This window comes from Synechococcus elongatus PCC 6301 (assembly GCF_000010065.1).
Taxonomy (GTDB): domain Bacteria; phylum Cyanobacteriota; class Cyanobacteriia; order Synechococcales; family Synechococcaceae; genus Synechococcus; species Synechococcus elongatus.
Map to the genome: position 1 here is coordinate 2282266 of NC_006576.1, position 54040 is coordinate 2336305.

Annotated in this window: 62 protein-coding genes and 1 tRNA gene (2 of these 63 running past the window's edge); 32 read left to right on the forward strand and 31 right to left on the reverse strand. The window is 56.9% G+C overall.

Annotation, left to right across the window (positions count from 1 at the left end; all coding sequences use genetic code 11):
• Both SYC_RS11295 and SYC_RS11300 read left to right on the forward strand, forming a co-directional pair.
• On the forward strand, positions 1-8 hold the 3' portion of the coding sequence (locus SYC_RS11295; protein ID WP_336884507.1) for a 4-hydroxybenzoate octaprenyltransferase. 676 nt of this gene lie to the left of the window's left edge; the window shows 8 of its 684 coding nt (coding positions 677-684); the start codon falls outside the window, past its left edge; the stop codon is at positions 6-8.
• Positions 5-901, forward strand: coding sequence for a S66 peptidase family protein (locus SYC_RS11300; protein ID WP_011244442.1), 897 nt, complete (start codon positions 5-7; stop codon positions 899-901). The genes SYC_RS11295 and SYC_RS11300 overlap by 4 nt, the downstream gene beginning before the upstream one ends.
• A gap of 299 nt (positions 902-1200) precedes the next feature.
• Here the strand turns inward: SYC_RS11300 and SYC_RS11305 are convergent, their stop codons facing one another.
• Positions 1201-1323 (reverse strand): photosystem II protein Y, encoded by a 123-nt coding sequence (locus SYC_RS11305; protein WP_011244443.1) that lies wholly within the window; start codon positions 1321-1323, stop codon positions 1201-1203.
• 46 nt (positions 1324-1369) lie between these two features.
• Positions 1370-1918, reverse strand: coding sequence for a gamma carbonic anhydrase family protein (locus SYC_RS11310; protein WP_011244444.1), 549 nt, complete (start codon positions 1916-1918; stop codon positions 1370-1372).
• Between the two features lie 157 nt (positions 1919-2075).
• Here SYC_RS11310 and SYC_RS11315 point away from each other — a divergent pair, with 157 nt between their 5' ends.
• On the forward strand, positions 2076-2582 hold the full coding sequence (locus tag SYC_RS11315) for a TIGR02652 family protein (protein ID WP_011244445.1): 507 nt from the start codon (positions 2076-2078) through the stop codon (positions 2580-2582).
• Positions 2583-2629: 47 nt separating this feature from the next.
• Here SYC_RS11315 and SYC_RS11320 read toward each other — a convergent pair whose 3' ends face one another.
• Positions 2630-4432: a proline--tRNA ligase gene (locus SYC_RS11320; protein ID WP_011244446.1), complete on the reverse strand. Its 1803-nt coding sequence runs from the start codon at positions 4430-4432 to the stop codon at positions 2630-2632.
• 206 nt (positions 4433-4638) lie between these two features.
• Between SYC_RS11320 and SYC_RS11325 the strand changes: the two genes are divergently transcribed.
• Positions 4639-5010 (forward strand): helix-turn-helix domain-containing protein, encoded by a 372-nt coding sequence (locus SYC_RS11325; protein WP_011244447.1) that lies wholly within the window; start codon positions 4639-4641, stop codon positions 5008-5010.
• 138 nt (positions 5011-5148) lie between these two features.
• On the forward strand, positions 5149-5538 hold the full coding sequence (locus tag SYC_RS11330; RefSeq protein ID WP_231621394.1) for a cyclic nucleotide-binding domain-containing protein: 390 nt from the start codon (positions 5149-5151) through the stop codon (positions 5536-5538).
• Positions 5539-5658: 120 nt separating this feature from the next.
• Here the strand turns inward: SYC_RS11330 and accD are convergent, their stop codons facing one another.
• Together accD and SYC_RS14015 are read right to left on the reverse strand one after the other, a co-directional pair.
• Positions 5659-6576 carry an acetyl-CoA carboxylase, carboxyltransferase subunit beta gene (accD, locus tag SYC_RS11335; RefSeq protein ID WP_011244449.1) on the reverse strand — a complete coding sequence of 306 codons (918 nt, stop codon included), beginning with the start codon at positions 6574-6576 and terminating at the stop codon, positions 5659-5661.
• Between the two features lie 123 nt (positions 6577-6699).
• On the reverse strand, positions 6700-6843 hold the full coding sequence (locus tag SYC_RS14015; RefSeq protein WP_011378252.1) for a hypothetical protein: 144 nt from the start codon (positions 6841-6843) through the stop codon (positions 6700-6702).
• A 105-nt stretch (positions 6844-6948) separates the two neighbouring features.
• On the opposite strand from SYC_RS14015, the gene SYC_RS11340 reads away from it, so the two are divergent.
• Complete coding sequence (locus SYC_RS11340) at positions 6949-8589, forward strand: CTP synthase (RefSeq protein ID WP_011244450.1); 1641 nt, start codon at positions 6949-6951, stop codon at positions 8587-8589.
• Positions 8590-8592: 3 nt separating this feature from the next.
• On the forward strand, positions 8593-8979 hold the full coding sequence (locus tag SYC_RS11345; protein ID WP_011244451.1) for a 6-pyruvoyl trahydropterin synthase family protein: 387 nt from the start codon (positions 8593-8595) through the stop codon (positions 8977-8979).
• A gap of 52 nt (positions 8980-9031) precedes the next feature.
• On the opposite strand, the gene SYC_RS11350 is transcribed toward SYC_RS11345, so the two are convergent.
• The 6 genes from SYC_RS11350 to SYC_RS11375 form a co-directional block, all read right to left on the reverse strand.
• Complete coding sequence (locus tag SYC_RS11350) at positions 9032-9373, reverse strand: hypothetical protein (protein ID WP_011244452.1); 342 nt, start codon at positions 9371-9373, stop codon at positions 9032-9034.
• 33 nt (positions 9374-9406) lie between these two features.
• Positions 9407-9491 (reverse strand) — tRNA-Ser (locus SYC_RS11355).
• A 90-nt stretch (positions 9492-9581) separates the two neighbouring features.
• Positions 9582-9944: a hypothetical protein gene (locus SYC_RS11360; protein WP_011244453.1), complete on the reverse strand. Its 363-nt coding sequence runs from the start codon at positions 9942-9944 to the stop codon at positions 9582-9584.
• A gap of 188 nt (positions 9945-10132) precedes the next feature.
• The gene (locus SYC_RS11365; protein WP_011244454.1) at positions 10133-10384 is read right to left on the reverse strand and encodes a hypothetical protein; all 252 of its coding nucleotides are present in this window, start codon (positions 10382-10384) and stop codon (positions 10133-10135) included.
• A 76-nt stretch (positions 10385-10460) separates the two neighbouring features.
• A complete protein-coding gene (locus SYC_RS11370; RefSeq protein WP_011244455.1) occupies positions 10461-10769 on the reverse strand; it encodes a DUF3181 family protein in 309 nt (102 codons plus the stop codon).
• 63 nt (positions 10770-10832) lie between these two features.
• Positions 10833-11078, reverse strand: a complete 246-nt coding sequence (locus tag SYC_RS11375) for a 2TM domain-containing protein (protein ID WP_011244456.1) — start codon at positions 11076-11078, stop codon at positions 10833-10835.
• 153 nt (positions 11079-11231) lie between these two features.
• Here SYC_RS11375 and SYC_RS11380 point away from each other — a divergent pair, with 153 nt between their 5' ends.
• The 3 genes from SYC_RS11380 to uvrC all read left to right on the forward strand — a co-directional run bounded on the left by SYC_RS11380 (position 11232) and on the right by uvrC (position 15274).
• Positions 11232-12683: an Ig-like domain-containing protein gene (locus SYC_RS11380; protein WP_011244457.1), complete on the forward strand. Its 1452-nt coding sequence runs from the start codon at positions 11232-11234 to the stop codon at positions 12681-12683.
• A 116-nt stretch (positions 12684-12799) separates the two neighbouring features.
• On the forward strand, positions 12800-13279 hold the full coding sequence (locus tag SYC_RS11385; protein WP_011244458.1) for a hypothetical protein: 480 nt from the start codon (positions 12800-12802) through the stop codon (positions 13277-13279).
• A 63-nt stretch (positions 13280-13342) separates the two neighbouring features.
• The gene (gene uvrC / locus SYC_RS11390) at positions 13343-15274 is read left to right on the forward strand and encodes an excinuclease ABC subunit UvrC (RefSeq protein ID WP_011244459.1); all 1932 of its coding nucleotides are present in this window, start codon (positions 13343-13345) and stop codon (positions 15272-15274) included.
• Between the two features lie 80 nt (positions 15275-15354).
• Here uvrC and pdhA read toward each other — a convergent pair whose 3' ends face one another.
• A complete protein-coding gene (pdhA, locus tag SYC_RS11395; RefSeq protein ID WP_011244460.1) occupies positions 15355-16383 on the reverse strand; it encodes a pyruvate dehydrogenase (acetyl-transferring) E1 component subunit alpha in 1029 nt (342 codons plus the stop codon).
• A 350-nt stretch (positions 16384-16733) separates the two neighbouring features.
• Between pdhA and SYC_RS11400 the strand changes: the two genes are divergently transcribed.
• A complete protein-coding gene (locus SYC_RS11400) occupies positions 16734-18629 on the forward strand; it encodes an ARC6/PARC6 family protein (protein WP_011244461.1) in 1896 nt (631 codons plus the stop codon).
• A gap of 45 nt (positions 18630-18674) precedes the next feature.
• Here the strand turns inward: SYC_RS11400 and SYC_RS11405 are convergent, their stop codons facing one another.
• From SYC_RS11405 to SYC_RS11420, 4 genes are all read right to left on the reverse strand, one after another.
• On the reverse strand, positions 18675-19127 hold the full coding sequence (locus tag SYC_RS11405) for a peroxiredoxin (RefSeq protein ID WP_011244462.1): 453 nt from the start codon (positions 19125-19127) through the stop codon (positions 18675-18677).
• Positions 19128-19194: 67 nt separating this feature from the next.
• The gene (locus SYC_RS11410; protein ID WP_011378248.1) at positions 19195-20091 is read right to left on the reverse strand and encodes a tRNA (5-methylaminomethyl-2-thiouridine)(34)-methyltransferase MnmD; all 897 of its coding nucleotides are present in this window, start codon (positions 20089-20091) and stop codon (positions 19195-19197) included.
• A gap of 60 nt (positions 20092-20151) precedes the next feature.
• Positions 20152-21411 (reverse strand): organoarsenical effux MFS transporter ArsJ, encoded by a 1260-nt coding sequence (arsJ, locus tag SYC_RS11415; protein WP_011244464.1) that lies wholly within the window; start codon positions 21409-21411, stop codon positions 20152-20154.
• Positions 21408-22409: an ArsJ-associated glyceraldehyde-3-phosphate dehydrogenase gene (locus SYC_RS11420; protein WP_041677042.1), complete on the reverse strand. Its 1002-nt coding sequence runs from the start codon at positions 22407-22409 to the stop codon at positions 21408-21410. The genes arsJ and SYC_RS11420 overlap by 4 nt, the downstream gene beginning before the upstream one ends.
• An 87-nt stretch (positions 22410-22496) precedes the next feature.
• Here SYC_RS11420 and arsB point away from each other — a divergent pair, with 87 nt between their 5' ends.
• The 4 genes from arsB to SYC_RS11440 all read left to right on the forward strand — a co-directional run bounded on the left by arsB (position 22497) and on the right by SYC_RS11440 (position 25540).
• Positions 22497-23558 carry an ACR3 family arsenite efflux transporter gene (gene arsB / locus SYC_RS11425; RefSeq protein WP_011244466.1) on the forward strand — a complete coding sequence of 354 codons (1062 nt, stop codon included), beginning with the start codon at positions 22497-22499 and terminating at the stop codon, positions 23556-23558.
• Positions 23559-23644: 86 nt separating this feature from the next.
• Complete coding sequence (gene msrA / locus SYC_RS11430; protein WP_011244467.1) at positions 23645-24385, forward strand: peptide-methionine (S)-S-oxide reductase MsrA; 741 nt, start codon at positions 23645-23647, stop codon at positions 24383-24385.
• A gap of 118 nt (positions 24386-24503) precedes the next feature.
• Positions 24504-24746 (forward strand): hypothetical protein, encoded by a 243-nt coding sequence (locus tag SYC_RS11435; RefSeq protein ID WP_011244468.1) that lies wholly within the window; start codon positions 24504-24506, stop codon positions 24744-24746.
• 5 nt (positions 24747-24751) lie between these two features.
• Positions 24752-25540, forward strand: a complete 789-nt coding sequence (locus tag SYC_RS11440) for a prepilin peptidase (protein WP_011244469.1) — start codon at positions 24752-24754, stop codon at positions 25538-25540.
• Between the two features lie 241 nt (positions 25541-25781).
• Here SYC_RS11440 and dacB read toward each other — a convergent pair whose 3' ends face one another.
• From dacB to dapF, 8 genes are all read right to left on the reverse strand, one after another.
• A complete protein-coding gene (gene dacB / locus SYC_RS11445; RefSeq protein ID WP_011244470.1) occupies positions 25782-27239 on the reverse strand; it encodes a D-alanyl-D-alanine carboxypeptidase/D-alanyl-D-alanine endopeptidase in 1458 nt (485 codons plus the stop codon).
• Positions 27137-28183: a type 2 isopentenyl-diphosphate Delta-isomerase gene (fni, locus tag SYC_RS11450; protein ID WP_011244471.1), complete on the reverse strand. Its 1047-nt coding sequence runs from the start codon at positions 28181-28183 to the stop codon at positions 27137-27139. Before fni ends, dacB begins: the two co-directional genes overlap by 103 nt.
• Positions 28184-28191: 8 nt before the next feature.
• A complete protein-coding gene (locus tag SYC_RS11455; protein WP_011244472.1) occupies positions 28192-28725 on the reverse strand; it encodes a DUF4330 domain-containing protein in 534 nt (177 codons plus the stop codon).
• Between the two features lie 221 nt (positions 28726-28946).
• On the reverse strand, positions 28947-29717 hold the full coding sequence (locus SYC_RS11460; RefSeq protein ID WP_011244473.1) for a metallophosphoesterase family protein: 771 nt from the start codon (positions 29715-29717) through the stop codon (positions 28947-28949).
• Between the two features lie 6 nt (positions 29718-29723).
• Positions 29724-30467: a DUF1995 family protein gene (locus SYC_RS11465; RefSeq protein WP_011244474.1), complete on the reverse strand. Its 744-nt coding sequence runs from the start codon at positions 30465-30467 to the stop codon at positions 29724-29726.
• Positions 30468-30478: 11 nt separating this feature from the next.
• Entirely contained in the window at positions 30479-31639 is a 1161-nt protein-coding gene (locus tag SYC_RS11470; protein ID WP_011244475.1) for a cysteine desulfurase family protein, read from the reverse strand.
• A 53-nt stretch (positions 31640-31692) separates the two neighbouring features.
• Entirely contained in the window at positions 31693-31935 is a 243-nt protein-coding gene (locus tag SYC_RS11475) for a hypothetical protein (RefSeq protein WP_011244476.1), read from the reverse strand.
• Positions 31936-31947: 12 nt separating this feature from the next.
• A complete protein-coding gene (dapF, locus tag SYC_RS11480; protein WP_011244477.1) occupies positions 31948-32790 on the reverse strand; it encodes a diaminopimelate epimerase in 843 nt (280 codons plus the stop codon).
• Between the two features lie 122 nt (positions 32791-32912).
• Between dapF and SYC_RS11485 the strand changes: the two genes are divergently transcribed.
• From SYC_RS11485 to SYC_RS11495, 3 genes are all read left to right on the forward strand, one after another.
• Positions 32913-33125 carry an Hfq-related RNA-binding protein gene (locus tag SYC_RS11485; RefSeq protein ID WP_231621395.1) on the forward strand — a complete coding sequence of 71 codons (213 nt, stop codon included), beginning with the start codon at positions 32913-32915 and terminating at the stop codon, positions 33123-33125.
• 63 nt (positions 33126-33188) lie between these two features.
• Entirely contained in the window at positions 33189-34040 is an 852-nt protein-coding gene (locus SYC_RS11490; RefSeq protein WP_011244479.1) for a M23 family metallopeptidase, read from the forward strand.
• Positions 34040-34567: a late competence development ComFB family protein gene (locus SYC_RS11495; protein WP_011378241.1), complete on the forward strand. Its 528-nt coding sequence runs from the start codon at positions 34040-34042 to the stop codon at positions 34565-34567. The genes SYC_RS11490 and SYC_RS11495 overlap by 1 nt, the downstream gene beginning before the upstream one ends.
• 62 nt (positions 34568-34629) lie before the next feature.
• Here SYC_RS11495 and SYC_RS14065 read toward each other — a convergent pair whose 3' ends face one another.
• On the reverse strand, positions 34630-34785 hold the full coding sequence (locus SYC_RS14065) for a hypothetical protein (protein WP_206740565.1): 156 nt from the start codon (positions 34783-34785) through the stop codon (positions 34630-34632).
• A 90-nt stretch (positions 34786-34875) separates the two neighbouring features.
• On the opposite strand from SYC_RS14065, the gene SYC_RS11500 reads away from it, so the two are divergent.
• On the forward strand, positions 34876-35532 hold the full coding sequence (locus tag SYC_RS11500; protein ID WP_011244481.1) for a sigma-70 family RNA polymerase sigma factor: 657 nt from the start codon (positions 34876-34878) through the stop codon (positions 35530-35532).
• An 83-nt stretch (positions 35533-35615) separates the two neighbouring features.
• Positions 35616-36116 carry an anti-sigma factor family protein gene (locus SYC_RS11505; protein ID WP_011244482.1) on the forward strand — a complete coding sequence of 167 codons (501 nt, stop codon included), beginning with the start codon at positions 35616-35618 and terminating at the stop codon, positions 36114-36116.
• On the opposite strand, the gene SYC_RS11510 is transcribed toward SYC_RS11505, so the two are convergent.
• Complete coding sequence (locus SYC_RS11510) at positions 36117-36569, reverse strand: gamma-glutamylcyclotransferase family protein (RefSeq protein WP_011244483.1); 453 nt, start codon at positions 36567-36569, stop codon at positions 36117-36119.
• Positions 36570-36578: 9 nt separating this feature from the next.
• Here SYC_RS11510 and leuS point away from each other — a divergent pair, with 9 nt between their 5' ends.
• Together leuS and SYC_RS11520 are read left to right on the forward strand one after the other, a co-directional pair.
• A complete protein-coding gene (gene leuS, locus SYC_RS11515; RefSeq protein ID WP_011244484.1) occupies positions 36579-39176 on the forward strand; it encodes a leucine--tRNA ligase in 2598 nt (865 codons plus the stop codon).
• A 269-nt stretch (positions 39177-39445) separates the two neighbouring features.
• Positions 39446-40207, forward strand: a complete 762-nt coding sequence (locus tag SYC_RS11520; protein ID WP_011244485.1) for a helix-turn-helix domain-containing protein — start codon at positions 39446-39448, stop codon at positions 40205-40207.
• Here the strand turns inward: SYC_RS11520 and SYC_RS11525 are convergent.
• A complete protein-coding gene (locus SYC_RS11525) occupies positions 40172-41122 on the reverse strand; it encodes a glycosyltransferase family 4 protein (protein ID WP_011244486.1) in 951 nt (316 codons plus the stop codon). The two genes, SYC_RS11520 and SYC_RS11525, sit on opposite strands and share 36 nt — an antisense overlap.
• A gap of 189 nt (positions 41123-41311) precedes the next feature.
• Positions 41312-42379: a DMT family transporter gene (locus SYC_RS11530; protein ID WP_173282532.1), complete on the reverse strand. Its 1068-nt coding sequence runs from the start codon at positions 42377-42379 to the stop codon at positions 41312-41314.
• A gap of 114 nt (positions 42380-42493) precedes the next feature.
• Between SYC_RS11530 and sppA the strand changes: the two genes are divergently transcribed.
• Together sppA and aroH are read left to right on the forward strand one after the other, a co-directional pair.
• Positions 42494-43306 carry a signal peptide peptidase SppA gene (gene sppA, locus SYC_RS11535; RefSeq protein WP_011244488.1) on the forward strand — a complete coding sequence of 271 codons (813 nt, stop codon included), beginning with the start codon at positions 42494-42496 and terminating at the stop codon, positions 43304-43306.
• Between the two features lie 56 nt (positions 43307-43362).
• Positions 43363-43755 (forward strand): chorismate mutase, encoded by a 393-nt coding sequence (aroH, locus tag SYC_RS11540; RefSeq protein ID WP_011244489.1) that lies wholly within the window; start codon positions 43363-43365, stop codon positions 43753-43755.
• Between the two features lie 167 nt (positions 43756-43922).
• Here aroH and SYC_RS11545 read toward each other — a convergent pair whose 3' ends face one another.
• From SYC_RS11545 to psaM, 3 genes are all read right to left on the reverse strand, one after another.
• Complete coding sequence (locus tag SYC_RS11545; RefSeq protein ID WP_011244490.1) at positions 43923-44381, reverse strand: hypothetical protein; 459 nt, start codon at positions 44379-44381, stop codon at positions 43923-43925.
• A gap of 35 nt (positions 44382-44416) precedes the next feature.
• Positions 44417-44800 carry a hypothetical protein gene (locus tag SYC_RS11550; protein ID WP_011244491.1) on the reverse strand — a complete coding sequence of 128 codons (384 nt, stop codon included), beginning with the start codon at positions 44798-44800 and terminating at the stop codon, positions 44417-44419.
• 156 nt (positions 44801-44956) lie between these two features.
• Positions 44957-45046 (reverse strand): photosystem I reaction center subunit XII, encoded by a 90-nt coding sequence (gene psaM, locus SYC_RS11555; protein ID WP_011244492.1) that lies wholly within the window; start codon positions 45044-45046, stop codon positions 44957-44959.
• Positions 45047-45169: 123 nt separating this feature from the next.
• Here psaM and phoU point away from each other — a divergent pair, with 123 nt between their 5' ends.
• From phoU to SYC_RS11600, 8 genes are all read left to right on the forward strand, one after another.
• Positions 45170-45844 (forward strand): phosphate signaling complex protein PhoU, encoded by a 675-nt coding sequence (gene phoU, locus SYC_RS11560; RefSeq protein WP_011244493.1) that lies wholly within the window; start codon positions 45170-45172, stop codon positions 45842-45844.
• A 317-nt stretch (positions 45845-46161) separates the two neighbouring features.
• The gene (locus SYC_RS11570; protein ID WP_011244494.1) at positions 46162-48408 is read left to right on the forward strand and encodes a ribonuclease R family protein; all 2247 of its coding nucleotides are present in this window, start codon (positions 46162-46164) and stop codon (positions 48406-48408) included.
• A gap of 50 nt (positions 48409-48458) precedes the next feature.
• Complete coding sequence (locus SYC_RS11575) at positions 48459-49043, forward strand: flavin prenyltransferase UbiX (protein WP_199290572.1); 585 nt, start codon at positions 48459-48461, stop codon at positions 49041-49043.
• 2 nt (positions 49044-49045) lie between these two features.
• A complete protein-coding gene (locus tag SYC_RS11580) occupies positions 49046-49642 on the forward strand; it encodes a hypothetical protein (protein WP_011244496.1) in 597 nt (198 codons plus the stop codon).
• A 60-nt stretch (positions 49643-49702) separates the two neighbouring features.
• Entirely contained in the window at positions 49703-50137 is a 435-nt protein-coding gene (locus SYC_RS11585; protein ID WP_011244497.1) for a DUF2996 domain-containing protein, read from the forward strand.
• Positions 50138-50290: 153 nt separating this feature from the next.
• Positions 50291-51367, forward strand: coding sequence for a magnesium-protoporphyrin IX monomethyl ester (oxidative) cyclase (gene acsF, locus SYC_RS11590; RefSeq protein ID WP_011244498.1), 1077 nt, complete (start codon positions 50291-50293; stop codon positions 51365-51367).
• Positions 51368-51530: 163 nt separating this feature from the next.
• Positions 51531-52271 carry a peptidylprolyl isomerase gene (locus SYC_RS11595; RefSeq protein ID WP_011244499.1) on the forward strand — a complete coding sequence of 247 codons (741 nt, stop codon included), beginning with the start codon at positions 51531-51533 and terminating at the stop codon, positions 52269-52271.
• A gap of 14 nt (positions 52272-52285) precedes the next feature.
• Positions 52286-54040, forward strand: partial view of a peptidase domain-containing ABC transporter gene (locus SYC_RS11600; RefSeq protein ID WP_011244500.1) — the 5' portion only. The gene runs 1248 nt beyond the window's last position; the window shows 1755 of its 3003 coding nt (coding positions 1-1755); it begins with the start codon at positions 52286-52288; its stop codon lies beyond the right edge, outside the window.

Below are 54040 nucleotides of genomic sequence, written 5' to 3' on the forward strand. Positions count from 1 at the left end.
TGCTGTGACTGTGGCCTGGCCAGCACCCCTTCAGCCCGGCGATCGCTTGCTGGCCATTGCACCCAGCGGTTGCCTGCGCGAACTAGATGCCCTACAAGCGGCTCTGGAACTCTGGTGGCAGGCCGGCTTTTCAATCGATTTGGCACCTCACTGGCGAGATCAACAGGGCTACCTAGCGGGTAGCGATCACGATCGCTTAGCGGACTTAAAAGAAGGGTGGCTGGATCCGCGCTATCGCGGCTTGGTTTGCATTCGTGGTGGCTGGGGTGCAGCACGACTGCTGGAAGCTTGCGATGACTGGCCAACTCCGCCGCAACCGAAGTGGCTGGTCGGCTTTTCTGATATCACCACGCTGTTGTGGACGCTGACTCGCCAGCAACGGGGAGCCATCCATGCTCCTGTGCTGACTACCTTGGCAGCGGAACCGGCGCGATCGCGGCAGCGACTTTGGGATTGTCTGCAAGGCAAACCGTTAGAACCGCTGACCGGTAGCGTTTGGGTGCCTGGCTCTGCCCAAGGCCCGCTCTATCCTGCCAATCTGACCGTGGCGACCCATCTACTCGGAACGCCTTGGCTACCCGACCTACGCGGCGCAATCTTGGCGATCGAAGATGTCTCAGAACAACCCTATCGGCTCGATCGCCTGCTGACTCAGTGGCGTTTGAGCGGTCAGCTGCAGCAACTGGCCGGTATTGCAGTTGGGCGCTTTAGTCAGTGCGATCCGCCCAGCGATCGCCCAAGTTTTACGGTGGAAGCTGTCTTACGCGATCGCCTCAGTGACCTCGGGATTCCTGTCCTCGCCGATCTTCCGTTTGGTCACGACGGCGAAAATGCAGTGCTACCAGTCGGGGCAATCGCCCAGATTGCGGGTGATCAATTGCAGATTCACTGGCCCGCTTAAACTCTATCTCAATTGCGATCGCGTTAATCAGAATAATCAGGACGTTTTATTGGGATTGATTAGCCTCAAACCCGTGGTCAACACCAGAGAGTCTTACCCGCAGCGATCGCGATTCAGCCGATCAGTCTCACCCGAAATCTTGTTGCGTGAGTGTGGGGGTGCGCAATCACCCCTACGGACAGAGGCTGTTGACTCTCAACCTGTTCGTCTAGACCTAGATTGTCCTAAATGGCTAGCAGATCCCCATAAAAAATCCCCGCCAGCTAGGGCGGGGATCCAGCACTTTTATCAATCTGAAATTATGCTTGGTCGCCTTTCAACGCTCGGTTGATCTGCTCCAACGCTGCTTTGCCGATGTTGAACACCGCCCAGCCCCCTGCCAACAAAATTGGAGCCAGGACAACAATTAAACGCCAGTCCATCTCAACTCTCCTGAATGATTGCGCCGATCGCGCAGACTTTCCTTGATTATTGTGCGGATTCCGATCTTTTTTCGCTAGTCTTGCCGGCTTGTTGTTGGGCGTGGGCTTCGGCTAAGGCCACATAATGCTGGGCATGTTGGCGGAGATCGGCGATTTCAGCGGCACTCAGCGATCGCACAACCTTGGCAGGAACCCCCATGGCTAGGCTACCAGCGGGGATCGACTTGGTGACGACGGCACCCGCCCCGACGATGCTTCCCGCGCCGATCTGGACACCATTGAGCACGATCGCGCCAATGCCAATCAAACTACCGGCCCCAATATTGGCGGAGTGAATCACGGCCCGGTGCCCAACGGTGACGTCTTCTTCCAGAATCGTGGGCTGACCCGGATCGCCATGCAGTACGGCTCCATCTTGAACATTGCTATTGCAGCCGATTTCAATGCGCTCGACATCGCCCCGCAGAACTGCCGTGGGCCAAATGCTGACGCCTTCGGCTAGAACGACATCGCCACAGATCACGGCGCTCTCTGCCACATAGGTCGCCCGCTGACAGTCCGGTTCACCCCAAGTGCGATCGCCAAATGCCGCCATCTTTGTGCCCCTGCTGATTGGAATTTCAGTGCCATTGTCGGCTGCAGGACTGCTGTTGCCGCAGATAGGCCGTAAATTGAAAGCCTTGCTGAAGGGTCGGCCCCTCATCGCGATCGCTCGCTAGAATGTCGCCCTAGATGCCCTGCAAGGATCTCGAATGGTCTATTCGGCCGCTCAGTATCCCCTCTTTGGTGCCGAGATCAGTTGCCCTCACTGTCGGCAGAATATTCCGGCGCTAACACTCACCGATGCCTATCTCTGCAATCGGCATGGTGCTTTTGAGGCAAACCCTGAGACAGGCGAGCTGGTTCACCTGCAATCGGGCCGAACTTGGCGGCGTTGGGAGGACCAGTGGCATCGTCAGCATACGCATCCAGATGGACTGCGTTTTGAAATTCATGAGGCCCTCGATCGTCTCTTCAGCCAAGGACAGCACGCAGTACGGGTCACGATCGCTGATCGCTACCGCGAGTTACTGCGCAGTTATTGGCAGCGATCGGGGGGACTAGGCGCTGCTGCTTGCAGTGAGCATCGAATCTATGGGCTGCCAGTACAGTTCAGCCCCTCACCAAAGGAAGACCCTTGTGGGGCGGTGATCAATTTCCAGTTGGAATCGAAGGACGGCGCACTGTTGCGCTATCCCCACTTCCGTTTGTTTGAATAGGGCGATCGCTTCACTTGGACGTTGCTAGGAGGCGATCGCGTCAGAGCCTAAACGATCGCGGCTGCAATCCAGTCTTGCACTGTTTCAACCACTGAACCCACAGCAATCACACTGGATTCCTTGCTAGCCCGCTGCACTACCTCGACCTTGCCTTCCTTCAGCGATCGCCCGGTGACGATGCGGTAGGGAATGCCAATCAGATCGGCGTCTTTGAATTTGACGCCTGCCCGCTCATCGCGATCGTCGAGTAGTGTTTCAATCCCTGCTGCTGTCAAATCCGCATAGATTTTCTCAGCTGCTGCGACCTGCTCCGTGTCCGTGATGTTGGGAATCACCACCACCGCTTGATAAGGCGCGATCGCAACTGGCCAGATGATGCCGTCCTTGTCGTAGGACTGTTCCACTGCAGCCTGAGCCACCCGCGACACCCCAATGCCATAGCAGCCCATCCACAAGGGTTCCTCAGTTCCATTTTCGGTGGTGAAGGTCGCGCCCATCGCTTGGGAATATTTCAGACCCAACTGGAAGATGTGACCTGCTTCAATCCCGCGAGCAGATGCCAACACTTGGCTGGAATCATGCTGAGCGCGATCGCCGACTAGGGCTGTCCGCAGATCCACCACGGCTGGTTTCGGGAAATTGGTTTCCCAATTCGCGCCGACTACGTGGAAGTTGACTTCGTTGGCACCTGTGACGAAGTTCTGCAGTTCTGCCGCCGTCGGATCAACAAGCCGTAGGAACTTGGGAATGATGCTCTCGTTAACCGCGATCGCAGAATCCGCCAGATCAGGGCCGAGATAACCCAGCGGTAGCGGCGCCGCTGTCCATTTCTTCAGGGCTTCTGCATCCGGCACCGTCAAGGCAATCACGGTTTTGGCACCGTAGTCCGCCGCCCGACGAGTCAGCTCATTGGTCAGCTTGATCTCATTGACGCTTTGGTCGCCGCGAATGCTAATCAGAATCGGCAGCAGTTTGCCGTTATCAAAGACTGCTTGATACAGGACTTGCTTAACAACCTGCGTTGGATCAGCTTTCAAGAACTCGCAGAGGCTTGCGATCGTGTCAGTGCCGGGGGTTTCTCGCTTTTCAAAAGTTGTGAAAGCAGAGGCGATCGCTTCCGCAGGCAGTGAGACAGCTTTCTCAACGTTGGCAGCGTAGCGCCCATCTTCGGTGTAGAGAATTTCGTCTTCGCCCGCATCCGCCAGAATCATAAATTCCTGCGAGGCAGAACCACCGATTGCACCGGAATCTGCTTCAACGGCGCGGAATTGGAGACCACAGCGCCGGAAGATATTGCGATAAGCCTGATCCATTGCCGCGTAGGTCTGGCGCAGACTTTCCTCATCAGCATGGAAGGAGTAGGCGTCCTTCATGATGAATTCCCGACCCCGCATTAGACCAAAGCGCGGCCGAATCTCATCCCGGAATTTAGTCTGAATTTGATAGAGGTTCTGGGGTAGCTGGCGATAGGAACGAATCAGATCCCGCGCCACAGCAGTGATCACTTCCTCGTGGGTCGGCCCCAAGCCCAACTGCCGTTGTTGGCGATCGTCCAGAGAGAACATGATCCCCTCGGCCTTGGCGTAGGTCTCCCAACGCCCCGACTCTTGCCAGAGTTCCGCCGGTTGCAGTTGCGGCAACAAGGTTTCCTGTGCGCCGGTCGCATCCATCTCTTCGCGCACAATCTGCGAGACCTTGCGTAATACCCGCCACATCAGCGGCAAGTAGGCGTAGATGCCGCTGGCAATCCGGCGGATATAGCCCGCCCGCAAGAGCAATTTGTGACTGGGAATTTCCGCTTCTGCTGGATCCTCGCGGAGGGTCACAAACAGCATCTGAGAAAGGCGCATGGCAGCAAACTTGAGCAAAGAAGCACCCTTCAGCCTACCGCGCCCTTGGCTCGCACTGTGCTGGAAGAGTGGTGGTACTTGCTATCACCCAGCCCAGCCGTCAAGAACACTGAGGACTCCAGTGTGCGGAAAAACCCTGACCTTTACGGCCGATTCAAATTTTGCGTGGCACCCTTAGAGGCAGACTGCCAAGAAGAGGACCTACCATGGCCATTCTCTGGAATCTTCCTCGGCTGGCGCGCGATCGCAGCTTCAATGCGACGTCCCTCGCTGAGGTGACGGGGCTGCCGCTGACCCTAGTCGAAGGCTGGCTTCAACAGCGGTTGATGCCACCCCTCACCGCCCACGAACTCGATCGCCTCTGTCAGGCGTTGAACTGCCAACCGGGGGACTTGCTGGTGGCTGAAGCACCCGAAACAGTTTTGGCCTGCGAGGGTGAACAAACCTGTCTGGACTCGCTGCTAGATGCCAAGCTCCACATCTTCCATGAGGAGATGAATGGACATTTGACTCGCATGCAGATTCAAGTCAGTGATGAGGCGATCGCCGATGGTGATCCGATCAGCTCCGGTACCTAAAAGTGCGATCGCAAGCCTCTTAATTGGCTGCGGATCGCTGCGTCTTAACCGCTTCTGAATCTAAGCCTGCTATAGGTCGATCAGGGAGTGATGCTCGCTGAGTGCCACCCCCGATCGTTGCTGATTGGAGATGCTGTCATGCCTCGTATTCGCCCTGCCGAAATTGTGGAAGCTTGGCAGAAGCACGGTGAACCGCTGTTGGTGCCTGCGGGTTCGGTGATCTTCAATGCTGAAGAACAGGGCACCACGATGTATGGCCTGCTGGAAGGCGAAGTCGTACTTAAGCGGGGCGATCAAGAGCTGGAGCGAATCACTGCCGGTGATGTTTTTGGTGAAGGCGCGATCGCGCAGGATCAACATCAGCGTTTCTCGACTGCAGTGGCGGCAACGGATTGCAAGCTAGCAACTCTGGACCGCGAACGCTTTCTCTTCCTGATTCACAACTCGCCTGTTTTTGCCCTGGATGTAATCGCCAGCCTCAGCACTCGGTTGCGGGCGATCAAAGGTAGCCTCGAGCCGAGCCAGTAGCAGCGCGATTACTGACATCACGTCAGTCGCCCTTGTCGCCCAATAGGAGACAGGGGGCTTTAGCCCCTTGTCCTAGAGGGGTGAAACTTGAACTCCCTGACTTAACTCAGTTGCCAAATCCTAGAGGGGTGCGGTGGCAGGACTAGAGGATTCGAGCAGGGGCAGCTTCATTTCAGGCGATTGCGGCTGGTGCAGACGAATGAGTTGCGCCAAGGTCTTCTTCAATTGCGTACGTGGCACAATCGTGTCGACGAAGCCGTGGGCCTGCAGATATTCCGCCGTTTGGAAGTCGTCGGGTAGCTTTTCGCGCAGGGTTTGCTCAATCACGCGCCGTCCCGCAAAGCCAATGAGTGCCTTGGGTTCCGCGATGATCAAGTCTCCCAACATGGCAAAGCTGGCTGTGACACCGCCGGTAGTCGGGTGGGTCAAAATCGGCAGATAGAGCAAACCGGCTTCGCGGTGCCGTTCCAGTGCGCCCGAAATTTTGGCCATCTGCATTAGGCTGAGCATGCCTTCTTGCATCCGTGCCCCACCGGAAGCACAGACGATGATCACGGGCGATCGCTGCTCGGTGCCTTTTTCGATCAAGCGAGTCAGTTTTTCGCCGACGACAGAACCCATGCTGCCGCCCATGAAGCGAAAGTCCATCACACCCAGCGCGACCGGCTGACCTTCGAGCAAGCCGACGCCAGTGCGAACCGCATCACTCAGACCCGTGTTGGCTTGGGTTTCCTTTAGGCGATCGCTATAGGACTTGCGATCGCGGAAACCGAGCGGATCGGTGGGCGAAACTGCTTCATCCAAAAACTGCCAAGTGCCGGGGTCGATCAACTGGCGAATGCGCTCATCGCTGTAGATGCGCAGGTGATGACCACACTGCAAACAGACCATCAAATTGGCCTGCAAATCCTTGGTGTAAGTCAGAGCGTCGCAGGACTCACACTTCGTCCAGAGACCATCGGCAATTTCGCGCTCTTGATAGTCGTGAACGACGGGTTCGGTCTTACGGCGATTGGCAAACCAGTCCAAGAGCGACATGGTCTGAACCCGACTCAACAGCCTTCCTATGGTAACTCACGCTACCGAGCAGAACAGTCCGGAACAGGGCTCGGCGATCGCTCCACTCCAGTCGCTATCAAGGTTCACAACTCACTGAACGGCTTACCCCAAGAGCAGCCCCAAATCCGTTGGAGCCGGCAGCATGCCGCCACGGCTATCCAAAATCTGTACGAGGATGAGATAGGCGATCGCCAGCAATAGCGAAATTGCACCCGTCACAATAGCCATGAGTTTGGAGCGATCCATAGGGGTTCGGCGACAGTTCGCCCCGATTGTACTGCCTGCGACCCGCCCGCCATGTTAGAGTCGATCGCTGTGCCAACAGCGACTGGGACTGAACGCTGGAAGAGTATGACTAAGTTCATCTTTGTGACCGGTGGCGTGGTTTCCAGCATCGGCAAAGGAATTGTGGCCGCGAGTTTGGGGCGGCTCCTCAAGTCGCGGGGCTATTCGGTTTCGATTCTCAAACTCGACCCCTACATCAACGTCGACCCCGGCACGATGAGCCCCTACCAACATGGGGAAGTGTTTGTGACGGCGGACGGGGCGGAAACAGACCTCGACCTTGGACACTACGAGCGCTTTACCGACACACCGATGTCACGCCTCAACAGTGTCACCACCGGCTCGATCTACCAGGCGGTGATCAACAAAGAACGGCGGGGTGACTATAACGGTGGCACGGTGCAGGTCATTCCGCATATCACTGCCGAAATCCGCGATCGCATTCACCGCGTTGCCCAAGACACCCATCCTGATGTGGTGATTACAGAAATTGGCGGCACAGTGGGCGACATTGAATCCCTGCCCTTTTTAGAAGCGATTCGCCAATTCCGTAAGGATGTGGGACGTCGCGATCTCGCTTACATTCATGTCACTTTAGTGCCCTGGATTCCGTCTGCTGGTGAGATGAAAACCAAGCCGACGCAGCACTCGGTCAAAGAGTTGCGATCGATTGGCATTCAGCCCGATATTTTGGTCTGTCGTTGCGATCGCCCGTTGCAGGCCGGCATGAAGGAAAAAATGTCGGAGTTCTGCAATGTTTCACCAGAAGCGGTGATCACGTCGCAGGATGCCAGCTCGATCTACGAAGTGCCGTTGATGCTGGAGCGCGAAGGCTTAGCAGAGCAAGTGCTCGACATTCTGCAACTTGAGCAGCGGCAACCCGATCTGACTCAATGGCAACGCTGGGTGCATCAGCTCCAGAACCCCAGCCGCCGCGTTGAAGTGGCGATCGTGGGCAAGTATGTGCGACTGAATGACGCCTATCTCTCGGTCAGTGAGTCTCTGCGCCATGCGGCAGCTAGTGCTGATGCTGATCTCCAGCTGCGCTGGGTCGATGCGGAAGATCTCGAAAATGGCGATCCGGCAACCTATCTAGATGGCGTGGATGGCATCGTTGTCCCCGGTGGTTTTGGGGCTCGTGGGGTAGATGGCAAAGTCGCCGCGATTCAATTCGCCCGCGATCACCAGATTCCTTTCTTGGGCTTGTGTCTAGGGATGCAAGCAGCGGTGATTGACTGGGCACGTAATGTGGCAGGCTTGGACGGTGCTAACAGTGCCGAATTTGACCCAGAAACGCCCCATCCTGTCATTGCGCTACTGCCTGAGCAGCAGGACGTGGTCGACTTAGGCGGCACGATGCGCTTGGGTCTTTGCCCTTGCAAAATCCAGTCTGGTTCCTTGGCACAGCGGCTCTATGGCGAAGACATCATCTACGAGCGGCATCGTCATCGCTACGAGTTCAATAATGCTTACCGCAGTCTCTTCCTCGAAAGTGGCTACTGTGTCAGTGGCACCTCGCCCGACAGCCGCTTGGTGGAGATTGTCGAGCGTCCTGATCATCCCTTCTTTATTGCCTGTCAATTCCACCCAGAGTTTGTCTCGCGTCCAAATCATCCCCACCCGCTCTTCCAAGGCTTGATCAAAGCAGCGTTGGGTAGCGACCTGACTCTGGTGGATCCTGCTCCTCTGCCTGCGGAAACGGTTTAATTTATGCCGCGTTGGACTCTGAGTACTGAATTTCACTTCAGTAGCGCCCACTGCATTCGGGACTATGACGGTCCTTGTGGGCGAATGCATGGTCACACCTATCACGTGCGGATTGAAGCGATCGCCTCTGAACTCAGCCCCTCTGAATACTGCCCCCATCCAGTGATGGTGGCGGATTTTCGGACATTACGCTGGGCTAAAAAAGATGTCACCAAGGGAGGACTCGATCACTGTGTCCTCAATGAGGTGATGCCGCCTGAGTATGAGACGACGGCGGAAATGATTGCGAAGTACATCCACGACAAGACAAAAAATATGCTGCCGCCGGGTACCCAGCTCAAGGTTGCAGTCTCAGAAACACCGAATTCTTGGGCGACCTACGAGGATTAAAGCGATTGAAAATGGCGCTCATGCCTGAAGAGAGTGCTGCTGACGGAGGCAATTATTGTGACTTACGATCGCTTGCTGCCTCTTCGCCATCTTGAGACTCCTCGAGACACGTAGAAACCGATCGCAGGTTCTCAGGAATTGGTTGGTCGGTCTTAAAGCTCAATTGCACTTCTGTCAGCGAGAGATAGCCAGATTCTAAAAATGAAAGCAACATTCGCTGGAGGGCGGGCCAAATTTCAGCTTCAAATTCCCAAGGGCGATCGCGGCGGGCGCGAGCAGCGATTGACTTTAGTGCCCAAAAATAGGAATTCCGCACCATGCCACCAGTCTTGCGATAGGTTGGCGCATCTTCCTCATGGATATAGAGGACATTCCCTTGGATCCAAGCACGCATCGGAGTCGCGGCAGTAACGGAACAAGCGGGAAACGGAGAGGGTGGGATTCGAACCCACGGAACCTTGCGGTTCAAACGATTTCAAGTCGTTCGCATTCGACCACTCTGCCACCTCTCCAAGGTTGGCTGCGCAATAACCGGAGACGAAGCAGTCCCAGCAATCACTGCTTGATTGTACTCAATTCCGCGCTCAGACTCCAGCCATGGCCTAGGTTAGCGGACTCAGGGGGGACTGTTCGCGCTCTAGCGTGCACAGTTGCGCGTAGGTCGAGACTTTGCGCTCCAGTGGAATATCCATCGCTTTGAGGCGATCGCGGAGCCAGTCTGCAAACTCAGTCCCCTGTAGCCGCAACAGCTCAGCTTGATCGAGGAGTGTCAGGGCTTCCCGCCAAAAGGCAAGCTCTTCCTCGGGGGCTTGCATCTCCACCAGCCCCTCCAAACCCTGACCACTCTCAGGGTGAATAGCGGTTGAAAACTGAATGCCCTGACCATTGCGGAGGTGACGCAACACCATCACGAGCACACTCTCGATCGCGGCGGGTTCACCCTCTAAAGAGATGGTCAATTTCATGGGCAGGGCCTACGCTGCTGACCACTCTAGAGCGGATTAACCCCTAAGAAGACTGGTAGCAACAGCGTGAATTGGGGCGAGATGAGCGATCGCCGTGGACCCGATTACCTCAGAAAACTGAGGGTTGCTGCGCAGAAATACCCCGCGATCGCAAGACTCGCATTGGGAGCGCGATGGGAATCCTGAAATCAAGAGATCATCTTCTCGTGGTGAACGGGGACTGAGATTTCTAGACGGCCGCCATTGCGCATGTCGAGATTGTTGACGCTATAGAAATTCGCTTTAATTCCAAACTGATCGAGTTCCTTGGCCAGTTCTTCAATCAGAACTTTCTCAACTTGGGGCAATTCATCCGCAACAACATTGATCAATTTGGCTGCTAACTTTCCGACCCGCTGGCGGATGATTTCATGGGGATTGGTAATTTCAATCAGAATCATGATCGTTTAGAAGCAATCAGGGCAGGAACAGCAGCAAATCGTGCGATCGCCAAATATAGAAGGTTCTAGCCGCTGCTCACAGTCGTTTATAAAACTCTTCAAGAACTTCAATCAGCGCTGTGACGCAGGACATAGGAATCAGGTCGAGCAGTGAAATTTGACGGCGACCGCCGCCAACTTTGACGGGAAACTGACTCAAGGTCGTCATGACCGTGTTTTCATCAATCTGGCCTTGCTCCAACGAAGGAAGCAGAAGTTCTGCCAGTCGTCGGCTGAGCTTTGCATCATCGAGGTAGAGATGCCACTGAGCAATATCGAGATAGATTTGATCGCCAATTTCAGCTGCCAATTGTTCGAGCAGCTCGGTTGAGATGGCATAGCTCATAGCGGTGTCAGGGGTTTTTGCCCCCCTACCCTAGCCTCCTCCTTGGAGCGATCGTGAATTTCTTCACTGGGCTTCAGATTTATCCGGACGATCGCGCCAAATAAAGATCGCATGTAGGCCCAAACCGGCAAACCAGAGCAGCGTCACCGTCGAGAGATGCTCAAACGGATGCCCGAGCTGTTGAAAAAACCACAGCCCAGAATTGATTGCTGAAAACAGGGCGATGTGCAGGGCAAAGTTGATGCGATTTTCGAGGCGACGGTAGGCCGGATCGTTGGGGTCGGGTTCGCGGGGCCAGCGTGGAGGCATGACAAGACTATCGGCTGTGTTTTTCGTAGCTTAGCGGACGCCGGGATCAGCATTGGTGCCACTCCGGCCTTCAGCGAGCCAGCCTCTGAAGACCGTTAGAGCGGACTGCTAGAGTGGGCTGGTCATGCTGCTGTTCTTTTCTTTTGTCTACGCGTGTGGTTTCGACTTCCCTTTGAACGACGGGCGATCGCAGCTTTGCTGGTCCTGTTCTTCTGCAGTCTCGTCCTAGTGACCGTGGGCGATCGCAGCCGACCGACGGTGCGTTGGTTCAACTGGGCCGATCGCGCTGTGGGAGCCGACGCCACCGCGATGTTGTTCACCTTTAGCCGTCCGATGGAACCGGCTTCCATCGAGTCATCGTTTGAACTCACACCAACCTTCCCTGGCCGGTTTAGCTGGGCAGGTCGGCGCTTGGCATTCACGCCGGAATTACCGCTGCCCTACGGCTTGGAGTATCAGGTGCAGATGGCTAGCGGTCAGGAAAAGCGATCGCCTGCCCGTAGCCTCACACCGTTTGAGGCCAAGTTCCGGACCCACGATCGTGCCTTTGCCTATCTCGGAATTGAGGGGGAAGAAGAAGGGCGACTGCTGCTCTATAACCTGACGCGTCAGCAACAGCAAATATTGACGCCTCCCGATTGGGTGGTGCTTGATTTTCTGCCCTATCCCCACGGCGATCGCATTTTGTTTAGTGCAATTCCTCGCCAAGAAAGCGCCACGATCGCAGCGGCGGCGCTCTACAGCGTTACCACTGGCCTCAACTACTGCAATCCAGAACCTGGCCCTTGTCAGCCGCGATCGCGGGGCGGCGAAGTTCAAGAAATCCTCAGCAGCAACGACTATCAAAACCTTGCCTTCGACCTCTCCGCCGATGGGCAGACGATTATCGTGCTGCGCAGCAACAAAAAGATTGCTAATGCTGCCCTAGAACTCTGGAAGCTGCCTGCTGAGGGCGACCCCAGTGTCATTCAGCGGGATCCGGGCGGTGAGTTTCGCATTGCCCCAGACAACAACTCCTTGGTTATTGCCCAAGGCCAGGGCTTGGCTGTACTGCCCCTCGAACCTGGGAGTCAACCCCTCGATTTCTTGCCCCAATTTGGGCGTGTGTTGGGCTTTAGTCGAGATGGCACGCAAGCTGCGACTGTCCGTTTTAACTCCGACTTTAGCCAGTCATTATTTTGGGTGGACAGCGCTGGCAACCGTCGCGAACTGCGCAGCGTTGATGGGGAAATCCTCAGTGCTGACTTCTCTCCCAACCGCAAGGCGATTTATAGCCTGCTTAGCGACAGCGATGATGCGGAATTTCTCTCGCTGATTGCCTTTGACCTCCAGGCTGATAAGCCCACCGGCACCCTACTCCTCAAAATTCCGCGTGAAGGGCCGGTCAGCCTCGACTTAGCCCCGGATGGATTAGCGGTCATTTTTGATCAGCCGATCGCCCCAGACAAGACTGCAGTTAACCGTTCAGCGGTTGAGAGTGTCAGTAGTCAATTGTGGGTGTTGCCGCTGTCGCCACCTGGCAGCCAACTAGCCCAAGCGGAGACTCAACTGCCACTCCCCAAGGCTCTGTCCCTCCAAGGGGTTCGTCCGCGTTGGGTGCCTTAGTCAGCATCGAGGGGCGATCGCGGTTGGTAACTCACAACTCAATCGTTCTTCAAATTTCTGCTGCCCACTATATTCCCGCTGCAAACTGAGAGCATCGATCGCCCTCAGATAAGCCCATGACTGCATTTCAGGCTCGATTGCGCTGGCCTCTGTTGGCGCTACTGCTGGTCGTGTCTGGGCCGCCGGCTAACGCTGACACAGTCACGGGTTCAGGTAACCTGCGACAGCAGCGACCCGTGCAGCGACTCCAAGGCAATTGCCCCACTCAAATTCAACTCACGACGAGTTGGCGCTGGTATGAAGGAGGCGGGGAGCATCTGGTAATCCCAGAGACGACGGCTACGGCGGGGCGATCGCGCTATGTGACTGGAACTGCCAAGACCGCTGAATATCAAGCGCCGTTGCTGCCTGATTTTGCTTCCTGTGTCGCAGAAGTGCGGCCCAGTGCCGACTTCCCCTATCGCTTGGTCTGGAAGGCGGGTCGCCTCACTTTTCGGGTCGAACTACCTGCCGATACGCCAGCCAATCCCTCTCGGATCAGCCAACGAGCCATTCTGGACGGCCGTCCCTACGTGCGCTGGCAAATTGCGGACTAGTGCTGTGGGGTCAGCGATCGGGATCAAGATCGCTAGAGTAAAAGGCGGTTAAGGGATTGCCCGATGATCGCTGCGACGCCAATGCCACTGCTGAAGCAACCCGATCGCCTGGAAGCGCGATTGCGGGAGCTACCGGCTGAGCCCGGCGTTTATTTCATGCGTGATGCCAGCGATCGCATTCTCTACATCGGCAAAAGCAAAAAGCTGCGATCGCGGGTGCGTTCCTATTTCCGTGACCTCGAGCGGCTTAACCCCCGCATCAATTTGATGGTGCGGCAAGTTTGTGAAATCGAAATTATTGTTACCGATACAGAAGCTGAGGCACTTGCTCTCGAAGCAAACCTGATTAAACAGCATCAGCCCCATTTCAATGTCCTGCTCAAGGACGACAAGAAATATCCCTATCTCTGCATCACTTGGAGCGATGACTATCCTCGTATTTTTATCACTCGCAAACGGCGACTAGGGAATAGTCGCGATCGCTACTACGGCCCCTACGTTGATACGCGCTTACTGCGCCACACACTCTTTTTAGTCAAGCGTTTGTTTCCGCTGCGGCAGCGACCCCAACCGCTGTTCAAAGATCGCACTTGCCTGAATTACGACATTGGTCGCTGCCCAGGGGTCTGTCAGTCGTTAATCCGACCGGATGACTATCGCAAGACACTGCAGAAAGTCGCGATGATCTTCCAAGGGCGCAGCAGCGAATTAGTGGAGCTGCTCGAAGCGCAAATGCTGCAGGCAGCCGAGAATTTAGAGTTTGAAAAAGCAGCGAAAATTCGTGATCAAATTCGTGGCCTGGAAGGCTTAGGGGCGGAGCAGAAAGTGCAGCTCCCGGATGACCGAATCTCGCGAGATGCGATCGCGCTGGCAATGGATGAGCAGCATGCTTGCATCCAACTCTTTCAGATTCGGGCGGGTAAGTTAGTCGGTCGACTAGGGTTTGTGGCGGATGCTCAATCGGGTAGTGCTGCTGCGATCGCGCAACGGGTGTTAGAAGAGCATTACGCCAGCGTTGATTCGGTGGAAATTCCTCAAGAAGTCCTCGTTCAGCACGACCTCCCTGAAGCAGAATTGCTAGAAGTTTGGCTCTCGGAGCGGCGGGGCCGCAAAGTCGAGATCCTGTCTCCACAACGGCAGATCAAAGCTGACCTCATCGCCATGGTCGAGCGCAATGCAGAGTACGAACTGGCCAGAACTCAGCAGTCGGCAGAACGCCATACTGCCTCACTGATTGATCTGGCGGATCTGTTGGATTTGCCCGAGTTACCTCGACGAATTGAAGGCTACGATATTTCCCACATTCAAGGGTCGGATGCGGTGGCTTCGCAGGTGGTCTTCATTGATGGCTTACCCGCCAAGCAACACTATCGCCGCTACAAGATTCGCAACCCTGAAGTTCGCGCCGGTCATTCCGATGACTTCGCCAGTTTAGCGGAGGTGCTCCACCGGCGTTTCCGCAAGTTTGCGGAGGCGAAGGCCCGAGGTGAATCCTTGGCACCCAGTGAACAACGACAAGGTAGTTTATTGCGACCGGATGACCTCGCAGATTTCCCCGATCTGGTGATGATTGATGGCGGTAAAGGACAACTCTCAGCTGTTGTCGAAGTTCTGCGCAATCTGAATCTGCTGGAGGATGTCAAGCTCTGCAGCTTGGCTAAGAAGCGTGAGGAAATTTTCTTGCCAGGAGCTTCCGATCCGCTGCCAACGGATGCCGAACAACCGGGCGTCCAATTACTCCGGCGGCTGCGCGATGAAGCCCACCGCTTTGCGGTTAGTTTTCATCGCCAGAAACGAACGGAACGGATGCGGCGATCGCGCTTGGATGACATTCCGGGGTTGGGCCACAAGCGCCAGAAAGAGCTGCTGGCTCACTTCCGTTCAATTGACTATTTGCGATTGGCAACGCCTGAACAAATTGCCGAAGTGCCCGGTATTGGCGCAGTTCTTGCCCAGCAAATTTGGGGCTATTTCCATCCCAGCGAAACAGCTTGAGTTCTAAAAAAAGCGATCGCACCGTTTTCCTTCCGGCTGGGAGGGTTGATGCGATCGCTAGCTTGTCGTCAGACCTCGGCTTAGTCTTCTGCCCAGATGTAGCGGGTCAGCTCTTCCGGCTTCGGTTCAGGGCTGGAGATCGCAAATTCCACCGCCTCAGCAACCAAAGCTTCGATCTTCTTATCGATTGCTTTCAGTTCTTCGTGAGTTGCCAGATTGAACTCCGTTAGATGTGCCGCAAAGCGTTTGATCGGATCGCGAGCCAACCAGAACTCTTTCTCTTCTTTTGAGCGAAGTTCATCCGGATCCGCCAGCGAGTGGCCCCGGAAGCGATAGGTCAATGCCTCAATCAGTGTCGGGCCTTCACCCGCTCTTGCCCGCGCGATCGCCTCTTGTGCCACGGCGCGGACTGCCAAGACATCCATCCCGTCGACTTCGACGCCGGGCATGCCGAAGGCAGGGCCTTTTTTGTAGATTTCCGGATCGGAGGTTGCCCGCTCATGGGACATCCCGATCGCCCATTTGTTGTTCTCTACCACAAACAGGATCGGCAACTTCCAGAGCGTCGCCATGTTCAAGCATTCGAAGAACTGGCCGTTGTTAGCCGCGCCATCACCGAAGAAACAGGCTGTGACTTGATCTGCGCTGGTGTCGCCCAAGGCATTGCGGCGGTAGGCCGTAGTAAATGCTGCACCCGTAGCGACGGGAATCCCTTCAGCTACAAAGGCAAAGCCGCCCAGCAAATTGTGCTCAGCCGAGAACAAGTGCATCGAGCCGCCCCGACCGCGACTGCAGCCGGTCTCTTTCCCAAAGAGTTCCGCCATCACCTGACGGGCAGGGACGCCCGCACTCAAGGCATGGACGTGATCGCGATAGGTGCTGCAGACGTAGTCATCTGATCGCATGGCCTTGATAATGCCGCTGGCAACCGCCTCTTGCCCGTTGTAGAGGTGGACGAAGCCAAACATCTTGCCGCGGTAATACATCTCCGCACACTTGTCCTCGAAGGTGCGGCCTAGAACCATGTCCTCATAGATGCGCAGGCCTTCCTCGCGACTGACCTGAGCCTGAGAAGCCTGAAAACTAGGCAGTGTACGTTCCTGAACCATAGCGGCGGCGTTCCGGTGATAGAGCACGAGCTTGCCGACTAAAGGCTAAGCATCGCCATTCCTTAGATTAAAGCAGTCTGTCGGCGGCGCTGTGCCGGTTAACACCAGTCTGTCGCTGACAGCGGTTGCCTTTCTGGGGCTTGCCTGTGGGGTCGAGTAACCGATCGCTGGGATAAGAGTTGGTGCTTCTGGCTCTCAAGAATAGGGTTTTCCGTCGCGTATTCCCGATCACATCCCCCTGTGTCTGCTACGGAGATAACGCCGATCACTCAACAGAATTGGTAAGTTGACGGTCAAGTTGGGATGATGAAGTCGGCTCAAGCTGGCGATCCGGATCTGGTGGGTGTTCTGTGCGTATTCCTCTCGATTACTACCGAATTCTCTGTGTTGGCGTGCAAGCCTCGGCAGACAAACTTGCCGAAAGCTACCGCGATCGCCTCAACCAATCGCCCTCCCATGAGTTTTCAGAGCTGGCATTGCAGGCGCGGCGGCAACTCCTCGAAGCAGCGATTGCTGAGCTGAGTGATCCCGAACAGCGCGATCGCTACGATCGCCGCTTTTTTCAGGGCGGTCTGGAAGCGATTGAACCAAGCCTAGAACTCGAAGACTGGCAGCGAATTGGAGCCCTGCTGATCCTGCTGGAATTGGGGGAATACGATCGCGTTTCGCAACTGGCTGAGGAACTCCTGCCAGACTACGACGCGAGCGCAGAAGTACGCGATCAGTTCGCGCGGGGTGATATCGCCTTGGCGATCGCACTATCCCAGCAATCCCTCGGTCGAGAATGCCGTCAGCAGGGTCTGTACGAACAGGCCGCCCAGCACTTTGGCCGCAGCCAGTCTGCCCTAGCCGATCATCAGCGCTTTCCTGAACTGAGTCGAACCCTGCACCAAGAACAAGGACAGCTACGGCCCTATCGCATTTTGGAGCGGTTGGCCCAGCCCTTGACTGCCGATAGCGATCGCCAGCAGGGTTTGCTGTTGTTGCAGGCGATGTTGGACGACCGGCAGGGCATTGAAGGCCCTGGGGATGATGGCTCGGGGCTGACCCTTGATAACTTTTTGATGTTTCTCCAGCAAATTCGCGGCTATCTGACCCTGGCTGAACAGCAGTTGCTGTTTGAATCGGAAGCGCGTCGGCCCTCGCCGGCTGCGAGCTTTTTTGCCTGCTACACCCTGATTGCGCGGGGCTTTTGCGATCACCAACCCTCGTTGATCCATCGCGCCAGCTTGCTCTTGCATGAACTCAAGAGCCGCATGGATGTGCACATCGAACAGGCGATCGCCAGCCTATTGCTCGGACAGCCCGAAGAAGCTGAGGCGCTACTCGTCCAGAGCCAAGATGAGGAAACCCTCAGCCAAATCCGTGCCCTAGCCCAAGGGGAAGCCCTGATCGTCGGTTTGTGCCGATTCACGGAAACCTGGCTAGCGACCAAGGTATTTCCGGATTTCCGCGACCTCAAGGAAAGGACTGCGCCGCTGCAGCCCTACTTTGACGACCCCGATGTCCAGACCTATCTGGATGCGATCGTGGAGTTGCCGTCCGATTTGATGCCAACGCCGCTACCCGTTGAGCCGCTTGAGGTGCGATCGTCGTTGCTGGCCAAGGAACTGCCGACCCCAGCAACGCCTGGTGTAGCTCCACCCCCTCGCCGCCGTCGCCGCGATCGCTCCGAACGTCCTGCTCGCACGGCCAAACGCTTGCCCTTGCCCTGGATTGGTTTGGGGGTTGTGGTGGTTCTCGGCGGTGGAACAGGGGTTTGGGCTTGGCGATCGCGTTCCAATTCCACCCCGCCGACCCCGCCCCCCGTGGTTCAAACGCTGCCTGAGGCGGTACCTGCCCCTTCGCCCGCGCCAGTTACCGTTGCCCTCGATCGGGCTCAGGCTGAAACTGTGTTGCAAAACTGGTTGGCCGCTAAAGCTGCAGCCTTGGGGCCTCAATACGATCGCGATCGCTTAGCGACGGTGCTGACCGGTGAGGTTCTGCAGACTTGGCAGGGTTTTTCTAGCCAGCAGGCCAACACCCAGCTCACATCACAGTTCGATCACAAGTTAACCGTCGACTCAGTTCAGCTCAGTGACGGTGATCAACGAGCAGTAGTCCAAGCCAAGGTCGATGAAGTTGAGCAGGTCTATCGAGGCGACCAGCTGCTCGAAACGCGCCGAGATTTGGGCTTGGTGATCCGCTACCAGCTCGTGCGCGAGAACAACATCTGGAAAATTGCTTCGATTAGTTTGGTGCGCTAGGAATTCGCAAGGGGTGAACCCCCTGCGGTCTTTTCTGTAGATCCCCTAGAGCGATCGCAGAATGTTCAGCGATTCCTGGATGTGCGCTTGGGCATTCAAGAGTGAATCAAAAATGTGGCGCACCTTGCCCTCTTTGTCGATCACATAAGTGACGCGACCCGGAATCACAAACAGGGTTTTGGGCACGCCATAGGTTTGACGGAGGCGATCGCCTGCATCGCTCAGCAGTTGGAAGGGCAAGTTGTATTTCTGGGCAAAGCGCTGGTGCGAATCGATTGAGTCACTGCTGACTCCTAGCACCACAGCGCCCACTTCCTGAAAAGCCGTGTAGCTATCGCGGAAGCTGCAAGCTTCGATCGTGCAGCCCGGCGTGTCGTCCTTAGGGTAAAAGTAGAGCACAACTGGCTTTTGGCCCCGAAAGTCGCTCAGGGAAACGGTTGTGCCATCCTGCGCGGGCAGTGAAAAATCGGGCGCGACATCACCAACTGCGATCGCCATGGGAATTCAGCCTTATTGAGGGGTCGCCCGTATCCTGACACGAATCCCCAGTGAGGGTTAAGCCTGCTTAGCTGTCATTCCCAGCCTGTAAGCCCCAGCGACGCCGCCAAGCGCTAGTCGATTCCAGCTTGCTCTGTTGTTGCTCACGATCGCGGCGTTGGCGAATGACTTCGGCGGTATCCTGCAACGTTGGATCGCGGTAGGGGACGGCAGCGCGGCAGTGCAAGTGCTCCTGCTCAGCTTGAGACAGGGGAGGGAGTGGCTCCCAAGCGGCGATCGTGCCCAAGGACCAGCGATGGGCAAAGGCCGAAGCAGGGGCGGGCAGGTTGGTGATCTGTAAGCCAGCCAGCTGTAGAGCAGTGCGGACAGCGGCAGCGCGACAGTAGGTGACCAGTCGTCCCTGGGGTGCTAAACAGCGAGCCACGAGCTGTAAAAACTCCACCGTCCAGAGTTGCGGACAGCGTTTAGGCGAAAAGGGATCGAGGAAAATAGCGTCCGCTTGAAAGTTCTGGGCGATCGCCTCTTGGATTGTCTGGCGGGCATCGCCCCAAAGTAGTTGCCCCTGAAAGCGATCGCTGTCGTGACAGCCGGTCTGGGCCAGATCCCGCAGCATCTGTTGCACCGGCGGCGACCACTCCTCGATCAACTCGCTACTGACGACAGCCTGCGGGACGGTCGGATCCAGTTCCAAGCCCAGCCATTGCAAGCGCCCATCACCGGCTGCGAGAACCGACTCCAAAGCCGCTGCAGTGTTGTAACCCAGCCCGTAGCAGACATCCAAAATCCGTAGGGGCGATCGCTGGGCGGCCCAAGTACCGATCTGCAATTGCTGCACATATTTTTGTTCTGCTTCCTGACGGGCGCCCTCGCGGCTGTGAAAGGTCTCCTGAAAGGTCTCAGAGTAAAACGTGTAGGAGCCGTCGTCCGTGGGAACGGGCGTCCAAGTTGGGGGAGCAGCGGACATGATCAGCGCAGCGCAATTCCTTCAGGCTGCCACGTTGATCGACGGCTCACAAGTTACGACTCAGCTCGTGACAGTAGCCGAGGGTGTTGTGGGTAAAGCGGGTAAGGCAAGGGCGATCGCAGCCGCCACAGTCACCATCAGTGCCGATCCCCAGAGGCAACCGGTCAGCCCCAACCACTGGAAAATTGCCCCAGATAGTACGGTTCCGGCTAGTCGTCCCGCAGAATTCGCCATGTAGTAGAAGCCCACATCCAACGCGACCTGATCATCAGCGCTGTAGGCTAGCACCAGATATGAATGCACGGCGGAATTGACGGCGAACAGCAGACCAAACAAGGCCAGTCCCACAATCACGACAGGCCCTGCCGCCCAACCGGATTGCAGGGCGATCGCCATCCCAGCGGGTGCGATCGCTAGACCACTGCCCCAGCGCTGCACGGTCTGCGGACTTGGTGGCCGACCGGCTTCCAGCCAGCGCAAGAGAGGCGGGGCGCTTGTCTGAATCAAGCCGTAGCCGATCACCCAGAGCGCCAGAAAACCACCCGTCTGTGTGAAACTCCAGCCCAGTCCCAGCGGCGGCTCGGTGCGCAGAAAGACCGGCAAAGCGACAACGAACCAAATATCCCGCGCCCCAAACAGGAAAAAGCGAGCGGCAGAAAGAATATTGATGCCCTGAGATTTGGAGAAGAGTTGCTTGAACTTTGGCTTGCGCTTCAGTTGGCCGAGGTTGGCGGGAACACCGAAGCTACTGATCAAGACTAGGCTCAGACCCAGCGCGAGGAAATGCAGGGCACCTTGGTAGCCCAAACTTGCGAGCAACCAGCTGCCGATAAAAAAGCCCACGCCCTTCAGCGCATTTTTTGAGCCGGTAAGGACCGCCACCCATTTGAACAGGCGACCTTCAGCCTGTCGCGGCACCACAAGCCGAATCGCACTTTTGGCGCTCATCTTGGTAAGGTCTTTGGCGATGCCAGAGAGGGCTTGTGCCGCCATCACCCAAGCGATCGCGCCCCACATCGGCCAATCGCGATTCAGCCCCGATAACAGCAGTAGCGCTGCAATTTGCAGGGTCACCCCACCGTAGAGCGTCAGTTTGAGGCCAAAACGCGCCCCAATCCAGCCGCCCAGAAAGTTAGTGACGATGCCGAAGATTTCGTAGAGCAGGAACAGGCTGGCGATTGCCAGCGGACTGTAGCCGATTTGATTGAAGTAGAGCAGGACGAGCAGCCGCAGCGCCCCATCGGTAATCGTGAAGCCCCAGTAAGCCAAGGTCACTAGGGCATAGCGGCGCAGCGCGATCGCTTCGGATGCGGAACTCATACTGCCGCCCTCGCGACTTTGCGAGCCAGTTCAGCCAGGCGATTGCTGTAGCCCCATTCGTTGTCGTACCAAGCCAAAACTTTGACCTGCGTGCCGTTAATCACGCGTGTGGACAGTGCATCCACGATCGCCGATCGGGCATCGCCGCGATAGTCCACCGAAACCAGTGGCCGCTCTTCGTAGCCCAAGATTCCTTGCAGTGAACCACTGGAAGCCGCTTGAAACAGGCCGCTGACCTCCGCCACCGAAGTCTCGCGCTCCAGTTCAAACACCGCATCGGTCAAGGAAGCATTGAGCAGCGGCACCCGCACGGCTAGACCGTCGAGTTTGCCTTGCAATTCCGGAAAAATTAGCCCGATCGCCGTGGCAGATCCAGTTGAAGTCGGAATCAGTGATTGACCCGCCGCGCGCGATCGCCGTAAGTCTTTGTGATAGGAATCCACGATTGATTGCGTCGCCGTTTGGTCGTGAATCGTGGTGATCAAGCCGTGGCGAATCCCGATCGCTTCCCGCAGGACTTTGACAACGGGGGCCAGACAGTTAGTTGTGCAAGAAGCAGCGGTTAACAAACGATGCTGACTGGGGTCGTAGCGATCGTCGTTGACACCTACAACGATGTTCAGCGCTTCTTTCACGGGCGCAGAAACAATCACCGTTTGGACGCCAGCTTGAAAATGCGGCTCTAGTTTCTCTGTCGTCCGAAACTGACCGCTACACTCCAACACCAGCTCGACACCCTGAGCTGCCCAGTCGATCGCGGTCGGCTCCTTGGCGCGGCTGTAATGCAGCGATCGCCCTTCAATCGTCAGACTGTCTACCGTCGCTGTGATCTCGCGCGACCAGCGCCCCTGGCTGGAGTCAAACTCCAACAAATGAGCGGCAGCAGCAGCCTCACCGTAGGGTTCATTGATCTGGACAAACTCCAGCTCAGGCCAGTCCCAAGCAGCTCGCAGCACCAAGCGACCGATCCGTCCAAAACCATTGATGCCAACGCGCATGGCGTCATTCCTTGACAGTTGCACTACTCATCAAATTATCTTGATAAGCAATGCCAGCCTGTTTTCTACAACACAAGCCCCACTCCTATGACTGTTTCCTGCGATCGCGCCCCCCGCTTGGGTTTCTTTGAACGCTGGCTCAGTCTTTGGGTGGCGATCGCGATCGGATTGGGACTGCTACTGGGCCAGCGATTCCCTGCTTTCTTTGCCGGTTTAAGCCGCTGGGAAATTGCGCAGATCAACTTGCCGATCGCCGTGTTGATCTGGTGCATGATTCTGCCGATGCTGGTCGATGTCGATTTGGGTGCGGCCAAGCAACTCGGTCGCCAGCCCAAGGGTTTTATCGTCACGCTGGCGGTCAACTGGGCAATTAAGCCATTCACAATGGCACTGCTGGACTGGCTATTCCTCGGCTGGATCTTTCGGGATTGGCTCGATCCACAACTGGCGGAATCGGCGATCGCGGGCTTAATTCTCCTCGGGGCTGCACCTTGTACGGCGATGGTCGTCGTCTGGAGTCGCCTGACGCAAGGCGATCCGACCTTCACGCTGATTCAAGTAGCGGTCAATGACCTCGTGACAGTGGTTGCCTACGCCCCAATCACGGCGCTGTTGCTGGGTCTGGCTGCAATCACTGTGCCTTGGCCGACGCTGCTTGGTTCTGTATTGCTCTATGTGGCGGTGCCGCTGTTAGTAGCGCAAGGTCTTCGCAGTCGATTACTAAAACGAGGATCTGCCGCGCTCCGCCAGTTCGATCGCGCCTGCAAACCGTTTTCGACTCTGGGGCTGCTGCTAACCGTGCTGCTGTTGTTCGGCTTTCAGGCTTCGACTTTTTTGGCGCAGCCTCAAACGATCGCCCTCATCGCTGTACCGATTTTGCTGCAAAGTCTGCTGATTTTTGCGATCGCTTACGGGTGGGCGTGGCGTTGGAAGCTGCCCCACGGTCAGGCTGCTCCTGCTGCCTTAATCGGGACTTCGAACTTCTTTGAGCTGGCAGTCGCTGTAGCGATCAGTCTGTTTGGTCTGCAGTCCGGCGCTGCGATCGCCACAGTGGTTGGCGTGTTGGTGGAAGTGCCAATGATGCTGGTGCTTGTCGCGATCGCGAATCGCAGTCGATCTTGGTTTGGATCGAGCGAGACGGCCGCCTGAAGCCCCTGGTTGCTCTGCTATCGTCGCGGCCCTAGCCAACCGGAGAGAAGTGGCAGAGTGGAGAAGCACATTCCTGCGATCGCACAATGTTTGGACTGTTTGGCAAGAAAACCGGTCTCCCAACTCCAGAGGAAGCCTTACCGGGTCGTGCACAAGCGATGCTGGTGCCGGCAAAACACTTTGTGCTTGGGACTCCGCTGGATGGCCCTTTCCCAGTCGGGATTCAACTTGCTCTCTTTGGTAACGGTTGCTTCTGGGGAACCGAGAAACAGTTTTGGCAGTTGCCCGGCGTCTATTCCACAGCGGTGGGCTACGCTGGCGGCCTAACGCCCAACCCCAACTATCGTGAGGTCTGCAGCGGCATGACCGGTCATAACGAAGTTGTGCGGGTGGCCTACGATCCCGATCGCATCAGCTATGCCGACCTACTCAAAGCCTTTTGGGAAAGCCATGATCCCACCCAAGGGATGGGTCAAGGACCCGATCGCGGCACACAGTATCGCTCTGGCATTTACTGCTACACGCCCGAGCAAAAGCAGATTGCGCTGGCTTCTCAAGCAGCCTATCAAGCAGTCTTAAAAGCCAAGGGCTACGGTGCTATCACCACTGAGATCATTGACGCGCCGACCTTCTACTTTGCAGAGGAGTACCACCAGCAGTACCTCGATAAACCTGGCAGTCGTCCATACTGCGGTGCCCAACCCACCGGCGCTGACCTGCCCCATCCCAATCAGTGGAATCTGCCGACTGAACTCCAGTCACACCTCACTGCTCATCCCGAAGTTTGGTCGAAAAACTTTGCGGAATGCCCCGTGGTGCCCCTCTAAACCCGTCCGATTCACCATCCGCGGGCTTCAGATTGGGGCTGCGGATGGCGATCGCCTCAGATAGCAGCGATCGTTGCAACTGTATGCTTCCATGGGAGGCGACAGAGGATAGAAAGCGATGAGTCTGGAGATTCCACGGCTTGGCCCCGCCAGCGATCGCAGCGGCCAACTTAACCTGCTACGGGAAGCCCGCAAAATCTATCGCGCCTACTTTGCGGCGCATCCTGACAGCGAGCAGCGACCCGTTGGAGTCGCGCTCAATCGGCGATCGGGGCGGGGTGATGTGGTTTTTGGTCGGCGTCCCATTTTGCTGCCCCAAGAATTTTTTGTGCCCCTCGATCAGCTGCAAGCTGACGCCTAGCCATCATGTTTGAAGCCGTTGCGCTGCTGTTTGTCGCAGTTTTGGGAGCCGCGATCGGGAGCTTTTTAAATGTGGTGATCTACCGATTGCCCCTCGGTCTGTCACTGCTGCATCCCCCCTCCCGCTGTCCCTACTGCCGGCGATCGCTGCGGCCGCAAGATAATCTGCCGGTTGTTGGCTGGCTAAAGCTGCGGGGGCGTTGCCATTTCTGCCAGCATCGGATTCCCGCTCGCTACCCAATTGTTGAAGCCCTAACTGCTGCTCTGTTCGTCCTGCTGGCGGTGCAGTTTGGCTGGTCTGCGGCCACGCTCGGCGGCTGGATTTTTTTCTCGTGGTTGCTTGCGCTCAGTGTCATAGACCTCGATACGATGACCCTACCCAATGTCTTGACGGCGTCGGGGCTGGCGGTGGGTGTGGCTTTTCAGTTGGCGATCGCACCCGCAACCTGGCCCGTGACCCTGTTCTGGTCCTTGTTTGTGGCGATCGCGGCGCTATGGCTGAGTGATCTATTTCGCTGGCTGGGAGAATTCGCTCTGCGGCAGCCGGTGCTCGGGGGCGGTGACAGCAAGTTGTTGGCGCTGTTGGGTGTTTGGCTGGGCGGGCCCAAACTCCTTTTGGCACTGTTCCTTGCTTGCCTGAGTGGTGCAATCGCGGGGGGGATTGGGCGTTGGCGCGGCACCCTCAAACCCATGCAAGCAATGCCTTTTGGCCCATTCCTGGCCTTGGGTGGGGCGATCGCTTGGATCTGGGGAGCCGAGTGGATTGATCTCTATATGCGAGTTTTGCTCTTTTAAGCTGCCTCTAATGACTATTGGTATTTTCGTGAATGAAATTAGCCTCACATCTGGCTATTTCAGGTTTTTTAGTAAGTTCGATCAAAGTATTTGGCTAAAAAACCGCTGTCACGACAACAGTAATTGCATTTTAAAATCAGCCGAAAATGATATCTCTAGCCATTGCTGACTGTTTTTCGTCCAATGCTAATAGCTGATTCATCCATCTCAAGCGGCTGGCGTTGGCTGCCTATGGGTCAATTCAGCGATCGCAACGAGTGAGCGGCGCGATCGCATTGACAAGGCGATCGATGCGGCTCGTGAGGCTAGTGGCGTTGGGCTGATTGGCCAAGATGCTGAAGGCGATCGGACCGTAGTTCGGTAAATCAATAAAGCCGGAGAGTCCCGCTGCCCCCGTGAGAAAACCGGTTTTGGCTTGAACTCGTCCACGGAGCGGACTATTGGCAAAGCGGCGGCGTAACGTCCCGCTGGAGCCAGCGATCGGTAGAGAGTCGCGCAGGGCCTGATTAGTGGGTTGTTGCACCTGCCAGAGAAGCGCCTCTAGCAATGTTTGGGCGCTGACGCGATTGCGGCGGGATAAGCCTGAGCCGTCATCCACGACGAGCCCAGTCGTTGAGATCCCGATCGCTTGGAGGGCACGACCTAATTCTGCTTGATCAGCGGCTCGGCGATCGCGCACAGGATCCGGTTGCCCGCTTCGTCCGATCCACCGCAGCAGCGCTTCAGCGTAGAGGTTTTGACTGTCCTCATTGGTGGTGCGGATTAACTCTCGTAGGGGCGGCGATTCCACGGTGGTCAAGAGGATGCGATCGCCGCTGGGCCAGTTGGTTTGGAGCGAAACTGTGGAGATGGAACTCCCGGCAGTACCAAGGCGGATTTGCAAAGCTTCCAGGAAGCGCTGCCCCGGTTGAGTGGCGGCGATCGCGACGGCCTCAGATTCGGAGCCAGCTCGCAGTTGTCCCGCCACAGTCAGGATGGGGCGTTGGGGATCGCGATCGAGATTGATAAACTCCGCTGCTTGGCTGGAGACGGTTCGCGATCGATTGCGGACCTGCCAGCGCTGGCGATCGAGGGGATCTTCCCACAACACCCCCAGCGGTTGGCCCAAACTGCGGGGTTGGAGCGTTAGCTGGTGGGCGTTTTCTAGAAAAATGAGGCGATTGAGGGGCGCACCGTAGCCCTGCAGGCGATCGAGACCAGACCAGGCTGCTGGCCAATAGCTGCTGGCTGGGTCGTCCAGACCAATCAGTTGGTTGTAGCGATCGCTGGGGACAGTTGCGGCTAGCGCATTGATGCCAGCGCGATCGAAGCTGGGGTCGCCTGCCCCTTCCACAATGAGGGTTTGGCGACTGGGTTGCAGCCAGAGGCGGGTTTGTAAGCGGGCGTCTGGACCGAGCCGATTCAGGGCTGCAATCGTGGTCAGGAGCTTTTGGTTTGAGGCAGGAATCAGTGCTTCGGCAGCCCGGTAGCGAAATAGCGATCGCCCGTCCAAATCCGCGATCGCGATACTCCAGCGCACCGATCGGTCTTGCCGGAGCAAGGCTTCAAGTCGCGCTGGTAGGGCTGCCGGACACAAGCTCCAAGCCAGCAAGCCAATCAGCAGGGTCGCAAGACCCCCGGTCGCCGCAGCGCTGCCCAATCGCCACTGTCGGTGCAGAAACGCACGATGCGCAGCTCGGCCAATAATTCGGTAATCCACTGATCGAGTACCTCTTCCGATTGGTCTGCCGCGACCAAGAAGGGGCGCGCGAGGCCGACTAAATCAGCGCCGAGAGCGATCGCCTTGGCTGCATCGAGGCCGTGACGAATCCCGCCAGAGGCAATCAACGGTACGGTGGCACTGACTTGGCGGACTTGTTGCAAACTCTCGGCTGTGGGAATGCCCCAATCCCCAAAGCGATCGCCCAAGCGACGCAGCAACGGATCCACTGCCCGTTGGCCTTCCACGCGTGACCAAGAGGTGCCGCCCGCACCGGCCACATCCAGTGCCGCTACGCCAGCGGATAACAGTTGCGCTGCCACCATGGCTGAGAGGCCATTACCCACTTCTTTGACGATGACAGGGACGCTCAGGGCGGCGCAGAGTTCCCCAATCCGACCCAGTAGCCCGCGAAAGTCTGTATCGCCTTCTGCCTGAATACATTCCTGGAGTGGGTTGAGATGGAGAATCAGGGCATCTGCACCGAGGCGATCGACTAGCTGCTGAGCCTCTGCTGGCGTCACACCGTAGTTGAGTTGCACGGCGCCAAGGTTGGCAAGCAGCAAAATATCGGGCGCCAGATCCCGTACGTCAAAGGTTGGCGTGGTCTCAGGCTGCCGCAGCATTACCCGTTGGGAACCCACACCCATGGCGAGCCGATACTTCTGCGCCGCGATCGCCAAACGACAGTTGATCCGCTGCGCGGTTTCGGTTCCGCCGGTCATCGACGAGATCAGCAGCGGTGCCCCCAGCGATCGCCCCAAGAACTGCGTCCCTAGGTCCAGCGCCTGCAGACTCAAATTTGGCAGCGCACAATGCTGGAAACGATAGCGCTCCAACCCGGTCGTCACCTCGGGGCTTTCGACTCCAGCCTCAAGACAGAGTTGGAGATGTTCAGCTTTCCGTTGGGGGAGGGACGACTCAGCTGCGATCGGGAAGTTCACAAGGTTTCTCAGGGTTGAACCGGACGAATGTCAATCACACTGCCGCCAAACCGATAGTCTTTGCCCTCGAGTTCAATTGGGGTGCCCACCTTCAGCTTGACGTTCCCCAAAACATAGCCATCGGGCGTTGGTTGGGCTTGCCCCGCCAAGGTGATGATCGTATCGCTGGTGTAGGCCTGCTCAGGGCGAGGATCGGGTAGCGCCTTGACTCCGCCATCGGGCTGGGGCACCAGAACCGATCGCGGCAAGGGCTGGATACTAACTAAATCGATCTGACCGTAGGGCTGGTTGCGGATGATCAGATTGGTTTTGGCCTCTTTCTCAATCGTGGCAAAGAGCGCAGTGGGATTCTTGGCGGTGAGCCCGCGAATCATCACGTCCACCTGCAGGGCTTGACGCTGTCCGGTGACTTGGGCGACAGAAGTCGTCAGGGTTGGCGAGAGGAAAATCCCTGCGATCGCTGCAACCAAAATGATCCCAGCGCCCAGATCGATCAGGCTAAACCGGCCAAAAAGACGACCTTGGGAATCGAGAATAGCCATGCTGGAGCTCTGAAGCGTCGGGCGCTATTCTACCGCTCGAGCGTGCTTGGGCACATCGTCCGGCAGAGACCGATGGAATTGACGACCCAGCGATCGCGACTGTGTTGGGTTCAAGCTTGAACGGTTGTTGTCGAATCGGTCGTCAGAGCCGCAGAAGCGAGGATTGGCATCAGTCGATGCTCTTCGCTTCGGCTCAACTGTCCTTGGGACCTAACCGATCGCTAACTAGGACTGACCTGATCGCGAGGGTATCGTAGGAGCGATCGCCGACCCTTTGCTGGATTGGACAACACGGTCTGGAGGCGCTCTGCCAAATCGCAGACACGCGTTTCATTGCTCTGGGCCTGAACTTGAAACACCCGCTGGTTGTCCCAGTCCAGAGCCGTTAGCCAGCCGCTTCTGGGGTGATAGACCCCCGTATCTAGCCCCAACCATCCGGCACCCGCTGCTACATAGCCCGGCTGGATGCCCGCCATGGTGCAGGTGATTGTGTGGCCCACCAAAATCGTTTTGTTGGCAAAAAATGGCTGCGATCGCGCTAAAAATTGATCGCGAATCCAGCAAAACTCGTTGGCATCTTGGCGGCTCAACGGCAGGTCAGGATCGACGCCGGCATGCACGAGCCAAATCTCGCCTAAGTCTAGATAGAGCGGCAGTTGTTGCAGCCACGGTCGCAACTCTTCAAGAGCTTCCCAGCTGCCAAAACTGGCTAAAGTTGCCTGACCACCAGCTTGGAACCAATGCAATCGCAGTTCTGATAAGTCAGGGAAGGCCAGCACTTGGGACAGCAAGTGCTCGTGGTTGCCCATCAAACTCGTGTAGCCCTGCGATCGCACGAGGGCAACGACCTTGGCACTGTCAGGGCCGCGATCGATCAAATCACCCAGGCAATAGACCTGATCATCGGTATCTGGGTCAGCCAGCTCTAGCAAGCGATAGAGACTGCGGTAATGCCCATGCACATCGCCAATAATCAGTCGTCGGCCTGCCATGGTCGATCAGCTCCCGAGGGCTCGGAGAAAGCGTTGTAATTCGTTCAAGAGACCGCCACGACTCGGTCGCGTAGGGGCTGTTGGAGCTGCCACCCCAAGGGGCACCTCGACATCCACGGGGGCAAGGCCGGCAAAGAGCCGATCGAGGTCTTCCCCGTTGGGTCGTTGGTCATATTCCTGCAGCAGCTCATAGCCAGTGTCGGTTTCTTGCCACACCTGCCAGCGCTGCGGGTAGGCCTGAAAAATGGCGGCCCCTTCCAAAGGCGAGAGGTAGTAAGCCGACTGCCACTGATTCAGAAAGCGTTCCCGCAGTTGCCGCGCTGCATAGCCAATGCCAATGGTGGCCACATCCTCCAATCGCGGGTTCAACAAGATCACGGGGCGATCGCCAATCTCTTGACAGAGTTGTTCCAACCGCTGGACTTCAACCGACGAGGGCTCAATGAAAATAAACAGCTCTTCCTCGGGCTGTACGGCTGCTTTCAGCTCCTCCATGCCCCGCACTGAAAACGGTAGCTCTCCCCAATCACGCCGAGCTAGGGCCGCAGCGCCCGGATCGGGGAAGAAGACCCGCAGCTTAGCTCCTCGGTCGAGGAAAGCCGCTAAAAACTGCCAAGCGATCGGCTGAATTTTGAGCTCTGGGATCGCTAGGTCAACTTGAATGCGGGTCAATCCGGCGGCAAGGGCCCGCTGGGCTGCCTCCTTGGCCTGTTCGACAGCGGTTTCAAGATCGGCGGGAAAAGCCAGCATAAGCAATCCAGTTAGGCCGGAGACAACAACGAGGCTTGGGGCAAGCTGTGGAGCGCCGATCGCAGGGCGATCGCCGCCGCTTCTACCTCAGCCAACTGGGTCGATCGACCCAGGCTGAAACGAATACCTGCCAAGGCTTCTTGGGGACTATACCCCATGGCTAGCAGGACGGGACTGGGCTGGCTGCGGCCACTGTTGCAAGCAGAACCGCCACTGATGCCAAAACCCAGCCGATTCATGGCTCGTACCAGCTGTTGACTGGTCCCAGTTGTGCCACCTCGGGCGATAAAACTGGCATGATGGGGCAGCCGCTGGATGGGGTCACCTGTCAGCCTGAGACGGGGTTCGGTGGCCAGTACCGCAATGAGGCGATCGCGCAGGGATTGGAGGCGCGCCGTCTCGTGGGGGAGTTCGGCGGCGGCAAGCTGGGCGGCTTCACCAAAGGCCGCGATCGCAGCAATCGGTGGCGTTCCCGAGCGCAGGCCACTTTCTTGATTCCCACCCTGCAGGAGGGGCGCTAACTCAACACCTGGCCGAATGTAGAGTGCCCCAACTCCTTGGGGACCGTAGAGTTTATGGCTGGAGAGCGAGAGCAAATCGATCGGCAGCCGCTGCACATCGATCGGTAAACGTCCCGCTACTTGGACCGCGTCGGTGTGGAAGAGGATGCCATGTTCACGAGCGATCGCGGCAAGCTCTGCGATCGGTTGGATCGTTCCGACTTCGCTTTGACCCCAGATCACTGAGATCAGGCGGGTGTCTGGGCGAACCGCACTGGCCAGATCCGCGGGTTGAATGCGGCCGCTACGATCAACCGGCAAGCGCGTTACCTGCCAGCCCCGTTGCTCTAGCCAAGCGGCTGGCCGAGCGATCGCGGAATGTTCGACGGCGGAGATGATCAGATGCCCCGGCCGCGGGTCTGCAAGATAGGGACTGAGAATTGCCCAGTTATCCGATTCCGTACCGCCGGAGCTAAAGGCGATTGCCTCCGGTTCCGCTTGGATCAGGGCCGCGACCTGCTGGCGCGATCGCTCTAGCACGAGGGCTGCGCGATTACCCCACTGGTGCAAGCTAGCTGCATTGCCCCACTGCTCTTGGGCAACGGCCGTGAAACGCTCCAAAACCTCAGGCCGCATCGAGGTCGTGGCGCTGTAGTCCAAGTAGGTTGACATACAGGTTCTGTCCTTACCGTCCTTCGCTGACGGAAATGGAGCCAGTCGGAACGCTAGAAATCGTCGGGACGAATGCCGTCTTCAGGAAACACCCACTGCGGCCCACCATTGCCACTGAGGCGCTCAAGCTGACGCCGCCGCACGGCCTCAGCTGCCATTTCCAGCATTTGATCCAAGGGCGTCTCGCGGATGAAGCGCTCAGCATCCTCCTGAAACGGTCGACCCGGGCATCGATCGCCCAAGACGCATCCCTCAAGACAATCCACGGCACAGTTGACGCTGGCAGGCTCCGACATGATTGGCAGCAATTAGGCAGCTAGTTCCATGCTACCGCTGAACACCTTAACTGCCGGGCCAGTCATAAACAGATGACCGTCTTCTCGCCATTCAATTTGTAGCGGCCCGCCCGGAAGTTCCACCGTCGCTTGGCGATCGCTCCGACCGGTCAGGACAGCCGCGACCAAGGTGGCACAAGCTCCGGTTCCACAGGCTAGGGTTGCGCCAGCCCCTCGCTCCCAGACGCGCATCTTCAGGTAGTCGGGCCGGACAACCTCGACAAACTCAGTATTGGTGCGCTGGGGAAAGACAGGATGATGCTCAAACAGTGGCCCGATCTCCGCTAAGGGAACGGCCGCAACATCCTCGACGAAGGTAATGCAGTGGGGGTTACCCATGCTGACGGTTGTGACCTTCCAAGGGCGATCGCCTACTTCCAAGTCTGCTTCGACGACACGATCGCCAGTACCTGTCAGCGTCGTCGGGATTTCAACTGGTTTGAGGTAAGCCGGCCCCATATCGACAGTGACTAAGCCAGTCTCGGTTAGCGTTGGCACAATCAAGCCAGCACCGGTAGCAATGCGATAGCGGGATTGAGCCCCGCCATCCAGCTCGCTCAAAAATTTGGCCAAACAGCGGATGCCGTTGCCGCACATCTCCGGTTCTGAACCGTCAGAGTTAAAGATCCGCATGACATAGTCGCTGTCGCCGCTGCCGGGCAGCGCAAAAATGACGCCGTCCGCACCGACCCCAAAGTTGCGATCGCAGACCTGCACTGCTTGCTCCGGGGTTAGCCTTGGTTCCCCAGACTCGCGGTTGTCCACCAGGATGAAATCATTGCCAAGACCGTGATATTTCGCGAACTGCAGAGACATAACTGCTGGGGACAAACCACGGTCTCGATCCTACGGCGATCGTGGCCTTGGATTTGCTGCAATCGCTGCAGAGGTGGGGTCAGGGTGCTAAGCTGCGGTCGCTAGCGCTCCCTACAATTTCTGTGGCCTTGCTCGATACCAGCCTGCCCAGTGTTCGACTTCTACAGCAATACATTCGCGAGCAGGTATTTCTAGAAGTCAAACTCAACAGCGGTGATATCTGGCAGGCGCGGCTGCTCTGGCAAGACCCAGACTGCCTCTGCCTCAAAACCCCTCAAGAAGAAACGGTGATCCTGTGGCGAGCGGCGCTCGTGTCGCTGCGACCCCTCCTCTAGAGGCGATCGCCCGACTCAGTCTTCGCGAAATCACTGCTGGCTTACGCGATCGGGAACTCCATCATGCTGCGTCCTCTGCTCCCCTCATTTCTCTCAGTGGTGGCGCTCACACCAGTGATTGTTCAGCCCACCGACGTGCTGACGGCAACCGTGACGCCGCTGGCACCGCGACAGGGCGAAACCCTGCAAGTCAGCATCCAGTCCTCGGCTGAAACGCCGCCTCAAGTGCGCTTTGGCCCCCGCACAATTCCTGTATTTGGGATCGGTGCAGGCCAGTATCGCGCCCTAATTCCGACAACACCTGTTCTGAAAACCGGCGGCTATTTACTAACGGTGCAAGGAGCGACCCAAGCGCGCCGCATCCCGATCGAAGTGGCACGCCGCAGTTTTCCGGTGCAGCGGATCTGGCTGCCGCCTGGTAAGTCCGACTTGGGCACAGACTTCGAGTTCGATCGTGTTGATGCCTTCAAGGCACTGATTACGCCGGAACTATTCTGGACTGGCCCCTTGCGCCGCCCAGCCCCTGGTCGCATCTCCACGGGCTATGGCGTGCGCCGCTACTACAACGGCGTGTTTGCTGAAGACTACTTCCATCGCGGTCTTGACTACGCCGATGCCACCGGAACTCCAGTGCGAGCGCCTGCGGCTGGCCGGATCGCCTTGGTCGGCTACGAGCAACAGGGCTTTGAAGTCCATGGCAACACGATCGGTATTGACCATGGTCAGGGCATTGCCAGCATTCTGATTCACCTCAACCGCATCAACGTTCGCGAAGGCCAGTTTGTCCAGGCCGGCGACGTCATTGGCACCGTAGGCAATACGGGCGCTTTTACGGGCCCGCACCTGCACTGGGGCTTTTATGTGCTGGGTGAATCGGTAGATCCCACACCATGGTTACAGCGAGGACTGAACTGATGACGATCGCCTTAGAACAGTGCGTGGATGAAGCTCTGCGTCTGGGCTTTCTGACGCCAGCCCTCGAAGCCAGCGTCAACCAAGTCTGCGATCAAGCAACGGCGCTGTCGGAACTGCAGCAGTTGGCCTTGCGCCGTTTGATTAGTGCTCTGCGCAGCGGCGAAGTGATCGTGGTGCCTCGGCAGCAGCTATTCAACCTGATGGAAGAGCTGGTTTTCTCAGAAGCGATCGCTCAAGTGAGTGCCTTTGAGTTGCGCGAGGAAGTCACCCTTGATCTGCCTGCGATCGTCGTCCACGCCCTCAATCGCTTGCCGCCGCTTTACGCCACCAGCCTCGATCAGGCTCAAACCCTCCGCCAGCTGGGCCTGCAGCAGTATCAAGCTCTGATTGCAGCACGGGTTAGCGAAGCTATCTCCTTGGGTTTTGGTTTGCGATCGTCGGGGCCAAGTACAGAGGTCGGTCGCGATCGCCAGCCACTACTCCTGCAAGTGGCACCGCTGTTGCAGATGCTGGCTCCCGACGATTAGCCTGCCTGCCTTTTTCCTGTACCGACAACTATCTCACTAGCTCTAACTCCTGTCTGGGTGAGCTAGAACCTCTTGGTTGCCCAGCCCACATCCCAGTGGCACCGCGATCGGCTACTGTTGCCAGTCCAGGGCAGATGCCAAGCGGATTGACTAAGCCGAGCGATCGCGCCTTCCCGTTTAAGGGACTGCCCATAGACTGGCTCTGAGGCATCGCTCAACCCCGCAGCAACATGGCAGGATGACCCCATGACAGGGAACTTTTGCAGCCCAGAGTCGTCAAAAGCTGCAATTGACAGGCGTCTGAGTTCATGACTGCATCTGTTCCCTGTACTTGGTCTAATTCCGAGGCTACAGGTTCTCGCTTGCCCCTCTCCGCTGATCAGCTTCCGCTCGATGAACTGGTGCTGCGCTGCCAAAAACAGCCCAGCGATCGCCTTGCGTTTACGGAGCTGGTGCGGCGCTACCAAAACCACGTGGAGCGCCTGATCTATCACCTAGCGCCCGACTGGGAAGATCGGGCTGATCTGGTGCAGGAAGTCTGGATTCGCGTCTATCGCAATCTCAAAAATCTGCAGGAACCTCGCAGCTTCAAAGGCTGGCTCAGCCGCATTGTCACTAACTTGTTCTACGACGAGCTGCGGCGGCGCAAGCGTCGCCAGCCGGCCCTCTCGCTGGATGCCCCCCGCCTAATCGGCAACGATCAGCTGGATTGGGAACTGCCAACCGAGCAGGCAGGCCCAGACGAGGAGTTGGAAAAACAAGAGTTCTACAACGAATTGCGGCGAGCGATCGCGGGGTTGCCTGAAAGTTTCCGCACCACGATCGTGCTGCGCGAAATCGAAGGCTTGGCCTACGAAGAGATTGCTGCCGCAACGGGGGTTTCTCTCGGGACTGTGAAATCTCGCATCGCCCGCGCCCGCCAGCGTCTCCAAGACCAACTCAGCGGTTATCTAAAACTCTTCTAAGAAGCCCTAAACTTCCTTGTCGTCCTGTTTAGGATAGGAATTAGGGCTAAAAGCTGTGAACGCAAACCCAGAGGTTGACGCCTGTGTCTGAGCAACGATCCTTCGAACGGACCTCAGAGCCATGTTTTGAACTGTTGAGCGCCTATCTCGACAATGCTGTCACGGCTACTGAACGGAAACAGGTTGAGCAGTGGCTCGCAGAAGATGCGGATGCTCAAGCCACCTTTGCCCAACTGCGAAAGCTGCAGCAGGTCTGGTCGCGGCAGCGATCGGCTGTGATCAGTAGCGATCGCAGTGCCGAAGCGATCGCGGCGGCTGTCTTTGCTGATCCCCGAGTCCGTCGTCGCCGCTGGCAACGTTGGGCCATTCCGACTGGTTTGGCGGCGATGGTAGCAGTGGCAGTCGGTAATTCTTTAGTGCCTGAATTCAGTGTTCGTACCGCTACCAATCGCGATCCGGTGATGGCTCCTTATCCTACGGGTGAGCCGCTTTTCTTGGCGCTGGATGAACCGGTGATCGAACTGCCCCGCAATCCCAACAATCGGGTCAAACCGGCTGCATTTCTGCCGGCCAGCCGCCGCTAATCACAGGCTCTGGCCCCAGAGTTCGGCCTGAATTGCTGCGCTCCAGTAGCCATCTGCTACAGCGATTCCCCCCTGACGTGTCACTTCTGCGATTGCCATGCGGTAGAGCCAAGCTTCCCCGAGTGGCTGTTGCTGAAGGTCGTAGACCGGTTCCCAGCAGCGCTGATAAAGATTGAGACTGCGATCGCGATTGGGAGCATAGCCTTCTAGATCATCGAGTCGATCCAAGAGGTCCGGCGATCGCAACTGCAGAAGCACGCCCCGTACCCAACCCTCTTCTTCAGTGAGGGCCGGATAGCCCGCTGGCAGTGCATAGACCCTCCCCGGTACTTGAGCGGGGACGGCTGCAACGAGCCATGGCTCCAGATTGAGCACTTGATAGTAATGCTGACCTGGCTGCAGCGTGCCGTAGACGAAGACCGAGAGCGGTGCTGGAGAGGACTGCTGAGGCATTGTGCGAAAATGCAAAATGGTGCCAATTCACGCTCGCAAGAATACCAAGGAGTTTCGGTGGACAGCCGCTACGATCCCCAGGCAATTGAAACGAAGTGGCAACAGTCCTGGGCCGCTGCGCAGCTCGATCGCACTCCCGAAGCGGACGATCGCCCCAAGTTTTATGCCCTGTCGATGTTCCCCTATCCTTCGGGGAACTTGCACATGGGCCATGTGCGCAACTACACCATCACAGATGCGATCGCGCGGGTCAAACGCCGGCAAGGCTTCCGAGTGCTGCATGCGATGGGTTGGGATGCCTTCGGTCTACCCGCTGAGAATGCAGCGATCGATCGCGGTGTTCAACCCGCCGATTGGACTTATCAGAATGTCGCGCAGATGCGCGAGCAACTGAAGCAGTTGGGATTGTCCTACGACTGGGATCGCGAGGTCACGACTTGCTCGCCGGACTACTACCGCTGGACGCAATGGTTGTTCCTGCAGTTTTTTGAGGCGGGGCTGGCCTATCAGAAGGAAGCCACGGTTAACTGGGACCCGATTGATCAGACTGTGTTGGCGAATGAGCAGGTCGATAGTGAGGGGCGATCGTGGCGATCGGGTGCCAAAGTGGAGCGCCGCCAGCTCAAGCAATGGTTCCTGAAAATCACGGACTACGCCGAGGAGCTGCTGCAAGACCTCGATCAGCTGACTGGCTGGCCGGAGCGCGTGCGCTTGATGCAGGCCAACTGGATTGGGAAGTCCACCGGTGCCTATCTGGAATTTCCGATCGTCAATTCCAGCGATCGCGTCAAAGTCTTTACGACCCGTCCCGATACGGTCTACGGCGTCAGCTACGTGGTGCTGGCGCCGGAACATCCGTTGGTGACACAGGTAACGACGCCAGAACAGCAAACTGCAGTGGCAGCCTTTGCAGCGGAAGTCAGCCAAACCAGCGAACTAGAGCGGACAGCAGAAGATCGCCCCAAACGCGGCGTGCCCACGGGCGGCTTCGTCACTAATCCGTTTACGGGCCAGGCGGTGCCGATCTGGATTGCCGACTACGTTTTGGTTGAGTACGGCACGGGTGCCGTAATGGGTGTTCCTGCCCACGACAGTCGCGACTTTGCCTTCGCCCAGCGGTATGGCCTGCCAGTGCAGCCGGTGATTCAACCGACAGAAGGCGCGATCGCGGAACCTTGGCCGGCTCCCTTCACTGAAGCGGGTGTGATGGTCAACTCCGGCCAGTTCGATGGTCTGTCTTCAACTGAAGCGAAAGCCAAGATCATCGCCTTTGCCGAAGAACAAGGCTGGGGCCAAGCCCATGTGCAATATCGCCTGCGTGATTGGCTGATCTCCCGTCAGCGCTACTGGGGCTGCCCGATTCCGATTGTCCATTGCCCCGACTGCGGCCCTGTGGCAGCAGCCGATCTGCCGGTGCAGCTCCCTGACTCGGTGCAGTTTAGCGGGCGTGGCCCTTCGCCACTAGCGCAACTGGAAGATTGGGTGACGACCACTTGCCCAAGTTGTGGCAAACCAGCGCGGCGCGAAACCGACACGATGGACACCTTCATGTGTTCGTCTTGGTACTACCTTCGCTACAGCGACGCCAGCAATCCAGAAATTGCCTTCACCAAGGACAAGGTCAACGACTGGTTGCCGGTGGATCAGTACGTTGGCGGCATTGAGCATGCAATTCTGCACCTGCTCTACTCGCGCTTCTTCACTAAAGTGCTGCGCGATCGCGGCCTCCTCAGCTTCGATGAGCCATTTAAGCGGCTGCTGACCCAAGGGATGGTGCAGGGGTTGACCTACAAAAATCCCAAGACCGGTAAGTACGTGCCCAGCGATCGCATTAGCGATCCCAGTCAGCCGGTCGATCCTGATACAGGCGATCGCCTCGAAGTTTTCTTCGAGAAAATGTCGAAGTCGAAGTACAACGGCGTCGATCCAGCCCGAGTCCTCGATCGCTATGGCGCCGATACGGCGCGAATGTTCATCCTCTTCAAAGCGCCGCCCGAGAAGGATTTGGAGTGGGATGATGCCGATGTTGAAGGTCAATTCCGCTTCTTAAACCGGGTTTGGCGTCTGGTGCAAACAGCCAGCCAAGTCGAAGCAACGACCGCAGCAGACGATAAGGCCGAAAAGGATCTGCGCCGCGCTGTGCATACGGCGATCCAAGCGTTCACTGAGGATCTGGAAGAAGATTATCAGCTCAATACGGCGATTGCGGAGCTGATGAAGCTGACCAATGCACTTAACGATGCACCCATGCCTGGGAGTCCGGCCTATCTGAAAGGCGTGCAGACATTAGTACTACTGCTGGCACCCTTTGCCCCTCACATTGCCGAGGAACTTTGGCAGCAGCTGGGTGGCGAGCGATCGGTGCACCTTGAAGGCTGGCCCGTCTTGGATGAATCGGCACTCATCGTCGATGAAATTCCTTTGGTGATTCAAATTATGGGTAAAACGCGGGGCACAATCACCGTACCTGCCTCTGCCGACCGCGATCAGCTCCAACAGTTGGCAAAGAATTCTGAGATTGCCCAACGCTGGCTGGACGGTCAAACAATCCGCAAAGTGATCGTTGTTCCAGGCAAGTTGGTCAATTTTGTAATCGCTTCACCCTAAATCAGCACTAAAGAGACAACTATGAGTTCTGGAGTCCTTAGTTGGGCTCCTATCTCTAGGATTTCAACCGAGTGATCCCAGAGTTTAAATGCAGGGTCTCTGGTGTGCCTGGTGTCGTATCATTCTCAAAGCTGGGAAATTTTAAAAGCCACTCTTTCTAAACAAAAGATGATTTCCCTATCTAGTACTTTTTTAGCCCTAAATACTGTCCAACTTGCCTAGAGAGAATTATTATTGAACGGTTGTAAACTCTTCCTGGCCGGTTGTTGATGCCTTCGAGCAATTTCGAGATTGATAGTCAGCAGCGAGCTTTGCGACTTGCTCGCCTCGTTCAACAAATCCGCGCTAACCTAGCAGGCCGCTCGCTGCGCCCTTTCGCAGATATGCTGCCTGCTCCTGAGAACCTCTCGAAGCGTAAGCTATCGCGGTTACTAGGTGTCTCGCCTACCCTGATCAACAAATATGAATCGGGGGAAATTGATCCTTGGGAAATTCGTTGGGGCCTAATGCGAAGGCTAGCGCGGCTGGCTGAACTCTCTCTAGAGCAGCTAGACGCTACTCTGAGTGGGGATGAAACCTTTACCCAGCCAGAACTCGAGCAGCGGTCTGTTCCACCCCATGAGCTGATCAGCTCCATTCGGGGAGCGCTTGATCGCCTTGAAGCTAGCCTTGAGCATGTGCAGGGAGATGAGTCCCGCGAGTATTTGGTGCCTTGGTTTGGGCGTTACCTGCGGACCCTCTTGGCGGATCAGGCGCGGGAATCCCGCAAGACCTTGAGTGAGCTGACCGATGCTCTGATTGCTGCCCTCCCCAGTACCGATGCTGATCGGAGTGCCCTGCTGCGGAAGGTTTTTGAAGGGCAAGCTGAATTGACCGATCGCCAAATTGAGGTTGAATGCGTTGCCTTGGCGGCTGCCCTCAGCGAAGTGATTGAAGTCCCCGTCACGGCTGGGCAATTGCTGGCGCTACTGCCCGATGCCGAAATGCGATCGCAACTAGAAGCCTCGGGCTCGGGACAAGAGGGGGAGTAGCCACGCTTCTAGACGTTGACCCATCGCAGCCAAGGAAAACCGTGCTTCGGCTTGGGCTCGACAGTAAGCGCGATCGAGGCTAGACAGTTGCCCAATTGCGTTGACGAGAGCAGCCTGTTGATCGGGTTCTACCAGCCAGCCACTCTTGCCCTGCTCAATAATTTCCAAGGGTCCGCCGCGGGCATAGGCTATCACTGGTACGCCACAGGCGAGGGCTTCAATGGCGACGTTGCCAAAGGCTTCCACCCATTTTGGGGTCATTAACAGGCCTTGGCAGCGGCCCAAGCCACGTTGCAACTCATCGGTACTGACGAAGCCCTGATAGCTGACGGCCCGATCGCCAAACTGCTGTTGGAGTCGTTGCCAATAGTCGGGTTCAGTCAGGGCACCCCAGACCCGCAACGGGAGGCCAGCCTGTTGAGCGGCTTGAATGGCATCTTCTAGGCCCTTTTCTGGTGCAATCCGTCCTACCCAGCCCAAGACCGGCTCTGGCTCTGGGTTAAACCCATAGGCTGCTAGGTCAAGGGCATTGCCGATACAAAGGCAGCGATCGCCAAAGGGAAAGGTTGCTGCCTGAGCCAGACTGTGGACAGCGATGCTGCCGGGATAGCGATCGAGGCTTGTGGCGATCGCCTGATCCATCACCTCAGATAGGGATCCCATGCTGATCAAATGGGCGACAGGCATCTTGAAAAACGGCGTCAGATATAGCGGTAGCCAGTCGTAGGCGAAGTTGAGGATCAGGTCAAAGTCGGTTTGCTGCTGGTGAGCTCGATCCCAGAGCCGGGCTAAAACACTCTCAGCAGGAATCTCAGCAGGAGTGGCGCGCCCGTGACTTTGAGCCGTGCTTTGCCAAGTCCCAGGCACCGTTTCCAGCGGCAAATCGGGCAGCACCGATCCAGCCGGCGCGAGCACGCTGACTTGGTGCCCCTCGCTGGGGTCAGAGCCTTGGCTAAATTGGGCAGGGTCAGTTCAACACCGCCCCCTCGCCCCGACCCCAAGGGGCCGACGGGGTGTTGATACAAACAGAAAACGGTGGGCAGTCATAGAGACGCCTCCGAGGGATGCTGGCGCGATCGCGGTTAGGAAAAGCTGGGGATGCTGCTACTGGGCTGAGCGATCGGGGACTTCAGGTAGAGCCGGATCGATAACAGCGGGCTGGAGTCGGGTTTTCCAGCCTCGGGCTGTCAACCAATCCCGCTGACTGATCAGCAAAATACTGACCAGGCTAAGGCTGACCCCGACCCATTGGATCATGCCCAGCTTTTCACCCAAGAAGAGATTGCCAAATAACAGTGCAAAGACCGGCGTCAAAAAGGTCAGCGCACTCAGGCTTGTCAAGCTGCCGCTGGCGGCAAAGTAAAAAAATAGCCCGTAGGCGATCGCACTGCCGAAGAGGGTGGCGTAGCTCAAGGCCAGCCAGTCACTGAGGCCGAGTTGCTGCCACTGTTGGCTTTCGAGGCTCCAGCTGCCCAAGACCAAAGGAATAGCCCCAGCGATCATGTGCCAGCCGGTTGCCGCGATTGGGTCGGCCCAGCGCGAGACATAGCGACTGAGGATGGTGCCGACAGCCATGGAAAGCGCTGCCAGCAACATCAGCCAGCGACCGTTGTTGAAGAGGGCGCTCAGCCAGCTTTGATCGGTGGGCCAGAGTTCTGCGATCGCGGGGCCAACCAACTGGACGGGAATATGCAGCCCCTGTAAGAGGCGATCGCCCAGGGCTAATAACCACGTCTCAGGCAACCCCAATAGGCTGATGCCGACAATACCGATCGCTAGCCCCAGCCAGCCCCAAAGGCCAATCCGCTCGCCGAACAGCCAGTAGGCCAGCAGCGCCACGATCAGCGGCTGCGAATCGATCATGACGGAACCAATGCCTGCTCCGGTGCGGGTTAGCCCCTCAGCCAAAAATCCTTGAAAAAGGGTGCCATCCACCAGGCCAAAGAGCCCAATCCAGGCCCAAGCCCGCCAACCCTGGGGTTGGGGCCGTCCCAACCAAGCCGCAGCCAGCAGGACCAGGATGCCAGCCGGCAACAGTCGCACGGTGGCCAAAAAGAGGGGAGTGGTGTGGTCGGTCGTACCTTTCATGGCTACCATGGCCGTTCCCCAAAGGAAAAAGGGCGCCAGCAGAAGCGGAGTTTTGGCAAGCGCAGGCGGCCCAGCAGCAGGCATAGCAATGGCGGAAAGGTCGGCGCTCATTCTAACAAGGCCGCGATCGCCGGTTTCGGCTCCCCTCCTAGCGGGGATTTTCTACAATCAGAAGAATTCAGCATTCTTGGGTTCCCTATGGTTTGGCCATTCCCGCGTCGTGCCCGCAAGCAAATTGCTCGCATCGAAGTGTCGGGAGCGATCGCCGGTGGGACCCGTCAACGGTTGTTGCGATCGCTGAAGACTGTGGCGGAACGGGGCTATCCGGCACTGCTGCTGCGGATTGACAGCCCAGGCGGCACCGTCGGTGACTCCCAGGAAATCTACGAAGCCCTAAAACGACTGCGCAGCCAGCATCAGACCAAAGTTATCGCTAGCTTTGGCAATATTTCGGCATCCGGCGGAGTCTACATCGGCATGGGAGCCGACAAAATCGTCAGCAACCCCGGCACGATCACGGGCAGCATTGGTGTAATTTTGCGCGGTAACAACCTTGAGCGCCTGCTCGATCGGGTTGGCGTCTCCTTCAAGGTGATCAAGTCTGGCCCCTATAAGGACATCCTCTCCTTCGATCGCGAGCTAACTGACAACGAAAAGGAGATTCTGCAAAACTTGATCGACATCAGCTACCAGCAGTTTGTTCAAACCGTGGCTGATGCGCGGCAATTGACCGTAGAAACCGTCAAAAGCTTTGCCGATGGCCGAATTTTTACCGGTGAGCAAGCGCTGAGTTTAGGCTTGATCGATCGCCTTGGCACTGAAGAAGATGCTCGGCGTTGGGCGGCGGAATTGGTGGGACTCGATCCTGAAAAAGCAACCCTCGCTCCGATCGAAGAACCGAAACCTCTCACTCGCCGGTTGCTACCGCTGGGGCAGGTTGGTGCTGGCCTTGACTGGCTGGAATTTGAACTGACGGCCGCTGGCCAACCGCTCTGGCTCTACCGTCCTTGAGGTCTGGACTGAATCACGGGATACTCTGGAGGGATGATTGCCCAGGAGGATAGGCCGTGTCGTGGCGGGTCAAAGCGATTCGAGGTGCAACCACCGTTCGTGAAAACACGGCGGAAGCCATGCGCGAAGCAGTCAGTGAGCTTTTAGACGAGCTGGAGCGCCGCAATCCTCTCAACCCCGACGATATTGTCAGCCTGACTTTCTCAGTCACTCGCGACCTCGATGCCATGTTTCCGGCTGCTGTTGCTCGTCAGCGGGCTGGCTGGCAGAATGTGCCGCTGCTAGATGTGCAGCAAATGTATGTGGAGGGCAGTCTCGAGCGCTGTATTCGTCTGCTCCTGCATTTCAACTGCCCCGAAGATCAGCCGCCGATCGAGCATCCCTACTTGCGGGGTGCCCAAGTGCTGCGACCGGACTGGGTACTCACTGAGTCTGCGAATCATCGCTAGAACTCAGGTTAAGGTCTGATCACGCAATGACTTAGACCTGATTCGCTGCTGACCCAAAGTTTATCCAAACTTGTTGGATCAATCTTGAGTCGATCCAATCAAAGGCGATCGCTCAGACAAAATCTCAGTAGATGCCGCGATCGCCCCTCCTCAGGCTGAAAGCGGTGTTATAGGACTTGATGCGTGTAGGCGTGCTGCTTGACGTTGTCTTCAGGACGCACCACCGGCGCTGCATTCAAGATGCGCTTGCGTTCCAGTGAATATTGGAAATCGCTGTAGCGATCGCCCAAAGGCAAGCGTTCACGGGTTTGTGGGTCGCGGCGATACGTTCTGGCCGCGGCCAAAAGGCGTTCGTGAAAGTCGGAGCAGAGCTGCGCGGTTTCCGGCCAATCCCTAGGCCGTTGCCAATCCGTCAGATCTAGCCAATCCGCGAGGGTGGTGGCGATCGCGGTTTGATAGGCCGTCGGCACACCCGCAAACAAAGCACCCAACGCGGCCGCCGGGATTGGCTCAATAATTGTCAGCTCTTGCATCCCCTCCGGTTGCTTGAGGAAGCAAGTTGCCAAGCCCAAAACAACGTAACTCTCGGGGCTTAAATCATCGAGAGGCAGAGCGATCGCAGTCATGGAACAGGACGCAGAGAGGGGGTCTATGCGCCATCCTAACGACTGGTTTCGGGGCTGGACTCCTGCCACACAATTCGTTTCTGACCCGGCTGAATCCAGTTGCCCTGCTCTTGCATCACGGTTCGGGCTTCAGCGGTCGAGAAGACTCGCGCAAAATCGTTTTTTAAGATCTGCACCCGTCTTTCCGTCAGTTGCAGTTCTGCATCCAGTTCTTGTAACCGTTCAAGCCGAGTCGAAGCAGACTGTAGCAGGCGCAGACCCGATGTACTGAGCAATGTGGCTACAGCGAGCAAGAGGGTCAGCTTGAGGGTGGGTTCAAGCCATAGGCAGGGAGCCGCTGCAGCGGTCGACGTTTTGGCCACCGCAACAGGCGGGCGATCGCGATGGGAAGTGGAGCGAACTCTGGGAACAGCAGCCATGCGATCGAAGGGTTGGACGTTTGTAGGCCAAACTCTAGCGGGTTTCAGTAGTGAGTGCCAAGCTTTTTAGCGCCCTAAATCAAAAACTCTCTGGTCGCCGAGGTTCCCAGAGAGTCAGTCGTGATTGTAGTGAACGCAGACAGACTAGCGATAGCTTTAGCGATAGAGTTCGGTGCCCAGACGGTACGCCAAAACAGCTGGCACGAGGGCAAGGAGTAGGGCGACAAAGACTTGAGTATCAGTCATTACAGGCTCTCTCTCGATTTCAGCGCTAGATTGCTAATTACTTTCCGTGATCGAAAAGAGTCAAACCAGCGCTTTTCACATCATTTAACAACTCGAGGTTCATCCCCTACCTTGCTCGACCCCATGTTCCACAGCACCTTCGAGGGCTTGCCATCGACCCGTACTCGCTTCATGAAGCAGGTGAAGGATGTTCAACAGGACATCCTCCGCATGGGAGCACTGGTCGAAAACTCTTGCTGGCTGGCTCGGCAAGCCCTGGTCGAGCGGGATTTGTCGGCACCGGATCAGATCGACCAGCAAGATCAGGTGATCGATGCCCTCTACCGCAAGATTGAGCAGGACTGTCTGAGTCTGGTGGCGCTCCAGTCGCCCGTTAGCCGTGATCTGCGCATTTTGAGTGCGTTCATGCAGATCGTGCGAGACCTCGAGCGGATTGGTGACTACGCCGAAAACTTGGGCGAAATTGCGATTCGGCTGTTTGCTCTAGCCCCCCATCCGATCATTGAGCCTGTGGGGCTAATGCTGGAGCGATCGCGCTCGATGCTGGCCATGAGCCTGGCGGCGATCGCCAATATCGATGCGGAACTGGGGCGAGCCATTAAAGACAAAGATGATGCCGTCGATGCAGATTTTGACGCGCTCTACGATCGCCTCGTCCACGATTCCCAGGCGCAATTCAACCTAGAAGCAACAGTTTTGCTGGTACTGGTGATCCGCCACATTGAACGGATGGCCGACCACGCCACGAATGTCGGCCAGCGGATTTGCTTCATCCAGAGCGGCCGGATGCCGAACTAGACCGGCCTCGATCGCAGGGGCACCGTAGAATAGACAAACGCCGTTGTTGCGTGATGCTGGTCTGCACCGTCTTTAAGAGCGATCGCTTAAGATTTCGCCCTTGAGCCCAAGGAGAGTCAGCAAATCGCGCAAGGGTTCACCTGTCTACTCCGGCTGGCTATTCTCGTTGCCTTAGATTGGCAGCCCCGAAGGATTGGCACAGGTGCAGCCTCGTCTGAGCTGACAGTATTGTCCAACTGTCGTCACTGTCGCTTTCGCGATCGGCCCTCCGCTTCAGGCCATTGCCGCCCCTCAACTCCACCTCTATCCCCGACTCGATGAACTTCTCGATTGCCACGCTTCTGACTCAGTTCAGTGAAGGAAAGTTTGTTGCCCCAAAACAGCTGGAAAAAAAACTGGGCTGTGAGGACGAGGACAAGAGCCGCAAATTGCAGATTATCTTGGACGCTTTGGACGCTTTGGAGCGTTTAGGGCTGTTGACCAAAGACCGAGGCAAATACCGGCGCAACGAAGAAAACGAGTGGGTAGAGGCGCGGTTGCGTTGCTCGAGCAAAGGCTTTTGCTTTGCTATTCAAGACGCTGAAGATGCGGAGGATATTTACATCCGCGAGCATCAGCTCAATCATGCCTGGAATGGCGATCGCGTTTTGGTGAACGTGCTGCGTGAGGGCAGTCGCCGTCGCAGTCCGGAAGGGGAAGTCAAGCTGATTCTGGAACGGGCAAACAGCAGCGTCTTGGCACGAATTACTGAAAAAGCTGAAGGCGAGGGCTTCCGAGCCGTCCCGCTCGACGATCGCCTACTCTGTGAACTTGATTTAGAGAGTAACGGCCTTGATTTAGCCGCCAATCGTGATCACCTGGCGAGTGTGGCGGTTCAGCGCTATCCCTTGGCGCAACTGCCCCCCGTCGGTAAAGTAACCCAGATTTTGGGCAGTGACCCCGAGTCTGCTTCACCAGTCGACCTAATTCGTTGTAAGCACAACCTGCCGGCCGACTGGAGTGAAGCGGCGATCGCAGCGCTGACGGATTTGGCTCAAACGGCGGATGCCAATGCCATTCAAGGTCGCTTGGATTTGCGGTCTGTATTTACGGTGGCGATCGCAGCGGATGATTCCCGCCCGCTCGACGTTGCCCTGAGCCTGCAGCCGGGAGAATCTGGTGGATGGCAAGTGATGGTTCACACCGTTGAGGTGGCTCCTTATCTGCCGCTGCAGTCTGATTTGGATCTTGAAGCCCAGCGGCACGGGATTGATCTGCGTTTGGGCGAGACGGCCTTGCCCTTCCTGCCGCCCGTGCTGACTCAAGGGGTGGGTCGCTTTGCTGTGGGCGAGGATCGGCGCGCCGTCTCCTTGCTGATCCGCGTCGATGCGACGGGAGCTGTTCAGGACTATGAACTGCAACCCAGTTTGGTGCAGCTCGATCAGGTGCTGTCTCCGGCTGAGGCAACAGATTTACTGGCTGACAGCAAAGCAAAGGGTGAAGGAATCAAAGCCCTTAAAGAGCTGCAGACGATCGCTGATCTGTGGCGAACCCAACGGCGGGAACGGGGCGGTTTTGAACTGACGGTGACGCCGGCGATCGGCAATGACGAGGGGGCGTTGGGCGTTATCTCGCGATCGCCCGCGATCGCTGGAGCAGTCCAAGAAATTCTGATTCAGGCCAATCGTCTGGTCACGGAACATCTGCAAGCCTTGGAGCTGCCAGTGCTCTACGTTGGGCAGCGATCGCCCGACCTCGGCAGCATTCAAGATGCCCAGCGGCTGGCAGCGGGTTTGGGCCTGGCGATCGAAGTTGATGAGAATGAGACCGAACTGAATCGCTTGGCGCTGCAGCAGTTGAGTGATGCGACCCAGACTTCCGAGCTGGCCAGCTTGCTTGACCATCTGCTGCTGCAAACCTTTAAGCCGAGCTTCTACAGTACTCTGGCCGTGCCCCACTTCAGCCTCGGCCTAGAAACCTATGGCCATTTTGTTGCCCCAAGCCAGCGCTATGCCGACCTCTGGTTGCAGCGGGTGATCTTGGCACTATTCCAACAGGGTCGCGATCGCCGCTCTAGCCGCAGCAAAGAGGGCGTCAACATTCGTCACAGCAGCAGCCACGGCCAGATCAACTGGAGCGTGCTGCCACCGGAGGTGCAGACAGAACTCGAAACGGATCTGAAACTCCTAGCGCAGCAGCTCAGCGAAGCCGAAAAACGGGCTACCGAAGCCAGTGCAGACTACCAAGGGCTCCAGAAGGCGGCCGCCGCCAAGGCCTGCATTGGTCAGACTTTCGCTGGGGTGATTCGGGGCGTTCAATCCTACGGCTTCTTTGTTCAGATCGAAGCCTTGCAGGTTGAGGGACTGGTTCACGTCAGCTCGCCCAAGGACGACTGGTACGAATACCGATCGCGCCAGCAGCGGTTGATTGGCCGCAAGAATCGTCGTCAGTTTGGTTTGGGCGATCGCGTTGAGGTGGAAATTCGCAACGTCGATTACTACCGCCAGCAAATTGACCTTGGGGTGCTGCCCTTGCCGGAAGCGCAGTCGGAAACCTCCGATCGCGAACCCTTGGAGATGCTGTGAGTTCGACCGATTCCCTTCCCCTCGTGCTAGGGGTCAGCGGAGCCTCGGGCATGATCTATGCGGTCCGGGCTCTGCGTCACCTCCTCTTGGCAGATCTGGCGGTTGACCTTGTCGCCTCTCGGGCTGCAGCTGAAGTCTGGCGATCGGAATCCCAAATTCCCTTTCCCTCTGCACCTGAGCTGCAAGAAAAGTTTTGGCGCGAGCAAGCGGGTGTGCCCGATCGCGGTCATCTGGTCTGCCATCGCAGCAGCAATGTCGGTGCACGCATTGCCAGCGGTTCTTTTCGAACGCGAGGCATGGTCATCCTGCCCTGCAGCATGAGTACGGTTGGCAAGTTAGCCTCAGGGGTCGGCAGCGATTTGCTCGAGCGATCGGCAGACGTCCACCTCAAAGAAGGGCGCTGCTTAGCAGTGGTGCCACGGGAAACCCCCTTCAACCTGATCCATCTGCGCAACCTCACCACCTTGGCCGAAGCTGGGGCGCGGATCGTGCCAGCGATTCCTGCTTGGTACCATCAACCCCAAACCATCGACGATTTGGTGGATTTTGTGGTGGCCCGCGTCTTGGATTGCTTCGGGTTGGACTGTGTTCCTCTCAATCGTTGGCAGGGCAATGTTGATCTAGCCGAGGATTAGTCATGCGCTCTGCGCTCGGACTTGGATTTTTGGCGATCGCGCTGGTGAGCGTGTTGCTGTTGATCAGTAACCTCGGCCTGCGCCTGCCGGTCTACTTTTTGACCCTGCAAACTCGTCCTCAACCCTTGGGACTCTGGTTGGTGTTGGCGATTGCGGCCGGCTTGCTCACTAGCGCTATCCTTCACCTTTGTCTGGGGTGGTTGGCATCGCCTGCAGGGGCGGCTCCAGCCAATGCAACGGCGGCTAATGCTACCGAACCGCGATCGCGACGACGCGGTGATTGGACTTTCATGGGACGAGAAGCTGGGGGGCAACAACAACGCCGGAATTCCACTGCTGCCGACGCTCCCGAGCCTTGGGAAACCGCAGGCTGGTCGGCGCGAACCAGTGCAGAGGCGACACCGCCCCCGCGATCGCCTCGCCCTGAGGCATCGGCCTCCCCTCCGGCTGAACGCGTGATTGATACAGGCTTCCGGGTCATCAAACCGCCAACTTCTGCTGCTGCAGAGCCCTCCCCAAACCGCCGCACGAACGCTGCGCCACCATCAGCAACTTCCACGGAAGACGATTGGGATTTTGTTGAGAAAGACGATTGGTAGCGGAGCGGCGATCGGTAAGATCAACGCAACGCTGTCCTGTCTCACCCCCGATCAGTCCCGATGTCTGAAGAACAAGTCGTCCCCACCCCCGAAGCAGCAGCCAAGCCTGCAGCTAAAAAAGAAAAGCCCCCTGCCCTCGAAGACAAACCTTTTAAAGAGTTTGTCCAGACTGATCTGTTACCCGCAGTGCAGCAAGCCCTGAGCGATCGCGGCTTAGCCGATCTCGACCTCCAATTTGTTGAGGCTCCGCTGCCGGTCACGGGCGATCGCTGTTGGCAGTTGCAGGGATCTTGGGCCAAGGGCCAGCGGCGCTTCCTGCTGGGTTTTAGTGAAGAAAGCCTAACTGCACCCAAGGTGTTTTCCTTAGCCGACGGCAAGGCTACTCCAGCGACCCTAGAAGCTTTCCTCGGCGATGAGCGCAAAATTACCCTGCCCCTGCTGCTCAATCGCATCCTCTCGCGTTTGAACGGTCAGAAATGGCTCGAGCAAAATTAACAAAGATGTAACACTTTGTCGTAACTCTTCACTCCCTGTCGGCCTTCCCTTTAGAGGCCGTTGATAGACTGAAGACGGTCTGGAGTTCTCACACGGCAGTGAGTGACTTGTGGCCATTTCAGGCGAACTTCACAACCAACTCCCAGCACAGCTATGGTTGATTCCCTCCAAAAACCCGAACTCGAAGAATTGCGTCCGGGCATTAAGGCTCCTGCCAAAGAGACAATCCTGACGCCTCGCTTTTACACCACTGACTTTGAAGCGATGGCCAAGATGGATCTCTCGCCTAATGAGGATGAGCTACGGGCCATCTTGGAGGAGTTCCGCGCCGACTACAACCGCAAACACTTTGTCCGCACGCCGGAGTTTGATGGTTCAGCCGCTGACATGGACCCAGAGACCAAAAAGGTCTTTGTTGAATTCCTAGAGCAGTCCTGCACCTCCGAATTCTCTGGCTTCCTGCTCTACAAAGAGCTCAGCCGTCGCATCAAAAACCGTAACCCGCTCTTGGCGGAATGCTTTGAGTTGATGGCTCGTGATGAAGCTCGCCACGCTGGCTTCCTCAACAAGTCGATGAGCGACTTTGATCTGCAGCTCGACCTCGGCTTCCTGACTGCTAATAAGAAGTACACCTACTTCAAACCGGCCTACATTTTCTATGCCACCTACCTGAGCGAGAAGATCGGTTACTGGCGCTACATTACGATCTTCCGTCACCTTGAGCAGCATCCGGAATATCGGATTTACCCGATATTCAAGTTCTTTGAGAACTGGTGCCAAGACGAAAATCGTCACGGTGACTTCTTCGACGCCCTGATGAAGGCTCAACCTTCGACGGTGCGTGGCTTTGTTGCCAAACTCTGGTGCCGCTTCTTCCTGCTGGCAGTCTTCGCAACGATGTACATCCGTGACGTCCAGCGTAAAGAGTTCTACGAAGCCTTGGGCCTAGATGCCCGTGAGTACGATCGCCACGTGATCGCCAAGACCAACGAGACTTCAGCTCGGGTCTTCCCAGTGGTTCTCGATGTCGATCATCCCAAGTTCTACGATCGCCTTGAAACCTGCATCGCCAACAACAACCAGTTGGCTGCAATCGAGGCAACAAGTGCACCTAAGCCAGTGAAAGTGCTGCGGAAGCTCCCCTACTACCTCTCCAATGGTCTGCAGCTCCTGAAGCTGTACTTGGTTAAACCGTTGGAGTCAGATGTCTACCAGCCTGCGGTTCGCTAACGTTCAGCAGCCTTAGATTCCACCAAAGCAGGGTCGCTATCAGTTACCCTGCTTTACTATTTTCTGAGTTCTAGCCTGCTTCCCAACTGAGAGCGATCGTGCTCAGAAGTTGACATTGTCCTTCTATGATGGGGAAGCTCTGAACTGTCCAATCCTTGACTCAATGACCTTGACGTCTTCTCAAAAACCTTTTCGGCTACTGGTGGGCGATCGTGAGGTTCAGGAAAGTGACTTAGCAGCACTGCTCCAAAAGCATCAACTCCTTCCAGAACTCGTCAAACGCATGCGCTTTGCGCAAGTTATTGAGGGGATTGAAGTCCAGCCCGATGTCCTTGAGCAGGAATGTCAGGCCTGGTGTAAGCAGAATGGCATTGCTCCACAACAGTTACCCCAACTGCTAGCGCAGCAGCAAATCTCGCTTGAGCAATGGATGTCATCGGTTGAAAATCGATTGCGCCTGCGCCTCTTTCAAGAACGTGAATTTAGCCACCGCGCTGAAAATCGCTTTCTCAAGCGGAAGAGCCAGTTGGATCTGGTGACCTACTCCTTACTCCGGCATTCGGATGGCCATCTCATTCAGGAGCTCTACCAGCAACTCTTGCATGGAGAAGCTACGTTTGAGGATTTGGCAACTCAATTTTCGCAAGGCCATGAGGCTAAGACGGCAGGTAAGTTGGGCCCTGTACCCTTGAGTCAGCCCCATCCAGCTCTTGCTGAAGTCTTGCGTACCGCCCAACCAGGGCAGATTCTCCCACCCCGGAATCTGGAATCTTACTGGTTGATTATCCGCCTCGATCAGCTGCAGCCAGTGGCATTTAATGAGACAATTCGCCGGCAGATGCTGCAGGAATTGTTTGATGAATGGTTAGGTGCGGAAGTTCAGCAAACACTAAATACTCTGTAAGTTGTCCCTAAACAATGGTTGCTATTCCTTCGAACCTCTGTGAACTTCTAGCAGGGCAAGCCTATTTTCAGGCCTATCCTGCCGCGGCCTATGAACCGTGGCGAGCACAACTCCAGCTGGGTAAGTTTGCAGTTGGTCAACCTTTACTCCCCCCAGAGCAGCTGCCCAGTCATGTCTTAGTTGTCTTGAGTGGCCAGATTCGGGTTGTCTATCAGCCGGTGGGTCAGGTTCGAGGAATTAGCTTAGGCCGCTTCGGCGCTGGGGCTTGTCTTGGCTGGGCACCTCTGTTGCGGGGATGCCCCGGAGAAGCGAGTAGTGGATCTGAGGCAGGAGCTGTTCTCGCGATTCCAGCTGCTGCCTTCTTAGACATGCTGAAGCAGTTGCCAGACTTGGCTCAGGCTTTTGGCAGCCAAGCCGCGCCTAGTGAGGTGATGTCGGTTTTACAGGCCCAGTCTTGGCCCAGTCCACTCACCGTTCAGGAGTGGTCGGCCTTTGTCCAAGAGTTATTGCCCCAGACGCGGGTGCAGCTTGTGGATACGGTACATAGCGGTGCTAACACGCTGTTGTCTAGGGACTACGACTGGTATGTGAGTGGTAACAATGGCACCTCGGCGCTTGGTCTGCCGATTGATCTGGAGGCTGCGATTCCCTCGCCTAAGGGTAGTCTGGCCCTGCGCTTGCTTGGGTTGCCTGCAGGAACTGTTGCGCAACGGCAGACGCGCAACCACCATGACGCTGTAGGAACTTCAGAAGAACCTTCAACGGCTGCTACTACAGATAGTGCCACTGTTACCGATTCACCTTCGCCTTGGACCTCTACCGTCCCTGCTGATCTGTCAGCGGACCTCTACGACGGCAGTCAGCGCAGTCAAAAATTCCCAGTCGAGCGCGGAAATGATCCCGTGAGTGAGGCACAAGCCTGCCTCAAAATGATCGCGCGATCGCTCAAAATTCCTTTTCGCCGCGACCAAGTTCAACGCGTTATTGAAGAACAATATCGACGCCTCAAATCAATTTCTCTGCAAGAGCTCGCAGTGTTGCTGGAAATGCAGGCGCTGCGCAGTCAGATTTTGCAGCTACGTCTGGTTGATTTGCCCCGAGTGCCTTTACCTGCGCTGATTGCTTGGGAAGAAGGCCATGCTGTGCTTTACGCGGTTGATGCAACTAGCATCACTTTTGCCGATCCTCGACAAGGCTTAATAACGCTTTCTTTGGCGGAATTTCAGCAGCGCTGGGGCAACGCTGGCACTATTTTGCTGGCCACCAAAACCCAGTTCACCCAAAGTCAACGTTTTGGCCTGAGCTGGTTTTGGCCTTCAATCCAACGCTACCGAGTGCGCTTGATTGAGGTGCTGATTGCCTCACTAGTCGTTCAGCTGTTTACGCTAGCCAATCCCCTAATTATCCAACAGGTGATTGACAAGGTTATCGGCCAAGGCAGTCTTAATAACCTCAATAGCTTTGCTGTCTTACTGGTTATCTTAGGTGTTTTCCAAGGGCTGCTCAGCAGCCTAAGAACCTATCTTTTTGCTGATACAACTAACCGTATTGACCTCAAGCTAGGCAGTGACATTATCGATCGACTACTGAAGTTACCTCTGCGCTATTTCGAGCGGCGACCTGTAGGGGAACTGAGTAGCCGGGTTCAAGAGCTGGAAAAAATTCGTAGTTTTCTGACTGGCACAGCTCTCACAACCGTGATGGATGCGATGTTCTCGGTCATCTACATCCTAGTCATGCTGGTTTATAGCTGGTTCTTGACACTGGTT

What these genes read in the sequence shown, in the direction of transcription:
- SYC_RS11305 (WP_011244443.1), bottom strand. Translation starts at nt 1,323, where the DNA reads ATGGACTGGCGTTTAATTGTTGTCCTGGCTCCAATTTTGTTGGCAGGG.
- SYC_RS11310 (WP_011244444.1), bottom strand. Translation starts at nt 1,918, where the DNA reads ATGGCGGCATTTGGCGATCGCACTTGGGGTGAACCGGACTGTCAGCGG.
- SYC_RS11315 (WP_011244445.1), top strand. Translation starts at nt 2,076, where the DNA reads ATGGTCTATTCGGCCGCTCAGTATCCCCTCTTTGGTGCCGAGATCAGT.
- SYC_RS11320 (WP_011244446.1), bottom strand. Translation starts at nt 4,432, where the DNA reads ATGCGCCTTTCTCAGATGCTGTTTGTGACCCTCCGCGAGGATCCAGCA.
- SYC_RS11325 (WP_011244447.1), top strand. Translation starts at nt 4,639, where the DNA reads ATGGCCATTCTCTGGAATCTTCCTCGGCTGGCGCGCGATCGCAGCTTC.
- SYC_RS11330 (WP_231621394.1), top strand. Translation starts at nt 5,149, where the DNA reads ATGCCTCGTATTCGCCCTGCCGAAATTGTGGAAGCTTGGCAGAAGCAC.
- accD (WP_011244449.1), bottom strand. Translation starts at nt 6,576, where the DNA reads ATGTCGCTCTTGGACTGGTTTGCCAATCGCCGTAAGACCGAACCCGTC.
- SYC_RS14015 (WP_011378252.1), bottom strand. Translation starts at nt 6,843, where the DNA reads ATGGATCGCTCCAAACTCATGGCTATTGTGACGGGTGCAATTTCGCTA.
- SYC_RS11340 (WP_011244450.1), top strand. Translation starts at nt 6,949, where the DNA reads ATGACTAAGTTCATCTTTGTGACCGGTGGCGTGGTTTCCAGCATCGGC.
- SYC_RS11345 (WP_011244451.1), top strand. Translation starts at nt 8,593, where the DNA reads ATGCCGCGTTGGACTCTGAGTACTGAATTTCACTTCAGTAGCGCCCAC.
- SYC_RS11350 (WP_011244452.1), bottom strand. Translation starts at nt 9,373, where the DNA reads ATGCGTGCTTGGATCCAAGGGAATGTCCTCTATATCCATGAGGAAGAT.
- SYC_RS11360 (WP_011244453.1), bottom strand. Translation starts at nt 9,944, where the DNA reads ATGAAATTGACCATCTCTTTAGAGGGTGAACCCGCCGCGATCGAGAGT.
- SYC_RS11365 (WP_011244454.1), bottom strand. Translation starts at nt 10,384, where the DNA reads ATGATTCTGATTGAAATTACCAATCCCCATGAAATCATCCGCCAGCGG.
- SYC_RS11370 (WP_011244455.1), bottom strand. Translation starts at nt 10,769, where the DNA reads ATGAGCTATGCCATCTCAACCGAGCTGCTCGAACAATTGGCAGCTGAA.
- SYC_RS11375 (WP_011244456.1), bottom strand. Translation starts at nt 11,078, where the DNA reads ATGCCTCCACGCTGGCCCCGCGAACCCGACCCCAACGATCCGGCCTAC.
- SYC_RS11385 (WP_011244458.1), top strand. Translation starts at nt 12,800, where the DNA reads ATGACTGCATTTCAGGCTCGATTGCGCTGGCCTCTGTTGGCGCTACTG.
- uvrC (WP_011244459.1), top strand. Translation starts at nt 13,343, where the DNA reads ATGATCGCTGCGACGCCAATGCCACTGCTGAAGCAACCCGATCGCCTG.
- pdhA (WP_011244460.1), bottom strand. Translation starts at nt 16,383, where the DNA reads ATGGTTCAGGAACGTACACTGCCTAGTTTTCAGGCTTCTCAGGCTCAG.
- SYC_RS11405 (WP_011244462.1), bottom strand. Translation starts at nt 19,127, where the DNA reads ATGGCGATCGCAGTTGGTGATGTCGCGCCCGATTTTTCACTGCCCGCG.
- SYC_RS11410 (WP_011378248.1), bottom strand. Translation starts at nt 20,091, where the DNA reads ATGTCCGCTGCTCCCCCAACTTGGACGCCCGTTCCCACGGACGACGGC.
- arsJ (WP_011244464.1), bottom strand. Translation starts at nt 21,411, where the DNA reads ATGAGTTCCGCATCCGAAGCGATCGCGCTGCGCCGCTATGCCCTAGTG.
- SYC_RS11420 (WP_041677042.1), bottom strand. Translation starts at nt 22,409, where the DNA reads ATGCGCGTTGGCATCAATGGTTTTGGACGGATCGGTCGCTTGGTGCTG.
- arsB (WP_011244466.1), top strand. Translation starts at nt 22,497, where the DNA reads ATGACTGTTTCCTGCGATCGCGCCCCCCGCTTGGGTTTCTTTGAACGC.
- msrA (WP_011244467.1), top strand. Translation starts at nt 23,645, where the DNA reads ATGTTTGGACTGTTTGGCAAGAAAACCGGTCTCCCAACTCCAGAGGAA.
- SYC_RS11435 (WP_011244468.1), top strand. Translation starts at nt 24,504, where the DNA reads ATGAGTCTGGAGATTCCACGGCTTGGCCCCGCCAGCGATCGCAGCGGC.
- SYC_RS11440 (WP_011244469.1), top strand. Translation starts at nt 24,752, where the DNA reads ATGTTTGAAGCCGTTGCGCTGCTGTTTGTCGCAGTTTTGGGAGCCGCG.
- SYC_RS11455 (WP_011244472.1), bottom strand. Translation starts at nt 28,725, where the DNA reads ATGGCTATTCTCGATTCCCAAGGTCGTCTTTTTGGCCGGTTTAGCCTG.
- SYC_RS11460 (WP_011244473.1), bottom strand. Translation starts at nt 29,717, where the DNA reads ATGGCAGGCCGACGACTGATTATTGGCGATGTGCATGGGCATTACCGC.
- SYC_RS11465 (WP_011244474.1), bottom strand. Translation starts at nt 30,467, where the DNA reads ATGCTGGCTTTTCCCGCCGATCTTGAAACCGCTGTCGAACAGGCCAAG.
- SYC_RS11470 (WP_011244475.1), bottom strand. Translation starts at nt 31,639, where the DNA reads ATGTCAACCTACTTGGACTACAGCGCCACGACCTCGATGCGGCCTGAG.
- SYC_RS11475 (WP_011244476.1), bottom strand. Translation starts at nt 31,935, where the DNA reads ATGTCGGAGCCTGCCAGCGTCAACTGTGCCGTGGATTGTCTTGAGGGA.
- dapF (WP_011244477.1), bottom strand. Translation starts at nt 32,790, where the DNA reads ATGTCTCTGCAGTTCGCGAAATATCACGGTCTTGGCAATGATTTCATC.
- SYC_RS11490 (WP_011244479.1), top strand. Translation starts at nt 33,189, where the DNA reads ATGCTGCGTCCTCTGCTCCCCTCATTTCTCTCAGTGGTGGCGCTCACA.
- SYC_RS11495 (WP_011378241.1), top strand. Translation starts at nt 34,040, where the DNA reads ATGACGATCGCCTTAGAACAGTGCGTGGATGAAGCTCTGCGTCTGGGC.
- SYC_RS11500 (WP_011244481.1), top strand. Translation starts at nt 34,876, where the DNA reads ATGACTGCATCTGTTCCCTGTACTTGGTCTAATTCCGAGGCTACAGGT.
- SYC_RS11510 (WP_011244483.1), bottom strand. Translation starts at nt 36,569, where the DNA reads ATGCCTCAGCAGTCCTCTCCAGCACCGCTCTCGGTCTTCGTCTACGGC.
- leuS (WP_011244484.1), top strand. Translation starts at nt 36,579, where the DNA reads ATGCAAAATGGTGCCAATTCACGCTCGCAAGAATACCAAGGAGTTTCG.
- SYC_RS11520 (WP_011244485.1), top strand. Translation starts at nt 39,446, where the DNA reads ATGCCTTCGAGCAATTTCGAGATTGATAGTCAGCAGCGAGCTTTGCGA.
- SYC_RS11530 (WP_173282532.1), bottom strand. Translation starts at nt 42,379, where the DNA reads ATGCCTGCTGCTGGGCCGCCTGCGCTTGCCAAAACTCCGCTTCTGCTG.
- sppA (WP_011244488.1), top strand. Translation starts at nt 42,494, where the DNA reads ATGGTTTGGCCATTCCCGCGTCGTGCCCGCAAGCAAATTGCTCGCATC.
- SYC_RS11545 (WP_011244490.1), bottom strand. Translation starts at nt 44,381, where the DNA reads ATGACTGCGATCGCTCTGCCTCTCGATGATTTAAGCCCCGAGAGTTAC.
- SYC_RS11550 (WP_011244491.1), bottom strand. Translation starts at nt 44,800, where the DNA reads ATGGCTGCTGTTCCCAGAGTTCGCTCCACTTCCCATCGCGATCGCCCG.
- psaM (WP_011244492.1), bottom strand. Translation starts at nt 45,046, where the DNA reads ATGACTGATACTCAAGTCTTTGTCGCCCTACTCCTTGCCCTCGTGCCA.
- phoU (WP_011244493.1), top strand. Translation starts at nt 45,170, where the DNA reads ATGTTCCACAGCACCTTCGAGGGCTTGCCATCGACCCGTACTCGCTTC.
- SYC_RS11570 (WP_011244494.1), top strand. Translation starts at nt 46,162, where the DNA reads ATGAACTTCTCGATTGCCACGCTTCTGACTCAGTTCAGTGAAGGAAAG.
- SYC_RS11575 (WP_199290572.1), top strand. Translation starts at nt 48,459, where the DNA reads ATGATCTATGCGGTCCGGGCTCTGCGTCACCTCCTCTTGGCAGATCTG.
- SYC_RS11580 (WP_011244496.1), top strand. Translation starts at nt 49,046, where the DNA reads ATGCGCTCTGCGCTCGGACTTGGATTTTTGGCGATCGCGCTGGTGAGC.
- SYC_RS11585 (WP_011244497.1), top strand. Translation starts at nt 49,703, where the DNA reads ATGTCTGAAGAACAAGTCGTCCCCACCCCCGAAGCAGCAGCCAAGCCT.
- acsF (WP_011244498.1), top strand. Translation starts at nt 50,291, where the DNA reads ATGGTTGATTCCCTCCAAAAACCCGAACTCGAAGAATTGCGTCCGGGC.
- SYC_RS11595 (WP_011244499.1), top strand. Translation starts at nt 51,531, where the DNA reads ATGACCTTGACGTCTTCTCAAAAACCTTTTCGGCTACTGGTGGGCGAT.